This is a genomic window from Mycetocola spongiae, assembly GCF_020424085.1.
In the GTDB taxonomy this organism is placed as follows: domain Bacteria; phylum Actinomycetota; class Actinomycetes; order Actinomycetales; family Microbacteriaceae; genus Mycetocola; species Mycetocola spongiae.
In genome coordinates this window covers 1,664,475-1,722,145 of sequence record NZ_CP080203.1, presented here as the reverse complement: position 1 = coordinate 1,722,145, position 57,671 = coordinate 1,664,475, and the positions used below count along the sequence as shown (strand labels likewise).

Here is a 57,671-nt window from a genome sequence, read left to right as displayed (position 1 = left end):
GCCGTCTGGCGCACGCTCGGAACCCTCGCCCATAGCGGCCCGATGCGCGTGGGCGAACTCGCCCGGCACGGCCGCGTGAGCCAGCCCACGATGAGCAAGATCATCACCCGGCTGGATTCCGAGGAGTGGATCCGCCGCATCGCCGATAGCGGTGATGCCCGCGCCCAGCTCCTGGACCTCACCCCCGCCGGGCTCGCCGCGCTGGAAAACTGGCGGCAACAGCTGCTGGACCAGCTCCTGCCGCGCTTTAGCGATCTTGACCCCGCCGAACTCGACGCCCTCGATCGCGCCGCCGCAGTCCTGACCGACCGGGTGGGCCCCGGGCGCGGGGACCTCGCATGAGCGGGTCCAGCGCCGGAATCTGGCGCCAGCCCAAATCGGTCTGGGCCGTGGCCTTCGCCTGTGTCATCGCGTTTATGGGGATCGGCCTCGTGGACCCCATCCTGCCGGTCATCGCCGCCGACCTCGACGCCACCCCCACCCAGACCGAGATGCTCTTCACCAGCTATCTGCTGATCACCGGCCTGGCCATGTTTTTCACCAGCTGGATCTCCAGCCGGATCGGCGCCAAGCGCACGCTGCTCGTGGGCCTGGTCATCATCGTGATTTTTGCCCTCGCGGCGGCCCTCGCGGGCGGCGTGAACGAGATCATCGGCTTCCGCGCCGGCTGGGGCCTGGGCAACGCCCTGTTTATCTCCACGGCCCTCGCCACAATCGTGGGCGCGGCCTCGGGCGGAACCGGCTCGGCCATCATCCTCTATGAGGCGGCCCTCGGCGTGGGCATCGCGATCGGCCCGCTGGTGGGTGGCCTGCTCGGCTCCCTCAGCTGGCGCGGACCGTTTTTTGGCACCGCCGCGCTGATGGCCGTGGGCTTCATCGCGATCGTAGTTTTGCTGGATCGCCCCACCGAAAAGCCACAACCCGTGAAGCTCTCCGCGCCGTTCCGGGCGCTTGGGCAGCCCGCCCTGGCCCTGCTGGCCGTGGCCGCACTGTTTTATAACATCGCGTTTTTTGTGATGCTCGCCTATAGCCCGTTCCCGCTCGGGCTGACCACGCTTGGGCTCGGCTTTACCTTCTTTGGCTGGGGTCTCGCCCTTGCTCTTACGAGCGTGCTTGGTGCGCCGCTGCTGACCGCACACCTGCGCCGCACCCGCGTGCTCTGGCTGGTGCTCGCGCTGCTCGCCGCGGATCTGATCGCGGCCGGCCTGCTCGTAGATAATACCGCCGGGCTGATCGTGACGATCATCATCGGCGGCCTGATCCTGGGCATCGCCAATACCGTGCTCACGGAGTGTGTCATGGAGGCCACCGATCTGCCGCGTGCCGTGGCCTCCTCCTCGTATTCCGCGATCCGATTCCTCGGCGGCGCGGCGGCCCCGCCCGCGGCCGCCGAGATCGCGCTGCTGCTCAGCCCCGGTGCGCCGTATTTTGTGGCCGCGGGCTCGGCCCTCGTGGCGCTGCTGATCGTGGTGCTGGGCCGGCGCGCCCTGGACCGCGTGGATATCGCCCATGAGGACACCCTCGAGGTGGCCGAGGCGATTGGGCTCGGCGAGTCCTAGGCCGCGGCCGGTCTGCGCCCGGGTGCGGCCCGGGCGCGGACCGATTTTGCGCGCCGGATTATGCATGGCGCCATACCCGCATCCCATCGTACTGGGTATGCTGACGGCATGAGTATGCGTGGCGGCGGAGGCCGCGGGGGAGGCCGGGTCAGCGGCGGAGACGAGTCCGCCCAGCGGGCGATTAACGCCGAGGCCCCGAAGATTCCGCACCTGTTTCGGCGAATCATGGGGCTGTTCCGGCCGCATAAAAAGAAGATCATCGTCACCGTGGCACTGGTGCTGATCGGCGCCGCCCTCTCGGTGATCCCGCCCCTGCTGGTCTCGCAGGCCTTTGATGTGGGCCTGTTCCCCAAGACCGGCGGCCCCAATCTGCCCGCACTGACGATCATCGTCTCCACCATGATCGCGATTTTTATCGTCTCGACCGCGCTGGGCGTCTGGCAGACCTGGCTCACCGCGACCGTGGGTAATACCGTGATGGGCGAGCTGCGGGTGCGGCTATTTAGCCGGTTGCAGGACATGGAGCTGAGCTTTTTTACCCGCACCAAGACCGGCGTGATCCAGTCGCGCCTGCAAAACGACGTGGGCGGGGTCTCCTCGGTCCTGACCAATACCATCTCGAGTGTTCTCGGTAATACCGTGACCGTGCTGGCCGCGCTTGTGGCGATGCTGCTGCTGAACGTGCAGCTCACGTTTGTGGCCCTCGTGCTGATGCCGTTCCTCGTGATCGCGCAGCGCCGGGTGGGGCAGGTGCGCGCCAAGATCGCCACCAAAACCCAGGAATCGCTCTCCGATATGACCGCCATCACGCAGGAGACCCTGAGCGTCTCGGGTGTGCTGCTGTCCAAGAGCTTCGGCCGCCAGGAGGCCGAGATCGACCGCTATCGGGCGGCCAACCGGGTGCAGGTGGGCCTCCAGGTGCGCCAGCAGATGAGCGGCCAGTGGTTCTTCGCGATGGTGAATATCTTCCTCTCCTCGATCCCCGCGATCGTCTATCTGGTCTCCGGCTGGCTGATGACCGGCGGTCATATGGATATTTCCGCGGGCGTGATCGTGGCCTTCACCACGGTGCAGTCCCGGCTACTCTTCCCGCTGATCGCGATCATGCGGGTGGGCCTGGACCTGCAAACCTCGGGTGCCCTCTTTGCCCGGATCTTTGAATACCTGGATCTTCGGCCCGCGATCTCCGACCGCCCCGAGGCGATCGACGTGGCGCAGAGCCCCGGGCCCGCGGGCCGGATCGAGTTCCGCGAGGTCACCTTCCGCTATCCCGATGCCACCGAGCGGGAGCGCCCCACGCTGGACGCCGTGAGCTTCACGATTGAGCCCGGCCAATTTGCCGCCTTTGTGGGCCCGAGTGGCGCGGGAAAAACCACGGTGTCCTATCTGATTCCGCGCTTTTATGACGCCACCGGCGGAAGCGTGATCTTCGGCGGCACCGATGTGAAGGACCTGCGGCACCGCTCGCTCGTGAGCGAGATCGGTGTGGTCAACCAGGAGACGTATCTCTTCCACGCGACCATCGCCGAAAACCTGCGCTATGCGCGGCCGGACGCGGGCATGGACGAGCTGATCCGCGCGGCCAAGGCCGCGAATATTCACGAGACGATCATCCGCTTCCCCGAGGGCTATGACACCGTGGTGGGCGAGCGCGGCTATCGGCTCTCGGGCGGCGAGAAGCAGCGCGTGGCGATCGCGCGGGTGCTGCTTAAGGATCCGCCCGTGCTGATCCTCGACGAGGCCACAAGCGCGCTGGATACGCTCTCCGAGCGCATCGTGCAGCAGGCGCTGGAATCGGCCTCGGCCGGGCGCACCACCGTGGCCATCGCGCACCGCCTGTCCACGATCGTCGCGGCGGACGTGATCTTTGTGGTCGAGGCCGGGCGGATCGCTGAGCACGGCACCCACGAGGAACTGCTCGCGCGCGGCGGGCTTTATGCCCGGCTCTTTGCCGAGCAGGTGCAGGGCCCGCTCGGCTAGGAGCGGGCCGCGAGCATCTCCGTCATCAGCGTGATCTCGGATTCCTGCGAGGAGACGATTCCGCGCGAGAGGGTCGTGGCCACGCCGTTGGTGCTGCGATCCAGCAGCGCATCGGCCATCTCCACGGCCCCGCGGTGATGCGCGATCATCAGCTCCAGGAACTCGCGCTCGGCCTCGATCCCGGTCAGGGTCTCCAGGTGGGCGATCTGCGCGGGGGTGGCCAGGCCGGGCATCGGGTCCCCCGGCCGGTGGGTCACGGCGGCATTACCCGCGCCGCGGCCCGAGTGGTCATGGGCCATTCCCTTATTATCGGGGCGCATCATCCAGGTCATGGCCGGTTCCGGGGCGGCCTGGGGCAGGCCCCAGACCGCAAGCCAGCCGCTCATCATGCCGGACTGGGCGCCCTGGGTGCGGGCGATGTCATAGGCGAGCGTGCGCACGGCGGGATCGGTGGTCAGGTCGCGCACGATCATCGCAAGCTCAACCCCCTGATCGTGATGCTCCTGCATATCCCGGGCAAAACCCGCTTCGGCGCTGGCGTTGCCGGGGGTGGGCTCGCCCAGGGTCGAGAGGCGACCGAGGGAGAACACCACGATCAGCGCGATGACCAGGGCGCCGCCGCCCACGGCCCAGGCCAGCACCGCGCGGCGGCCGCGGCCCTGGCGGGCGGCGGCCTGCTCGGCCTCACTCAGTTCGGGATCCAGGACCTCGGGCTGCTCGGAAATTATGCCGCTCCCGGTCCGGTGATACCTCCCGTGCACGGCGAACCGGGCTCGGGGACGGCATTGGACTTCCAATAGGCCTCGAAGAACTCCTCGAAGCGCGGGTCGTCGATCTTATCCAGGCTCAGCTGGGCGTTCCAGGCGCTCAGTGTCACGGGGTTTTCGAGGCCCGGGAACGGCGACATGATCACATAGGTGCTGGGCAGCTTGGCGCGGATCGCGGCGATATCGGCCTCGGGCAGGGCGGGGTCATAGGTGACCCAGACGGCCCCGTGCTCCTGGGCGTGGACGGCGTTTTCGCTGCGCTGGGTCTCGGTATACACGCCGCAGTTCAGCCAGACCGGGTCATGCGGTCCGCCGGCGGGCGGCGTCTGCTCATAGTTCACGGTGGCGGTGGTATGCGCGGCATCATTGGTGAAGGTGGCCACACCCTGCACGGTTTTACCCGAGTTGGTGGCATAGGTCACGGGCTTCGGGGTGAGGATCACGGTGGTAGCGATCAGCGCCACGACGGCAACACCACCCAGCACACCGCCCCCGATTGCGAGCTTGCGGTTGCGCGCGGCGCGGGCCTGTTGGCGGCGATACTCCACCAGCTTGGCCTCGCGCGAGGCCGCGCGCTGCTGCTTAATGGAGGGCTTATTCGGGGACGTAGACACGGGTGAGTGACCTCTCGGGTGTGGGAAACGAACGGATGTCCTGTCGGAAGCATAACCAAACCGAATTAGGTTGTCGCTTCAACTCACGACCGTGCAGGGGTTTCCCAGCCACCCGACCCCCTCCGTAACACGGCGCGGTCGCCGAGTACAGTTGAACCGGGCGGTCACCACCGCCCATACGTGTGGCTGCGCCGGTGCGGGCCCGAGCGGAGGAACGCAACATGAAGTACGCAGAGTCGGTCATTGATCTGATCGGTAATACCCCGCTGGTGAAGCTCAACCGCGTGACCGAGGGCATCTCGGCCACCGTGCTGGTGAAGGTGGAATACCTCAACCCGGGCGGCTCGGTGAAGGACCGCATCGCGGTGCGCATGATCGATGAGGCCGAAAAATCCGGGGAGCTCGCCCCGGGCGGCACCATCGTGGAGCCCACAAGCGGCAATACCGGTGTGGGCCTGGCCCTCGTGGCCCAGCAGCGCGGCTATCGCTGCATTTTTGTCACCCCGGATAAGGTGGGCGAGGAAAAGCGCGATGTGCTGCGCGCCTATGGCGCCGAGGTCGTGGTGACCCCCACCTCCGTCTCCCCGGATTCCCCCGAGTCCTATTATTCGGTCTCCGATCGCCTCGTCGCCGAGATCCCCGGCGCATTTAAGCCCAATCAGTTCTTTAACGAAAACGGCCCCCTGAGCCACTACGGCTCCACGGGCCCGGAAATCTGGCGCGATACCGAGGGCCGGGTCACCCATTTTGTGGCCGGCGCGGGCACCGGCGGCACGATCTCCGGCACCGCGCGCTATCTGCGCGAGGTCTCCGGGGACGCCGTACGCATCATCGCCGCCGATCCGCTCGGCTCGATCTACTCGGGTGGCAGCGGCCGCCCCTATCTGGTGGAGGGCGTGGGTGAGGACATGTGGCCCGGCACGTATCACGCCGATATGGTGCACGATGTGGTGGCCGTGGACGATCCCGAATCCTTCGAGATGACCCGCCGCCTCGCCCGCGAGGAGGGGCTGCTCGTGGGCGGTTCCAGCGGAATGGCCGTCGCGGCCGGCCTGCGCGTGGCCCGCGATCTGGGCCCCGAGGATGTCATGGTGATCCTGCTTCCCGATTCCGGCCGCGGCTATCTGAATAAGGTCTTTAACGAGGGCTGGATGCACAACCACGGCTATTCCGCGCCCGCCGCGGGCCCCACCCTCGCCGCTATTCTGCCCGGAGACGGCGCGAGCCTGCCCCGCGTGCACCCCGAGGAGAGCGTGGCCCAGGCCATCGCCCGGCTGCGCGAGCTGCGCGTGCCCGCGCTTCCCGTGATCACCTCCACGGGCGCCCCCGTGCTGGGCGAGGTCTGGGGGGCCGTGAGCGAGAGCGCCCTGCTGGCCGCGCTGCTGAGCGGCGAGGTCACCGCCGAGACCGCGGTGGGCCGCGGGATCGGGGAGCGCCTGGGCACGATCGGCTCGGGGGCCACCCCGGAGGAGGCCCGGGACGCACTCGCCGCCGGATCGCCCCTGCTGATTCTCACCGACGGCAAGCCCGTCTCCCTGCTGACCCCCGCCGCGCTGCTCGGCGCCCTGAACAACGACCGTTAGGACATCATCATGACCCACTCCGAGGGCTTCGCCACCCGCGCCATCCACGCCGGCCAGGATTTTGATCCCACCACCGGCGCCGTGATCCCGCCCCTGTACCTCACCAGCACCTTTGTGCAGGAGAGCATGGGGAAACTCCGCGGCGGTTATGAATACGGCCGTTCCGGTAACCCCACGCGCACAGCCCTGGAGACCCAGATGGCCGCGCTGGACGGCGCAAGGCACGCCATCACGTTCTCCTCGGGCCTCGCGGCGGAGGACGGCTTCCTGCGCGCCGTGCTGCGCCCGGGCGATCACGTGGTGATCGGAAACGACGTCTACGGCGGCAGCTACCGCCTGATCTCCAAGATCTTCGCCCCCTGGGGCATCACCCACTCGGTGGTCGACCTGGGCGATGCCGCGGCCGTGGCCGCCGCGATCACCCCGAATACCAGGATCCTCTGGATCGAGACCCCGTCCAACCCGCTCATGGCGATCACCGATATTGCGGCACTGGCCGCGGTGGCCCACGAGCGCAACGTGCTGGTGCTGGTGGATAATACGTTTGCCACCCCGGCTCTGCAGCAGCCGCTCGCGCTGGGCGCCGATGTGGTGGCCTATTCCACGACCAAATATATCGGCGGCCACTCCGATGTGATCGGCGGGGCGATTGTCCTCAACGATGACGCGCTCGCCGAGGCCGTGAAGTTCCAGCAGTTTGCCGTGGGCGCGATCTCCGCGCCGCTTGAGGCCTGGCTCACCTCGCGCGGCATTAAGACGCTGCCGCTGCGCATGCGTCAGCACTCGATTAACGCGCAGGCCATCGCTGAGTTCCTGGAGACCCGCCCCGAGGTGGAGCGCGTGTACTATCCGGGGCTGGAATCGCACCCGGGACATGAGCTGGCCAAGGCGCAGATGAGCGGCTTTGGCGGCATGCTCTCGGTGGCGCTGCACGGCGGGGCCGAGGCGGCGATTGCCTTTGCCGAGAGCACCGAGCTTTTCCAGCTTGCCGAGTCGCTTGGCGGCGTGGAATCGCTCATGAACTATCCCGCGCTGATGACCCACGCCTCGGTGGCCGGCACCGAGCTGGCCGTGCCCGATAACGTGGTGCGCCTCTCGGTGGGAGTGGAGGACGTGGCCGATCTGCTCGCCGATGTGGAGCGCGGCCTCGAACGGATGAACGCGCGCCTGGCCCGCTAACCCGCACCCGGTCGCCCTCCCGCGGGAGGGCGACCGGGAGGGGCGCCGCCCCGAAATAATCAAAAATTTTGCTATCTGATCCGCGCTTAAAGCTGTTACAGTCCCCGTATGGTTTATCCAACGAGGGAAGTCTCCCGGCGCGGGAGCGGCCGCCGCGGCCCGCTGCTCTCCCTGGGGAGTATTATTCTGGCGGCCATCTTCGGCGTGTTTTCCGGGCCGCTGCCCGCGCTGGCCGCGGTGGCTCCCGATAGCGGGCCCACGGCCGGGGGCACCGCGATCAGCGATCTTTTGCCCACCTCGCACCGGGTGGTGCAGACCGGCGGTAACCTGGGCACCTCCGTGGCCCTCACCGCCGATGGTGAGCTCTATACCTGGGGCTCAAATATCTATGGGCAGCTCGGAAACGGTTCCACGGAGGACTCCGTGGAACCCGTGCGGGTGAATTTCCCCGAGGGCGTCATAATCACCTCCGTGGCCACCGGTTCCATGCACTCGATAGCCACCGGCTCCGATGGCAATCTCTATGCCTGGGGGGATAATAGCGCCGGGCAGCTGGGCGTGGGGAACACTGAAACCGTGCGCACCCCGCAGCGGGTGAGGGCCCCGGAGGGAATCACCCTGACGTCCGTGCATGCCACCGTGGTGAACTCGGTGGCCCTGGGCTCCGATGGCAACGTCTATTCCTGGGGATCCAATCTCTACGGCCAGCTCGGGACGGGCAATACCGAGGGATCCTCGCTTCCCGTCGCGGCCCAGACCCCCGGCGATATTCGGTATAGCGCGGTGACGGCGGGCCGAAACTTCACCATCGCGCTGGGCTCGGATCGGCTCGCCTATTCCTGGGGCCAGAATCAAAACGGGCAGCTGGGCAGCGGAAACCTGCTGGACTCCGCGCTTCCGGTCGCGGTGGTCCTGCCTGAGGACACCACGTTTACGCGGATCGATGCGGGCAACGCGTTTGCCATCGCCCAGGGGGCCAATGGCATCACCTATTCCTGGGGTCAAAATAACTCGGGCCAGCTGGGCAATGGCACCAATAACCGCGCGGAGGTCCCCACCCGGGTGAGCGCGCCGGCCGACTCCGGAATGACCGTAATTCAAGCCGGTTCCGAATACGTGATTGCCCTTGATGCCGCCGGAACCGTCTTCGGCTGGGGCACCAATGTATATGGCCAGCTGGGGAACGGATCCGTGCGGGGCTCCTCGACCCCGGTGCCCGTATCCGTGCCCGAGGGCGTGGTATTGACCTCGCTGAGCGCCAATTATTATCACGTGCTTGCGCTTGCGCTTGCGGAGGATGGTTCGCTCTATGCCTGGGGACGTAATGGATCCGGGGAGCTGGGAAACGGGGAAACCACCACGTCGCGGCTTCCGGTGCGCGTCCTCTGGGACGAGACGCGGATTATCGCGGTGGATCTCGGGGGAGAGGCGGCCACCGGGCCGAGCCAGGAGGGCCCCCGCTGGACGGCCACCACGCCCGCGCATGCGTGTGGCCCCGTGGATGTGACCGTGTCCTATAGCTATTTTGGGCTCATCCGGGAGAGCATTCAGCCCGCCGGGTTCACCTATGGGAGCGCCCCGCAAATCCTGACCCACCCCGCCTCGGCCACCGCGACGGAACCCGGGCAGGAGATCACGCTGAGCGCGGAGGCCACGGGTGATGACGCCCCGACCATCGCGTGGGAACAGCGCGCGCCCGGCGCCTCCTGGGCCACCGTGCCCGATGCCCACGGCCCCACGCTGCTTATCTCGCCCGAGGAAACCCGCGAGTATCGGGCGGTATTTAGCAATTGCCTGGGCACCATCAACTCCGAGCCGGCCCTGATCACCGTGCCGGGGGAACCCTCGACTCCGCCCGGCGAAACCGCCTCCCCGAATCCGGGCGGTACCCCGGGGCTGACCCCGGGCCCCACCGATCCGCTCGCCCAGACGGGGGCGGAGGGATTCTCCCCCTGGGGGCTGGCCGCGCTCGCGCTCATCGGGGTGGGGGCCGCCGCCCTGGGCCTGGTTCGCCGCCGCCGCGCCTAACGCAGAACCTCCCGCCGGGGGCCCCGGGCCCCCGGCGGGAGGTTCTGCATAGCCGGTGCCCCGGCAGGCGCGCCTCGATCGCGGCGCGGGGCATGACCGCAAATAGTTGGGCGTATCGCCACTTCCCAAATATCGACGAAACGTGGCCGGTAGCCTCTAACTACGATCTGGTACGAGCGTTCATGTTTAGCGGGGTGCCGACGTGTTTTCAGGGGACTCAACGCGGAGTATTTTTCCGTTCTCGACGAGCAGGGCTGCGTTATCTGGCAGGAGCGTTAGGCCGTGCGTATTCTCGAATTTACGAGCCACCGCGGCGATTTTTTCGGGAGGGTAGGGTGGCAGCTGCCCGTCGGCGTGGGGCAAAATCACCGCGTCGATGAGACCAAGCCCGGTGAGGTCCTCTAGGGAGACTCCGGCTGTATGCCCGTCGAGTGCAATTGCCGGCTTAATGCTTTTTCCGGCGATCATTGCCCCGGCACTGGCTCCCATATAGGGCAGCCCCGCCCTGACCCGTTCGATCAGGACGGTATCGGCACCGACCCGTCGCAAGGTTGCCATGAGGTAGTCCGCCATGCCGCCGGCAACGTAGATCGCGTCAACCCGATCAAGAGCGGAGGCGAGTTCGGTTGCGGTGCCATCGCCAACGGTGAGCGGAACGAGGGAGTAGCCCAGCTCGTGCAATTGGAGGCGTTCGCGTTTAATAAACGGAGCGTTGCCCAGGGGCTTGGACGCATCATCGATATAGGCGATGCGCGTGGCCGCCCGGGAATCGAGGCCGCGTGTATCTAAAAACCCGGGAATAGCGCCGATGAACCGCGAGAGTAGAAGCATTTTCATGCCCTTAGCGTACGTCGGACTACCGACAGCAAAGAGCGATGTGTGCGTGTATTTTTAGACCACAATACTCGGCCTGTGAGACGGGAAGACTCCTCTCCCCGGGGCTGATGAATACCGGCCGTTCGGGGAGGGAGTTCCGCCTCCCCCCCCTCGCGACCTAGACCGCGGCGCGCGCCGCGTAATTGGCGCGGATCTCGGGCCGGAAGTCCGGGGTCGGGGTCGCGTCGATCTGCGGCTGCCAATCGGGCCGGGTGCCGCCCAGGGCCCAGGCCGCCTGAATCGCCGCGCCATCGGCCACGTATTCGCCCGGGGTGGGGATCTGCACGGGAACGTTAAATACCTGGGCCGCGATGGCCTGCACGGCCGGATTCTGCGCGGCGCCTCCCACGATCAGGATGCGCTCCGCCTGGACCCCCTGCGCCCGCACGGCGTCCAGGCCATCGGCGAGGCCACAGAGCAGCCCCTCGATGGCGGCGCGGGCCAGCCCGGCGCGGGTCGTGGATTCCAGCGTCATGCCAAAGAGCGTCGCGGTGGCCTCCGGGAGATTGGGGGTGCGCTCGCCCTCAAAATAGGGCTGCAATACGAGGCCGCGCGCCGCGGGCTCCGCAGTCAGGGCCAGTTCGCCCAGCTCGTGATGATCCACGCCCAGCAGCCCGGCAATCGAGTCCAGGATGCGCGCGGCATTCAGCGTGGCGATCAGCGGCAGAAACTCGCCCGAGGCCGAGGCGAAGCCCGCGACGGTGCCGCTGGGATCGCTCGGCTGGGATTCGGTCACGGCAAAAACGGTTCCGCTGGTGCCGATCGAGACCACCACATCGCCGCCGGTGGCGCCCAGGCCCAGCGCGGCACCGGCGTTATCACCCGCGCCGCCGGCCACGATCACACCCGGGGCGATGCCGCTCGGCTCCTGGCCGATCTCGCCGCCGATCAGGCGCTCGTCGATGCCCTCGCCCGCGCGGCCCCCGGCGGGGACCACGGCGGGAAGCACAATTCCCTCGCCCGCGCCGCCGGCCTCGCGCGCACCCCGGCCGAGGGCGGTATAAAAGAGGTCCAGGTCGTATTCCCCGCTGCCGGGGGACCAATAGGCGGTGCCCGAGGCATCGGAGGGATCGGTGCGCAGCTGCTCCAGATCGGGTCCGAGCGGGGAGGAACCGGCGGGGCCATAGCCGCGCAGTCGCCAGGTCAGCCAGTCATGCGGCAGCGCCACGGCGGCGATCTTCGGAACATGCCGAGGCTCGTTATCGCGAACCCAGCGCAGCTTGGTCGCGGTGAACGAGGCCACGGGGACCACCCCGGCGCGGCGGGCATAGTCCTCGGCGCCGATCTCGGCCACCAGATCCGCGGCGGCGGGGGCGCTGCGGGTATCGTTCCAGAGCAGGGCATCACGGATCACGCGGCCCGCGGAGTCCAGCAGCACCATTCCGTGTTGCTGGCCGGCCACGGAGATCGCGGCCACATCGCGCAGGCCGCCGGCATCGCGCACGGCCTCGCCGAGGGCCTCCCACCAGGCCTCGGGATCCACCTCGGTGCCCGCGGGATGGCCCGCGCGGCCCTGGCGAATCGGGGCGCCGGTGGCGGCGTCACGAATAATAATTTTGCAGCTCTGCGTGGACGAATCGATTCCGGCGACGAGGGGCATGGCGTTCCTTTGGCAAGCGGGGTTCGGCGGGGGAGGGGGAGAGAAAGACTGCGGCGGTGACTGGTTCGAAAGTCTATCGAACCGGTCACCGCCGCCGAAACACGTGACGAGGGTATTAGCCGCGCGCGCCGAGCAGGTGCTCAATCGCGAGCTGCTGCAGGCGCACAAAGCCGTAGCCCTTGCCGCCAAAATAGCTCTCCGGCGCGAAGTCCTCATAGGCACTGCGGTCGGCGATCAGGTCGTCATAGGTCTCGCCCGGGTTCAGGGTCGGGGTCGAGAGCTCGTTAACACGGGCCGCCTCGAGTGCCTCCTGGACCTCGGGGTCGGCGCGGAAGGCCGCGGCGCGCTCCTTAAACATGAGGTAGTTGGCCATATTGGCGGCCGCGGAGTCCCAGACACCGGTGATGTCCTCGGTGCGGCTCGGCTTATAGTCGAAGTGGCGCGGGCCGTCATAGGAGGGGCCGCCGTTGAGGCCGCCGTTTTCCAGCAGGTCCACAAGCGAGAAGGCGTTCTGCACGTCGCCGTGACCAAATACGAGGTCCTGATCGTATTTGATGCCGCGCTGTCCGTTGAGGTCGATGTGGTACAGCTTGCCGTGCTCGATGGCCTGGGCGATGCCGGCGGTGAAGTTCAGCCCGGCCATCTGCTCGTGGCCCACCTCGGGGTTCACTCCGACCAGCTCGGGGCGGTCCAGGGTGTTGATGAAGGCCAGTGCGTGTCCAAGCGTGGGCAGCAGGATATCGCCGCGGGGCTCATTGGGCTTGGGCTCGATCGCGAAGCGAATGTCATAACCCTTATCGGTGACATAATCGCCGAGCATGTTCACGGCCTCGCGGTAGCGCTCGAGGGCGGCACCGACGTTCTTGGCGGAATCGTATTCGCTTCCCTCGCGGCCACCCCACATTACAAAGGTCTTGGCGCCGAGCTCGGCGGCGAGGTCCAGGTTGCGGATGACCTTGCGCATCGCGAAGCGGCGCACCTCGCGGTCGTTGGAGGTGAAGCCGCCGTCCTTAAAGACCGGGGCGGAGAACAGGTTGGTGGTGACCATCGGAACCACAACGCCGGTATCGGCGAGGGCCTGCTTCAGGCGGTCGATCTGGTTCTGGCGCTCGGCCTCGGTGGCCCCAAAGGCAAAGAGGTCGTCATCGTGGAACGTGAGGCCATAGGCGCCCAGGTCGTTCAGGCGCTCCACGGCCTCAACCACGTCGAGGTCGGGGCGGGTCGGGCCGCCAAACGGGTCGGCTCCGTTATAGCCGATGGTCCAGAGACCAAATGAGAACTTATCGGCCTTGGTGGGCTTCATTGCCATGGGGAACATCCTTAGAGTCGAAAGGTATTTGTTGTGCTGATAGACATATTAGAACGAGAATGTTGTTTATGCCACCAAAATAAAAAATTGGATTAGGATTCGAAGAACGTAGAGGGAGTTTTGATGAAGCCGAATGGCAGTAATCTCGACGCGGTCCGGCGACATAACCTCGGCCGGATCGTGGACCTGGTGCACCGCGGGCGCTCGCTCTCGCGCTCGGCGCTGACCCGCAGCACGGGGCTGAACCGCTCCACCATCGCCGCGCTGGTCACCGAGCTGGCCGAGCGCGGGCTGGTCACCGAGTCCTTTGCCTCCACCGAGGGGGTGGTGGGGCGGCCCTCTCCCGTGGTCTCGCCCAGCGAGCGCACCATGATCCTCGCCGTGAACCCCGAATTTGATGCTGTCACCGTCGGCGCCGTGCTCCTCGGGGGCAGCGTGCACTCGCGGATGCGCCACCGCTTCCCCTCCCCGCCGAGCGCGGCCGAGAGCGTGGCTGCCGCGGCCGGGCTGATCGTGGACCTCGTGGCCGGGCTGCCCCGGGGTACTCAGATCGCCGGGGTCGGGGTGGCCGTCCCCGCGCTGGTCCGCGCCGAGGATGGCGTGGTGCGCCTGGCCCCCCGCCTGGGCTGGGTGGATGAGCCCCTCGCCGAGATGCTCGCGCAGGCCACCGGCTATCCGGTCTATGTGGATAACGATGCCAGCCTGGGCGCGCGTGCCGAGCGGCATTTTGGCGCGGGCCGCGGGATCGACGACCTGATCTACCTCAACGGTGGGGCGAGTGGAATCGGTGGCGGCCTGGTATTGGGTGGCCGACCCATCCGCGGGGCCGGGGGATATGCGGGCGAATTTGGGCATACGTTTGGCACCGAGGGTGGCGTGCCGCTCGAGGATGCCGTGAGCCGCGACGCCCTGGTTGCGGTGGCCTTTGGCCCGGGGGATCCCGTGCCCGATGATGCCGCGCTGGAGCGTGCGCTCGCCGAATCGGATCGGGTCGTCACGGCGGAGCAGGCCCGCGTGCTGGGCCGGGCACTCGGCGGCATGATTAATATCGCCAATCCCTCGCGCGTGGTGCTGGGGGGATTCCTCGGGGTCCTCGCCGCCATCGAGCCCGAGCTGCTGGCCGAGACGGTGGCGCGCTATGCGCTGGGTCCGGCCGAGGAGGGGGTGCAGATCACGCGCTCCGAGCTGGGGGAGGATCTGCTCCTGATTGGCGCGGCCGAGCTCGTGGTGGATCGGGTGATCGCCGACCCCGCGCGAATCGGGGAGCCCTCCGAGATTGCGCGGGTTGCAACCGCGGGGGCTAAATAGCGTCCGTTTTCAGTTTTTTCTGGTGGATCCGGGATTTTGACCCCCGGGGGCTTGGGGCTGCGCCGCGCGCACGATAGGGTTTAACGATCAATCGAATCGATTCGATCTTCGTTCATCCCAGACAGCAAAGGCTTCCGTGACCACCGCTCTGCACCCTGGCGACGCACTAACGCGCCGCCAGCGACTCGTTTATGTCCTGATCCTGGGCGCGCTCACCGCGCTGGGCCCGTTCACCATCGACCTGTACCTCCCGGCGTTCCCGCGCCTCCAGGAGGACTTCGCGGTCAGTTCCACCGCGATCCAGCTCACGCTGACGGGGACCACGGTGGGCTTTGCCCTCGGACAGCTGGTGATGGGGCCGTGGAGCGATAAGGTGGGCCGCCGCCTGCCGCTGCTGATCGCCACGGGCGTGCACGTGCTGGCATCCTGCGGGGCCGTATTTGCCCCCGATGTCATGATCCTCGGTGTCTTCCGCGTGCTCCAGGGCGCCGGCGCCGCGGCCGGTGCCGTGGTGGCCATGGCGATGGTGCGCGACCTCTTTGGCGGTCGCCCCCTCGTGCTGATGCTCTCGCGCCTCGCGCTGGTGAACGGCATGGCGCCGATCATCGCGCCGATGCTCGGCGGTGCGCTGCTGTCCTTCATGGACTGGCGCGGGCTATTTGTGGTGCTGGCGATTTACGGCGTGGCCGTGGGCCTGGCGGTGACGTTCTGGATTGTGGAAACCCTGCCGCCGCACCTGCGCCGCTCGGCCGGCTTCGCCGGGACCGTGGCCGGCTATCGCTCGGTGCTCAGCGACCGCATCTTTGTGGGTGTTGCCCTGATCGGTGCGATGAGCTTCTCGGGTCTTTTTGCCTATCTCTCGGCCTCGCCGTTCCTCTTTCAAACCGTATTTGGGCTTAGCCCGCGCGAATACGGGTTGCTCTTTGCCGCGAACTCGGTGGGCGTGGTGATCGGCGTGCAGACCTCCTCGCGCCTGATGCGGAAATTTGGCCCGCAGTGGATCCTCGCGTTCTCCACGATCCTGCAGTTCTGCGCGGCCGTGAGCATCGTGATCCTGGGCAGCAATGGCTCGGGGCTCTTTGGCATCCTGGTGCCGCTGTTCCTGTTTATCATGGGCTGCGGATTTGGCTTCCCCGCGGTGCAGGTGATCGCGCTCGCCGGACACGGCGCCGCGGCCGGTACCGCCGCCTCGCTCCTGGGCGCGGTGAATTTTGGTATGGCCGGTCTGCTGTCTCCCGCGGTGGGTGTGCTGGGCGGCGATGCCCGCGCGATGGGGCTCGTGATGGCGGGAACCGCCGCGATCTCGATCGCATCGCTGTGGCTGATCGTGCGGCCCCGCACGGTGCCCGCGCTCGTTGATTAGCGGGGCAACCCGATAGTCTTCGAGGAAAGCCCGGGGACCCCTCCGCGGGCGGAACGGCTCTCCCGATGACTCAGGCACTACCCGCAGGGCGGCATAGCGCGGACGCGTGGATCCCCATTCTTGCGGGGGTCGCGGCCACGGCGATTCTGGCCGGCGCGATCCTCGCCGGGGCCACCGCGGGCCCGGACCGGGCCTGGATGGCCGCGATGCTGCCGCTGAGCGAGGGCGGGATCGCGGTGCAGGCAGCGCTGTTTTTGAACTGGCTGGGCGGCGGCCTGGTGGGGACCTATCTGCTGCCGGTGCTTATGACCGCGCTGCTCTGGTGGCGGCGCGGCGCGCGGGCCGGGGTCTATTTTTTGGTTGCCTCGATCCTCAGCGCGCTGGGCGTGCAGGCGCTGAAACACCTGGTGGGTCGCGCGCGGCCCGAGGAGATCCTGGTGCACGCCGATTATGGCTCGTTTCCCTCGGGGCATACGGCCAATGCCGCGACCATCGTGGTGGCGCTGGCGCTGATTTTTGGGCGTGCCTGGATTGCCTGGGTGGGCGCGATCTATGTGGTCGCGATGGCGCTCTCGCGCACGATTCTGGGGGCGCACTGGCTCAGCGATACGATCGCCGGGGCGCTGCTGGGGGCCACGATCGCGCTGCTGGTCTGGGTGCTCTGGGTCCGCCTGTGGCCCCGCTCGCGCGGATAACTATTCGCAGCCCACGCCGTCGCCGTCGCGGTCCAGGTGCGAACCATAGCCCGGATCTCCGCGATAAACGGGGGCGGCCCCGGCCGCCCGGGCGGCCGTGCAGTTCTTAAATACCGTGGTGTTGGAGCGGGGTGCTGCCGGCGCTGCCGGTGCCGCCGGGGCCGCGGGAACCGCGGCGGCGATGCGCGTGGATTCCAATTCGGCGACGCGGCTCGCGCGCTGGGCGGACTCGGCCTCGAGCTCGGCGATGCGGGCCGTCTGGGAGGAGACCTGGGCGGCGGTCTCGGCCGCCACGGCCTCGGCGGCACCCTCGAATTCTTGCCGGAGCGCGATGCTGCGGGCGCGCTCCTCCTCCAGCTTCTGCTCGGCGGCCTGAAGCCGCGTTTCGAGATCTTCAACCGTTTCGGTGAGCGAGGTTTTTTCGCGGTCCAGGGTCCCGATTGTGCCCTGCGCCGAACTCCCGCCCATCCCCGAACCCATGAGCAGCGCGGCGATACCCACGGCGGCATACGGCGCGGCCCTGCGGGCGCGCCTTCGGGTGATCTCGGCGGGAGTGGGGTTCTCGACGGCGGCCTCGGGGGCGGCCGCGCGTGAGCGCGAGAAGGGGAGGCGCATGAGACGTCCTTGTGCTCGGGTGGGCGTGCTGGTTTTCCGCCCCTGGCAAGGAGATTATCTAATTACCTACGTTTTAAAAAATCCGCGCCCGGGGCGCGGCGACCCCCGTCCGGGGTGCCCATAGCGGTCGATCAAAAAACACCCGTGACAGCGGCGGCGGGACTGGCTAGGCTCGTGCCATGAGCACCAAAAACGCGAAGACTCCCGCCGAGACCGATGCCGCCGCCCTCGCCGCCGAGGCCGTGCGCGCCCAGGAGGAGGCCACCGCCGCGGTGGCCCGCGCGCAGGAGGCACTCGCGGCACTGGCCGCGGCCAATGCCGCGACCCAGGCCGCCGCTGCCGCCGAGCCCGCTGCCGCCGAGGTTGCCCCCGTGGAGGCTGCTGCCGCGGAGCCGGTGACGGCCGAGCCCGCAACCGCGGAGTCCGAGCCGGCCGAGCCCGTCGCTGCCGAGCCCGTCGCTCCTGTCGAGCCCGTAACCGCGGAGTCCGAGCCCGTCGCTCCTGTCGAGCCCGCCGCTCCGGCCGCACCCGCCGCGGCAACCCCGGCCTCGCACCCCGGGGCCCCGCTCACCGCCGAGCAGGCCGCCGTGATCGCGGCCGGCTATGCGATCGAGGGTGCCGCCCTGGAAATGGGGGCCCTGATGAACGGCGAGGCCGATCCCGCCGTGCAGATCCGCATCCCGCTCGCGATGATGAACCGCCACGGCCTCGTCGCGGGTGCCACCGGAACCGGAAAAACCCGCACCCTGCAGGGGCTCACCGAGCAGCTCAGCGCGCACGGCGTCCCGGTCTTCGCCGCCGATATTAAGGGTGACCTCTCGGGGGTGGCCACCCCCGGCGTGGGCAACGATAAGCTCATCGCCCGCACCGCGGGAATCGGTCAAACCTGGACCCCCGCGTCCTTCCCCACCGAGTATTTTTCGCTCGGCGGTGTGGGCAAGGGTGTGCCGATCCGCGCCACGATCGCGGGCTTCGGCCCGGTCCTGCTGGCCAAGGTCCTGGGGCTGAACCCCACGCAGGAATCCAGCCTGGGCCTGGTCTTCCACTATGCCGATCGCGCGGGACTGCCCCTCCTGGACCTCTCCGATCTGCGCGCCGTCCTCACCTTCCTCGCGAGCGATGAGGGCAAGGCCGAGCTGAAGGACCTGGGTGGCCTCTCCGGGGCCACCGTGGGGGTGATCCTGCGCGAGTTGATTACCTTTGCCGATCAGGGGGCCGATAAATTCTTTGGTGAACCCGAGATCGATACCGCCGAGTTTTTGCGGATCGCCCCCGATGGCCGCGGCATCATCAGCCTCCTCGAGGTGCCCGGGGTGCAGGATCAGCCCGCGCTATATTCCACGTTTCTGATGTGGCTACTCGCCGATCTGTTTAATGATCTGCCCGAGGTGGGGGACCTGGATAAGCCCAAGCTGGTGTTCTTCTTTGACGAGGCCCACCTGCTCTTTAAGGACGCCTCGAAGGATTTCCTCGCCCAGATCATCCAGACCGTGCGCCTGATTCGGTCCAAGGGCGTGGGCATCTTTTTTGTCACCCAAACCCCCAAGGACGTTCCCTCGGATGTATTGGGACAGCTGGGATCGCGCGTGCAACACGCGCTGCGCGCATTCACCCCCGATGATGCCAAGGCGCTTAAGGCCACGGTGTCCACCTATCCCAAATCCGGTTATGATCTGGGCGAGGTATTGCAGTCGCTCGGAACCGGCGAGGCCGTGGTGACCGTGATGAACGAGAAGGGTGCGCCCTCGCCCGTGGCCTGGACGCGGCTGCGCGCCCCGCAGGGGCTGATGGATCCGACCCCCGCGGAGCAGATCGATGCGGCCGTGGCCGCCTCGCCGCTCCTGGCCAAATACGGCACGGCCGTGGATCGCGAATCGGCCCGCGAAATTCTCGGTGCCAAGCTGGATGCCGCGCATGCCCAGGCCGAGCAGGCCCAGGCAGCGGTGGAGCAGGCCAAGATCGACGCCGAATATGCCAAGCAGCAGGCCGCGATCGATAAGGCCCAGGAGGCGGCCCGCAAGAAGGCCGATGCCGAATACGAGCGGCTCCTGAAAAAAACCAGTGGCACCGCGCGCACCACGCGCAAGGCCCCCGAGACAAACGTCCTGGAACAGGTGCTTGGTTCCAAGGCCACCAAGAGCCTGCTCACGGGTGTGGTGGAGGGGATCTTCGGGACGCGTCGCCGCCGCTAGCGCCCGCGGGAATTAGCGGGCGCGGAGGGTCGCGGCGGGGCGTTGCCTGCCCGCGGCCCAGGCCGGGACCGCGGCGGAGAAAAGGCCGCTGAGAAGACCCAGCCCGAGGCCCGCGAGCGGAAGCCAGGGCGCGAGCACCGGTGTCCACTCCCGGGCGGCGCAGATCGCGAGTGTTGCGGCGGTCCCCGCGGCGATTCCCACCGCCCCACCGCTCAGGCCGATCAGCACCCCCTCGCCCAAAAATAGCGTCGCGACCGCGCGCCTGCCCGCGCCGACGGCCCGGCGCAGGGCGATTTCGTGGCTGCGCGCCTGCACCGAAACATACATCGTGCAGGCCGCGCTGATCGCGGCGAGAAGGAGCAGGACGGCCGAGATCAGCGCGATCAGGCTGCCCAGATCGGTGGCGACCCCGTAGCGCAGGTCACGCAGATCGGCCACGGTCTCGAGGGCAAATTGCCCGGGGTTGGCCGGATCCATCCGCGCGGGCAGGGCCTCCGCCACGGCGGCGGGATAGCCGGGCTCGGTACGCACCAGCAGCGTGATCGCGAGATCCGGGAGGCCGCGGAGAACATCGGGGGAGACGATCACGGCATCGGCCAGATCGCCCTGCCGCGGGCCCGCATCAAGCACACCCACCACGTCCACCAGGCGGCCGTTGATCCAGAGCGTGGACCCGGGCCCGGGCGGCGGCAATTCGAGGGCCTCCGCCGCGGCGCTCCCGAGGATCGCGATGCCCCCGAGCGAGGGATCATCCAGCAGGGAGAGGGTATCGGGCCCAATCGACGTGGCCCCGGCCGCCCGAAGATAGCTTGCGGAGGCCGAGACGAGGGAGAGGGAGGCATCCGGGCGCGGATCGGTGGGGGCCAGCCGGGTGATCGTGGCGGCGGATCCCGCGGCCCGGGAGATCACACCGGTGGCGCGCACATGGGGGAGCGAGCCGGCGGAATCCAGCCAGTTCGGGAGGCGCGGGTCGCCGGGTTCCAGGAGCGCGGCCCCGCCCGGAACGGCGACCCGCACCTCGTCGAGGGCCGCCGCGCTGAGCCGCCGCGCTGAGCCGCTGGGAGACCTGCGCCGAGGCGCTCTCGCCGATGCCCAGGGAGGTGATCAACCCGCCGATCCCCAGGGTAAACGCGAGCAGCAAAAACAGCGTGCGTCCCGCGCGGGTGGTGAGCACGTTGAGGGCATCGCCGAGATCATCCGCGAGTGCCGTGAGCCGGCGGCGAAGCCGGCCCCCCTCCCGCGCGGCGGCGGGGGCCTCCGGCGGGCGGGACGGGCGCGGTGCGCCCGGCGGTGCCCCGGCGAGGACCGTGCCGTCTTCGACGCGGATCTGCCGGGTGGCGGTGGCCGCAATATTTTCGTCGTGGGTGATGAGGATCACGGTCATTCCCGCGGCGTTAAGCTCGTGCAGATACGCGAGAACCGCGGCCCCATTGGCACGATCAAGATTGCCCGTGGGCTCATCCGCGAGAAGGACCTCGGGGCGCGTGGCAATCGCGCGGGCGAGGGCCACCCGCTGCTGTTCGCCGCCGGAGAGCACTCTTCCGGCGGCCCGGGCGCGCCCATCCACCCCCAGGCGGGCGAGCGCCTCGTGCGCCCGGACCCGCCGCCGCGCGAGGGGGATATGCTGCGTGCGCAGCCCAAGACCCGCGTTATCCAGGGCGCTGGAATCGCCGAGGATAAAGGACTGCTGAAACATAAATCCAAATATCCGGGAGCGAAGCCGATCGCGGGCGCGCTCCGGGAGCGAACCCACGGGGATGCCGTCCACCCGATAGATCCCCGCATCGGGGATATCCAGGAGCCCCAGAATATTCAGCAGGGTGCTTTTGCCGGCCCCGGAGGGACCGAGGATCGCGATAAACTCGCCCCGATAAATCCGGAGGTTCACGTCATGGATGCCGGTGTCCGGATCGCCGTCAAAATACCGGGTGACACCCGTGAGCTCCAGCAACGCCGCGGGCTCGGGGACGGCGCTCATTGGAGTGCCACCTCGGTGCCCGCCCGCAGGTTCTCGGCGGAGATGGCGGTCCAGCCGTTTCCCGAGTATCGCACCGTGACCGGGATGCGCCGCGACCCCGGGGTATCCGCGCTGCCGGTAGCGCCCCCGGGCGTGAGCAGATAGCTTCCCTCGGCATCCCGGCGCAGGGCAATGGTGGGGACGGCCAGGGATTCCTCGTGTCGGTCCTGCGGGAGCACGGTGACGCTGAGGCCGGGTGTCAGCCCGGCAAAGAGCGGGTCGGGGGAGGTGACCGCGATATCCCGGCCCGGTGTTTTGCCCTCCGCGGCCTCGGCAAATTCCCCGATCGTGGTGATTTCCCCCGCGAGCCGACTGTCACCCGCCTGAATCTCCACCTCCTGGCCCACCGTGAGCTCCGCGGAACGCACGGCATCGGCCCGGAACGAGACGATATTGGGGCTGGTTTGTACCGTGGCGAGGGGGCTATCGGCACCGAGAGGAGTGCCCACGGGAAGGGCCTGGACCACGGCGGCCTCGGGCACGGTGAGTGCAATAAACGAGGCGCGGGGGATCAGTGCGGTATCCGGGTTTATGGCCCGGATACCGCCCGGGGTAGCGGGGCTGGCCTCCCCCGCGCCGGTGGGCGCCGGAAAATCATGCTCGCCGAAGAGCCGCGCGACGCTGGCCAGGGTGCGCTCATCCACCGTTCCGCTGATCCGGACCTCGGCACCGATGCCGCGCAGGGCACGCTGCAGCGAGGTTACATCATCGCCGCGGTCCCCGATTCGGAGGTCCCGGTAGAGGGCAAGGGGGCCGGGCAGGGCAAAGAGGGGCTGCCCCGAAACGGCCCCGATCAGGGCGCCCGGCCGGAGGGTATCCCCGACCGCCACCGCCTGGCGGGTCACGATGGCCGGATCGGGAAGGACCGGTAGCCCAAGCTGCTGGGTGGTGCCGGCGATCACGCTTCCGGCCAGTGCGGTGCGTGCATCCACGATCCGTTCCTCCGCCCGGACCGTTACGGGGATCGGCCGCTGGGCCTGTTCCACTGCCGTGCGCTCGGGTGCGTGCAGCAGCCGCCCCGTGAGAAACGCGGCGCAGAGTGCCGCGAGGAGCACCGCGGCCCAGGCGGCGACCCGACCGGGATGGGTGATGCGGCCCGAGCGCCGCGGGTAGGACGGGCCGCTAGCCATGGGTGGCAAGATATTCGCGCGCTGCGTTAAGCAGCTTCTGCTTCTGCGTTTTTTCGGTGGTGAGGGCCGCCTCGTTTTCCGCGATCAGGGGCCGCTGTTGGGCGGCCTCCAGGTCGGCCAGGGTCTGGGTGAGGCCGGTCTCGGAATTGCAACGGGCCTCGATCGAGGCCAGCCGGATTCCCTCCTCACTGCGGGAGGCCGCGGGATTATCCAGAAGCGCGGTGGACTGCCGTGAGGTATAGGTTTCGCCCTCCTCCGGGGTGAGGCCCGCCGCGGTTAGGCAGTCGGCCCAGGGCACCCGCGCCTCGCGCCAGCGCGGATCCCGCCGTGCGTGCGCGAGCGCCTCACCCTCCAGGCGCGAGGCCACGCTGCCGAGATATTCCGCCTGGGGTGGGGTGATTTTATTAATCGCCTCGACGACGTCGGCATCGGATTCATTGCAGGAGTCATAGGCGGCGGCCCACTCGGGTCCGCCGGAGGCGCGTGCCCGCGTGATCGCGGCATCAAGCGGGGAGGGGGGATACCCCCAGCCGTAGCGTGCGGCGCGAGTCTCCTCCCAGATCCCAAACCTGCGATCGTCGAGGTCGGTGCCGGGATCGCCTGTTATCTGGACGGGGGCGGCGGTGAGTCCCCGCCCCCGCATACACTCGGCAATCACGGCCTGGGCCGCGGCCTCAAACATGTGCTTATCCGCGTGGCGGCCATAAAACGCATATTCGTCCAGCGGCATCACGATCTCCCCGGCGACCGGGTCGAGGTGGGCGCGGGCCGCTTCCGGAGGGGGCTCCGTGCCCGGGGCGCAACCCCCGAGGGACAATATTAGGAGGAGCGCGGCCGGGGCGCACCCACGCAGGAAGGTATGGCGGTGTTGTGATGGGCTCCTCATCGGGCCCCATTCGCCGTGGGTGGGGTGAGGGACGGAAGCGTGAGCGGCCTGCCGAAAATCCGCGGCGGCGGCGGCGTTCCACGCTTAATTGGCGCCCAAAATCGCCCGTTCATTGCGTGTCCCTTCGGCTGAAATGCCGTAAACCTAACACCGCCAACCGCCCCCAAACAAGGGTCGTGTGCGGAATTCAGTAGTTAAGGGGCAACGATTCCGTAGGGCCTCCCCCTCCGCGGGGGCGGCCGGGTATCCCGTCGCTAGGCCTGGCGGAACGGCGAGCGCTCAAACCAGTAGAGCATCCCGGCATGATTGCGCTGCAGCTCGTCGAGGCTGATCGGCCGCTCCAGGCGACGAATCGGCGCGCCCAGGGCCGTGGCCAGTTTCTCGATATCCTCGGCCGCCCAGTACTCGCCGCGCAGCCGGCCCACCACGCGGTCCTGATCCGCCACGATAAAAAGCTGCGGCGTGGGATCCACGGCCGAGCGCCGCAATTGCAGGATGATGCAGCGGTTAATCTCTGAGAGCGGCGTGAAATGGATCCGGCCAAAAAACGCCCGCTCGGTGAGCCCCTCGGAGGTGGCCCACATCCGGGTGCGGCTGAAACGCCAGCCTGAAAACACGGCGATCGCCAGGAGAATGAGGTGCGCAAGCAGCACCCAACCCCAGGTGCCCCGCGGGACGGTGATCCAATACAGCACCACAAAAATGGGGGCGGCGATCATGACATAGGCCAGGACTCCGCGCCAAAAAAGCACGCGGCGGGGACGGATCATCACCTTCACGGGGACATTTTTCCCGCTACCCACCATGTGTCACCTCCGGGTGTTAACGTGCCCCCACCCTATCGCGGGCAGGGGGTGGAACCGGGGAACCCGAATCGGAGGCCCCCGCATTTTCCTGCGTGAGTACCCGGTGAGGCATCTCCCCGGTCAGGGGGAGGCGGCCGCGATCTTAGGGTCGGGGCCGGGAGACTCGATAAACGGTTGTGCTCTCGGGTCGCGGCACGCAAAACCAGGAGGGTCCCGAAAACCGCGCTGTTTATTACCCGTAACCGCGGAGTTTCCCCTGCACCCCAAGGCCGCGGAATCCGCGGCCGCCGGCCCCGAGTCCGCGGCCCCGGGGAGGGCCTGACCGGTTATGCCCGCGGCGAGGTTATCGGCGATGAGCTGGCCGACTCTAAAGCCACCCCGAGGGCCGGATCGACTAGGCCGCGCCGCCTCCCGTCCGGGCGCCGCACGGCGCGATAGCGCCGGGAAAGCATAAGGCCCCGGATCTTTATGATCCGGGGCCTTGATGGTGGCGGAGAATGGGGGATTCGAACCCCCGAGGGCTTTCACCCAACACGCTTTCCAAGCGTGCGCCATAGGCCACTAGGCGAATTCTCCAGCATTGCCGAGGCAACATCGAATATCTTACCCGGTGAAACGGCCGAGTTCCTAACCGAGGGAATCCGGGGCGCGCCGCGGGGGATAAATCTCCTCATGCGGGGGCGCCGCGTCTTCCGGATCGTAGCCCGCCCGGGCCAGCGCCCGGGCAAAATCGCGCCGCGAGTCCGCACCCAGTTTCATCCGCACGTTATATACATGAGACTCCACGGTGCGGGTGGAGAGAAAGAGCCGTTCGGCGATTTCGGCATTGCGTAGGCCCGCCGCTACGAGCGTGGCCGCCTCCAGCTCTCGTTTGGTGAGGAGCCCCCCGCTGCGGGTACCCGGTGAATTTCGGCGTTCCGGGGGCAGGCGTTTACGCAGCCGACGCAGGCGAACCAGGGCCGCCTGGTTGGGATGTGCCCGCAGGACGGTTTCGGCCAGGGCGAGCGCAGCGCGTGCGGGGCCCAGGCGCTCGGCATCGATCAGGGTCTCGGCCCGGTCGAGGAGCGCCCCCACTCCACCGTGCCCCAGCTCGGCCAGGGTGGGGCGCAGCCAGAGCCCGCCGACCGGGGGTTCGCGCGGCGGGGGATCGATGCGATCGCCCTCCGCGATCAGCTCCGCCACGGAATCCGGGGCCGCCCCGCCCAGCAGGGCGATTTCGGCCACGGTTGTGCGCACCGTAAAGCCGGCCCGCGGAAACTCGCGCAGGAAATCTAGTGCGGCCTCGGCTCGGCGACGATCGTGTTCCCCGGCCACCAGGAGCCGGAAATAGCGGGCGAGTGCGCCGGAGGCGATATCCGTTCCGCCCATCGCCGAGAGGAGGCAGCGCGCGGTTGCCGGCAGCCGCGGCAGCACCGGAACCGGGGGCAGGGAATCCCCCCTGCCGTGCAGGGCGGCGAGGAGATGGGCGAGCAAAATTGCGCCCCCGCCCTGGACGGGATTCAGATGCGCGATCGACTCCCGCAGCTCGGCACCGATCCGGTTGCGCAGGGTACGAATACCGTCAATACCCACCAGGACATCATCGGCGAGGCCGATCATTCCGATCCGCATTTCGGCAATCGCCAGGTGGAGGGAGGCGAGTGGGTCCTCGCCGCTGCGCCGCGCACGGCCGCGCAGCGTTTCCACAAACTCCGCCGCCAGGTCCCGTTCCCCGCGCAGGAGCGCCGCCTCGTATCCGAGGACGGCGAGGGGTGCCAGCTCGTGCATCTCCAGCGTGGGGTGCGCGATCAGCTCACGAATGCGCCCCACGGCCCCGACCGTATCCAGGCCGGTCAGATCGGATTCCACGGAACGGGTGCTCTCCAGGTCCTCCCCGCAACCCGAGCGCAGAATCCCCGCGACCCGGGCAAGAAGCGCCCGGGTGCGCGGTCCGGGGGTGGGCGCGGGGCCGTGAGTAGCCGGCCAGTCCTCGAGCAATCGCGCGGCGAGACAATATTCCGAGGAGTGCAGCCGCACTCCGTTTTCAATATCCGCGAGCAGCTGTGTGGCGGCCAGCCCCGCCCCGGTCGAATCGGTGGACGTGGACAGGGAGGCCATACAGGTTGCGGCATAGACCAGGACCGGTGGCACCCAGAACCCGCCATCGCGGGAGCGAAATATCAGCCTGCGGTGTTCCAGCCGCTGCACGAGGCTCCGGCCCACCGCGCGTGCGGCGCGTTCCGGGGAGATTCCGCGCAGCGGCGCAAGCGTGCCGAGTGCCAGCAGCGAGGGGCGATCCAGCGCCTTGAGATAGGGCTCGATGATGTGTTCTGTGGAGCTGGATAGCGGGGGAGTGGCGCGAAATAAATCGGCGGGTTCGAGCCGGGTGACCTCCCGGGAGAGCACATCCACGAGCCCGGGATAACCGCCGCTGCCCGTGAGAATCCACTCCCGGACGAGCGGGCCGAGCCGGGCCACGGCGGGGTTATTGGCGATGCGTAAGCGTACCTGGGCGGGCGAGAGGAGATCCAGGTCGATCCGATCGGCCCGTCCCTCGAGCCACAGGGCGGTCAGCTGTTGGGCGGCCTCGCCCAGATCCCTGCGGGATTCCACCAGGAGGGTCCCGATCAGGACGATTTGGCGGTGCCTGGCCATCCGCGCCAGCAGGGCGGCGGCTTCGGCGGCGAGCAGATGCGCGCGCTCCACGAGGATCACGCGCGGATTTTCCGCGGTGGGTGGCTCATCGTGCAGGGGACCGGTTGGGGGCTGGAAATGATTCTGGAAGAGCGCCTCGAGCGTGGGTTCATCGCGGGCTCCGCGATAGTCCTGGCCGTGCAGGACCAGGATGTCGGTATTGCGGCCGCGCATGCTGTGCACGACGCCGCGCAGGACCTCCGCCTCGCCCACCCCAAATCGGGAAAAGAGGAGGACGCTGCGGCCCGATTCCGCGGCGCGGAGGATGGCGCGGATCTCGGCCGTGCGTTCGGGATAGAGGGGGTGCCGGGGTTCGTGGCCGGGGCGGCGCCGTGGTGCGGGGGAAGTCGCGTCTTTGGGGTTCATGACAGTGGTCTCTTTCTCCCGGTCCAAGGTCGATCTGCAACCGGGATGGTGCTACGTATCGTAGGCGGGAGAGGGCGGACGCCCCCGATTCGTTTCCTCGGCTCTCAGAAAATACTCGCCGTGATGGATTGCAATTACGGGGATTTTGCTCCGCCCGCGGTTTATCCGGGGCTCCCGGGCCGACCTGCGCGGGCCTGACCAAAATGGCATCCCCCGTCGCTACTGAGCCGACACCGGCGGGCACCCGCACCGGTACTGAACGGCCTATTCATAATTACTGAAGCCGGGTAGCTAAAGGCTGAGTTCGGTTTTTGGCATCACTGAAACGGCCCTCGAACGGGTGACTCGCGCCGGTGGCGCTCCTAACGTCGAAATCTCACCCCTGAGAACAGGCCACCATTGTGAAAGGTCAACCAACAAATGGCAATCGCTAATAAGACAAGAGTCACGAAAAAGCGAGGGCTTCATGCCTCGCTCGGAGTGCTGACGGCCACCGCCGTACTGGCGCTCACCGCGGCGCCCGGAGCCGCGCTTGCGGCCACCGAGGACGGCCCCGCACCCGCCACATCCCATGTCACCGCCGAGGGTCGGTTTATTACCGGCAAGACCCCGCTCGGCAGCCTCGATAAAATCGCACAGCTGCAGGGGGCATATTCGCCGGGCGGACAGGCCCCCGAGACCGTGAATAATCCGCTCAAGGTCTCGATCCTCAATAGCCTCAATATCGATCTGGGCGATAAGCTCCAGCTCTTTGGCAAGCAGGGAGTGATCCAGCTCGGCGCGCTCGCCCAGTACGCTCATACCGATCCTCTGGGCACCCAGGTGGCCGCCTCCGGCGCCATCTCCGATCAGGGCGCCATCTCGGTGGGCGGATCCGCGGAGGCCCCGGCCAATGCCCACCTCAACCTCACCGGCCTGCTGGGCAACGGCGCGATCTCCGCGATCGCCAAGCCCCTCGTGGACGAGCTCACCGTGGATATCGGTGCGCTCTCTGCGCGCGCCGAAACCACCACCGGCGGCGATGCCGCGCTGTCCTATCAGCTCGGCGATATTAAATCGCGCCTGCACAGCCCCGCCGTGGAAAACCTCTCGGCCGGAGTGCGCTCGGTATTTAATTCCGCCAGCTCGGGTATTAACGGCCTCTTCGGCGCCGACGGTGCCATCAGCACGGGCATCAACGGGCTCGTGCAGACCCTGCAGGCGGGTCTCGCGGCCGTGCCGCTGCAGCCCCTCACGATTAAGAACGCCAAGTTCCGTGCGGGCGTGGACGTGCAGCTCGGCGAGGCTCTCGACTCGATTTTGCTGGCCCCGATCCAGGACGCCAACGGCGCCGTCACCATCTCGCTGCGCGATGGCACCATCGAGGTTGATCTGGCGAAGCTGATCAGCACCGGAATCCCCGGCTCCTCGCTGAATACCCTCGCCCCGAATACCGAGCTGCTCTCCGCCGCGCTGGTGGGCGATGTGCTGCGCGGTGCAATCACCCAGGCGCTGAAGTCCTTTGAGCAGATCGTTGTGGACCGCCTGGTAAACGCGCTCAACGCCGTGAGCACCACGTTCCAGGTATCCGGTGAGCTCTATGGGCTCCTCGGAACCACCAAGCTCGGCTCGCTGAACATCGACATGAGTGCCCGCCTGGGCGATGTCCTCTCCGGCCAGGTCAAGCCCGAGGACCTGAAATTCGACGTCAGCGCCATCGGTATCACGCTGCCCACCGAGTCCATTAAGAACGCCGTGGCCGGCCCGATCCTCGCGGCCCTCGCCAAGCCCTATAGCGCCGTGACCAAGATCATCGGCGGCGTGGGTGCGCTCCTGAACGCGCCGATTCAGGCCGCCGTGACGCTGCTCACCCCGCTCACCAACGTGCTCAATAAGGTGGTGAGCCTCAAGGCCAACGTGCAGGAGGCCCCGGGACACTTCACCGATGGAAAGGCCCCGACCGATGGCTCGTCCACGGTGACCGCCCTCCGCGTCGCGCTGCTTCCGAACCTCACCGCCAAGAGCGCACTCGCGCAGGTGGACCTGGCCTCGGCCTCGGTCCGCGTGGGCAAGCTCGCGGCGCCGGTCATTACCACCCCGCAGGACGGCTCCACCGTGGAGCTCCCCGAGGGGAGCACCACGGGAGACGTGGTCATCTCCGGTACCGGCCTCGCCGGTGCGCAGGTCTCGGGTAGCGTCACCGGCCGCAGCGATGAGGCACGTCCGTTCACCACCACGGTTCAGGCCGATGGTACCTGGAAGGCCCCGCTGGAGGCAGTGGCCGTGGCCCCCTATACGGTCACCGCGCAGCAGAAGACCCCGTATGTCGCCTCCGAGAACACCACGTCGGAGTTCGCCGTGGTCGTGGCCGTGGCCAAGCCCGGCGGCAACGGCAAGCCCGGCGGCAACGGTACCGGCACGAACCCCGGTGGGGCCGGCAACGGGCACAACGGAAAGCCCGTGGAAAATAACGGCGCCAAGCCCGGACAGAACGGCGCCGGCCTCGCCGGTACCGGTTTTGACTCTCTCCCCTATCTCGGAGCGGGGGTGCTGCTCCTCCTCCTCGGTAGCGGTGCCTACCTGCTGAACCGGCGCATGCGCGATATTGCCGGCGCGGAGGGTGAGAACGCCTAGACCCACGGGTGTGGGGCCCGGCATTCCCTAACGGCCTGGCCCCTTCTCCCGATCCGCACCCCGATACGCGGATCGGCGCGGCCCCGGTCCATCCCCACGGATGGACCGGGGCCGCGGTGCGTATCGCGACGACACGCCATAAATGGTGCAGTTTCGGCCGCGCGGGAGAACCCGCGCGAAAAATTTCCGCTAAGCTAGGTGATGACTCCTCGCGTGGCGTCATCCAGGCCAATTCCCCCAGGACGGAAACGTAGCAAGGGTAACCGGGCTCTGGCGGGTGCGCGGGGGGTCATTTTATTTACCGTGCACTGCGTTGTTTATGTGTACGGTTGGTATCAGAGCAACTACTCCACCTTTCTTCGGAGCGTTATGGCGCAGAGCATCTATATCACGGCGGCCGAGGGCCACACCGGAAAATCCACGATCGCCCTGGGTGTGCTCGACACGCTCAGCCGACGCGGCCCCCGGGTGGGTATCTTCCGCCCCATCGTCCGCATCGACGAGGGGAGCGAGCGCGATTATGTGCTGGAACTCCTGGTACAGCACGAGAGCGTCACGCTCGATTATGACGACTGCGTGGGCGTGACCTACGATCAGGTCCACCGCGATCCCGATGCCGCGCTCTCCGAGATCGTGGAGCGCTTTAAGGCCGTTGAGGCCCGCTGCGATGCCGTGATTGTGCTCGGCTCCGACTATACGGACGTGGCCGGCCCCGCCGAATTTGGATATAACGCGCGTATCGCCGCGAACCTCGGTGTTCCCGTGCTCCTGGTGCTCGGCGGCCGCGAGGGCCCCGGAACCGGCGAGGAGCTGGGTCTCTCGGCCGGGCGCGACGCCGATGAGATGCGCCAGATTACCGAACAGGCCATCCAGGAGCTGCACAGCGAACACGCGCACCTGCTCGCGGTCATCGCCAACCGGGCCGATCCGGCCATCTCCGCGGAGATCGTCGCGGCCATCGAATCGGTCCTGCCCGCGGGCACCGACGGGAGCGCCGTGCCGGTATGGGCCATCCCCGAGGATCCGTTCCTCGTGGCCCCGAGCATGCAGTCGATCCTGCAGGCCGTGGACGGCACCATGATCAGCGGCGAACCCGCGCTCCTCGGGCGCGAGGCACTCGGCGTGGTACTGGCCGCAATGTCGATGGAAAACGTGCTGCCGCGCCTGACCGAGGGGGCCGTGGTGATGGTCCCGGGAGACCGCAGCGACGTCCTGCTGGCCGTGCTCCTCGCTCACGCCTCCGATAACTTCCCTTCCATCTCGGGAATCGTGCTGAACGGCGGCTTTGACCTGCCCGAGCCCGTGCGCCGCCTGATCGACGGCCTCAAATCCTCCACCCCGATCATCGCGACCAACTACGGCAGCTATCAGACCGCCGTGCGGATTACCCGCACCCGCGGCCGCCTCGCCGCCGAATCCCCGCGCAAATTTGATTCCGCGCTGGCGCTCTTTGAACAAAATATCGATTCCGGACGCCTGCTGGATCTGCTTCAGGTCTCCACGACCGGCGTGGTCACCCCGCTGATGTTTGAATACGGGCTGATCGAGCGCGCGCGCTCCGACCGCCGCCATATCGTGCTGCCCGAGGGCTATGACGACCGCATCCTGCGCGCCGCCCATACGCTGCTGGCCCGCGAGGTCGCCGATCTGACCATCCTCGGCGAGCCCTTTGAGGTGCGCTCGCGCGCGATCGAACTGGGCCTGGACATCACGCGCGCCGAGGTGCTCTCGCCCTTCGACCCGGTGCTCTCGCTGCGCTTCGCCGAGGAATACGCGCGGCTGCGTGCCCACCGCGGGATGACCGTGGAAAAGGCCCGCGAACTCGTGAACGACGTCTCCTATTTTGGCACGCTAATGGTGCACCTGGGCCTGGCCGATGGCATGGTTTCGGGCGCCGCCCATACCACCGCACATACGATTAAGCCGGGCTTTGAGATCATCAAGACCCGCCCCGATGTGAACGTGGTGTCGAGTGTATTCCTGATGGCGCTCTCGGACCGGGTGCTGGTATACGGCGATTGCGCCGTGATCCCGGATCCCGATTCCTCGCAGCTGGCCGATATCGCGATCTCCTCCGCCGAGACCGCGACCCAGTTTGGGGTGGCCCCGCGGATCGCGATGCTCTCCTATTCCACGGGCACCTCGGGCTCGGGAGCCGATGTGGAGAAGGTGCGCGAGGCCACGGCCATCGTGCGCGAGCGTCGCCCCGATCTGGAGGTCGAGGGCCCGATCCAATACGATGCCGCGGCCGATGCCGCCGTGGCCGCCGCCAAGCTGCCCAATTCCAAGGTGGCCGGTCGCGCCACCGTGTTTATCTTCCCGGATCTCAACACCGGAAATAACACCTATAAGGCCGTGCAGCGCTCGGCCGGTGCCGTGGCCATCGGCCCGGTATTGCAGGGGCTGAATAAGCCGATTAACGATCTGTCCCGGGGTGCCCTGGTACAGGACATCGTCAACACCGTGGCCATCACCGCCATCCAGGCCTCGGCCGTGGCCGGCAATCTGCCCACACCGGAACAGTAAGGAAACACCCGTATGTCCGCGGTACTCGTTGTGAATTCTGGATCGTCCTCGCTGAAATATCAGCTGATCGAGATGGCCGGGGAGCGCGTGCTCGCGACCGGCCTGATCGAACGCATCGGTGAGGCCACGGGCCTCGCCGCCCATAAAAACCTGGAATATGAGCCCGCGGAGTTCCGCCGCGATGACGAGCGCATCGCCGATCACGCCGCCGCGTTTAACCTGATGCTCGCGAATTTCGCCGAGCACGGCCCCAACCTCGCCGAGCACCCCGTGATCGCGGTGGGGCACCGCGTGGTGCACGGCGGAAAACGGTTTTTTGAGGCCACCGTGGTGACCGACCTGGTGAAGATCAATATTCAGGATCTCGCGGAGCTCGCCCCGCTGCATAACCCGGCGAACCTTGAGGGAATCGAGGCCGCCCAGGTGGCCTTCCCCGGGGTGCCCCATGTGGTGGTCTTTGATACCGCATTCCATGCCACGCTGCCGCCCGAGGCCTATAGCTATGCGATTGATGCCACGCTGGCCGCGCGCTATCGCATCCGCCGCTATGGCTTCCACGGCACCTCGCATAAATATGTGTCCGAGCGCGCCGCGGAATTCCTCGGCAGCGCCCCCGAGCAGCTGAACCAGATCATCCTGCACCTGGGAAACGGGGCCTCGGCCACGGCGATCCGCGCCGGAAAATCGGTGGATACCTCGATGGGCTTCACCCCGCTGGAGGGTCTGGTCATGGGCACCCGCAGCGGCGATATCGATCCCGCGATCATCGTGCACCTGGAGCGCGTGGGCGGGTTCTCCTATGCCGATATCGATACGATGCTCAACCGCAAGAGTGGCCTGCTGGGGCTCTCCGGGGTGGCCGATATGCGCGACCTACAGGAACGGGCCGAGGCCGGAGACGCGGTATCCACCGCGGCACTCGGCGTATATCTGCACCGCCTGCGCGGCTATATCGGCAATTATTATGTGAACCTGGGCCATGTGGACAGCATCGTTTTCACCGGCGGTGTGGGCGAAAATAGCGCACTGGTGCGCTCGCGTGCGCTGGCCGGTCTGGGCCGGCTGGGCATCGAGATTGACGAGGAGCTGAACGAGCTGCGCGGATCCGAGCCGCGGCTCATCTCCACGCCGCAGTCCGAGGTTGCGGTGCTCGTGGTGCCCACCAACGAGGAACTGGAGATCGCCCGGCAGACGCTGGGCGCGATCGAGGGCTAGGCCCGTGCCGGGGCGGCCGGGCGGCACTATCGCGCCCGGCCCTCCCGCGTTATCCCGCGGATACCGCCGGAACCGCGGCGGCGGGCAACGTGATCAGCGCCGTGAACTCGCCCGCAGCATTGGGGGCCAGCTCCAGCGTGCCCCCGTAGCGCGCGATGATGCTCGCGACCAGGCTTAATCCCAGGCCCTCCCCGGGGGCCGCATCCGAGGCGGCCAGTCGGGTATTCTCGCCGCGGTTAAACGGCTCCACCAGGGCGTCCCAGTCCATTCCCTCAAGCGAACCGGCCGCGGTATTGGCTACCTGCAGTGTCACGGTTCCGGCCGCGGGATCCTCCGCGGTGATGATCCGGAGCGTGCCCCCGGCCCGGCCGTGACCGATCGCATTGCCGATCAGATTATCCACGACCTGGCGCAGCAGGGCCGGCTCGGCCCGCACGGCAGCCCCGCCGTTCAGGGTGCTCTCGGGCATAAGCCCCGCGGAGTCCAGTCGTTCGGCCGCATCCGCGAGGGACTCGGCGACGGTGGTGGAGAGATCCAGCACCTCCACGTTCTCGGGGCAGGCCGCATCGCTGCGGGCCATATCCAGCAGGCCCGCGATGATATTTTCGCTGCGTTCGGTGGCGCGCACCGCGCGCGCAAATGCCGCCTCCAGCTCCTCGGGCACGCGGCCCTGGGCCAGGGGAATCTCCAGCGCACTGCGCACCGTGGCAATCGGGGTGCGCAGCTCATGCGAGGTATTGGCGATAAAGCGGCGCTGGCGCTCAAAGGAGGCCTCGAGCCTCCCCAGCATTTCGTCGATGGTATCCCCGAGCTCCTTAATCTCATCGGTGGGCCCGGGCAGGTCCAGGCGGCGGTCCAGGCCGCTCTGGGTGATCTCCCGGGTGGCCTCCGTGATCCGCCCGATGCGGCGCAGCGCCGTGCGCGAGAGCAGCCACGCCGCGAGCGCCGCGACGGCAGCAAAAATCACCAGGATCACGGCCGACCAAATCCCGAGGGCGGAGAGTACCTCGCCGCGCAGGGCCACCTCGGTGCTGGCCACCGCGAGCGTGAGCCCGTGCAGGGTATCCGTTTCCGTGAGGTTCACCAGCTCCGAGGGGATGCGCGCGGCAACCCCGGGCACGCCGGTAGCCGGCCCCCAGGTGAGCGCATCCTGTTGCTCGGCGGAGAGCAGAAAAAACTCCTCCGCGGGGGTGGTGACCCCCGAGAGATTGGCGGGTGTGGTGCCGTCAAAGAGCGCACCATCGCTCACCATGTTCTGGTTAAAGAGCTGATTCACAACCAGATAGGTGCTGATCAGCAGGCCCACCCCGGCCGCAAGAAATACCGCGGCAAACGTCAGCGTTAAACGGGTGCGAAAACTCATCGGGGCTCTCCTAGCGGGACTCTACGGGCGGGGGCCGGGCGGCGGCAAAAACTCATCGGGGCCGAGCCTCGGAGGGGGCCACGAGCCGATAGCCGCGGCCGGTTTCGGTGAGGATCACATCGGGGGTGCCCAGCTTTTGACGCAGCGCATAGACCACCGCCTTGACCGCCCCGCGGGAGATCTCCCGGTCCTCCCCGGCCCAGACCTCGTCCACCAGATCCTCAAAACTCACGGTGCCCGGGGCCAGCGCGAGCGCATGCATCACGCCGTATTCCTTGGGGCTGAGCCGAATATGTTGGCCCGCTCGGGTGACGCCACGGCCGCTGAGATTCACCCGGACATCGCCAAAATCGCGCACCTCGGGGCCGTCGTCGATGCGGCGATTCAGGGCCCGCACCCGCGCGATCAGCTCGGCATAGGCAAAGGGCTTGGCCAGATAGTCATCGGCGCCGAGGTTCAGCCCGGTCACCCGATCCTCGAGGCTGCCCGAGGCGGTGAGCATGAGCACGCGCGCGGGATGGCCCATCGCGGTGAGGGTGCGACACACGGTATCGCCGTCGAGCACCGGCAGATTACGATCCAGGATTACGATCCTTACCGGAAACTCCGCGAGCCGGCTCAGCGCGCTCGCGCCATCGTGAACAAGCCCGACCCGATAGCCCTCGGCGCGCAGCCCCTCGGCGAGGCTGGCGCCCAGATCCACCTCGTCCTCGACGATCAGAATATCCATGGTTGCCCTCCCGGTTCCCCCCTAGTATGCGCGAGGCAGGGTGAGTAAAAGGTGAGGATCTCACTGACCGGGCGCTATCGGGGTGCCGCGTAGAACTGGATCTGGGGCCCCCGGCCGGTGTGGCCCCGATCCTGTCTCCCACGGAAAGAGAGCGCATCATGCCCAGACCCACCACCCGCGGAAATTGGGGCCTTGCCCGAACCCTCGCCATTTTGAGCATCGGAATGCTTACCCTCGCCGGGTGCTCCGCGACCCCCGAGGTGGCCTCGGGCGGCGGGAAATCCGGAGCCGGGGAGGGGGCCGACCCCAAAAAGGCCGCGGCCGCCTATGTGGAATGCCTCAAGGCCGAGGGCGTCGAGGGGGTGGAGCTTTTTGACGGGCAGGTGGCGATCACAGCGGGCCGGGTGAGCGAGGCCGGCGGAACCACCGATGACCTCACGGTGGGGGATGATGCGAGCATGGAACTTTTCCAGCGCGCCAGCGAAACCTGCAATACGAAGGTCCCCGAATATAGCGCCAATATCCCGGAGTTTAAACTCTCCTCGGAACAGCTCGCACCGCTGCGTAAATTTGCCGAGTGTGCGCGTGAAAATGGCCTGAGCGAACTGGGTGATCCCGATGATGAGGCCCAGATCGAGGTGCCCGTGGGCACCACCAAGGGACAGTTCATTGCTGCCTATAAGGCCTGTGAGGACACGCTGATGCCGCCCGAGCCGAGTGCCGGAGCCGGCGGCGGGGACGGCGAGATGATGATGGGCATCGTGATGCCCAGTTTCACCGGGGCCTTTAAACAGGACTGGCTATCGGAAGTCTTTGGCATGACCGCCCCGCAGCCGGAGAACTAATCATGGCGCGCGGAAAAAAGATCACGCTGATTGCCGCGGGCACCGTGCTGGTGCTCGGGGCCGGTGCCGGAGTTCTCGCCTGGCAGCCCTGGGCCGCGGGCCCGGCAACCGCTATCGGGGAGGGCACGGCCAAGACCGTCTCGGTGAGCCGGGAATCCCTCGCCTCCAATATCGTGCTGAATACCCAGCTGGGTTATGGCGAGCCCGGGGTGCTGGGCGGCACCGGGGGCATCCTCACGGAGCTACCCGCGGTGGGCAGCACCGTGCGGGTGGGAGAGAACATCTATGAACGCGATGGGGTGGCGATCCCGCTGCTGCGCGGCAGCCGCCCCTATTGGCGGGAACTCTCAATCGACTCCACCCCGGGCAAGGACATCGCCCAGCTGGAGCAATCCCTGGTGGACCTGGGCTTCGGAGGAAAAATTACGGTGGACGAAAAATTCACGGCGGCCACCGAGCAGGCGCTGAAGGCCTGGCAAAAATCCCGCGGCATCGCGACCCCCACGGGGGTGTTTTCGCCCCAGGACGCGGTGGTGGTGAACGCCGATTCGATCCGCATCGCCGAGGTCAAGGCCACGCTCGGGGACGAGGCCAGCGGCCCGGTCCTGACCTATACCAGCCCCCTGATCCGCGGCACGGCCTCCCTGACCGCCGCCCAGTCCACCTCGCTCGCCGTGGGAACAACCGTGACCGCCACGCTGCCCGGGGGCGGCAGCCTCGCCGGGGTGATCTCCCGAATTGATACCGATCCCGGCAGCACCGCCGAGGGGGAAAAGCTGCCCCCGCGAGCCGTGATCGACTTCGCCGATCAGGAGGCACTGGCCGGAATCGGCCTCCCCGCCGTGCGCGTGAGCGTGGCCGGCGAGGGGGCGGAGAACGCCCTCGTGGTGCCCGTGGTGGCGCTGCTTGCGCTCGCCGAGGGGGGCTACGGGGTTGAGGTGGTGCGCGGGGATACCACCCGGATCGTGCCGGTGCGAATCGGGCTGGTGGCCGATGCCCGCGTGCAGCTCCTGGGCGATGATATTGCCGAGGGTGATGAGGTTGTGGTCCCGTCATGAGCGCGGACCCGATCCTCTCGCTCACCCGCGTCACCAAGGAATACCCAACCAGCCCACCCACCCGGGTGCTGGAGGACACCTCGCTGGAGTTTCTTCCCGGCGAACTGGTGGCCATTGTGGGGCCCTCGGGCTCGGGAAAAACCACGCTGCTCTCGATCATGGGCACCCTGGAAAACCCCAGCACGGGCGAGGTTTATCTCGCGGGGGAGCGGGTAGCGGGCCTGGGTGACCCGCGCCGGGCCGCGCTGCGCGCCGAATATCTGGCATTCATTTTTCAGCAGTTTTTTCTGGTGCCGAGCCTCAGCGCGCTACAGAATGTGGCTACCGGGCTGCTCTATACCGGGGCTCCGCGGCGCGAACGCCTGCGCCGGGCCGAGGACGCGCTGCGCCGGGTGGGGCTGGCCGAGCGCCTCGGGCATCGGCCCGGGCAACTCTCCGGCGGCCAGCAGCAGCGCGTGGCGATCGCCCGGGCCCTGGTGAAAAGCCCGCGGATCATCTTCGCCGATGAACCCACGGGCGCGCTGGATACCGCCACCGGGGCCGAGATCATGACGCTCCTGCGGGATCTCGCGGCCGAGGGCACCACGGTGATCGTGATTACCCACGATCAGCAGATCGCCGCGGGCATGCCGCGCCGGATCACGATTCGCGATGGATCCATCATCACGGACGAGAGGGATGAGTCTTGAAAATTTCACGCCGCCGCACCCGGGTGCGCCCGCGCGACCTCTGGGGTGCCGCACTGATCGGGGCCACCGCGCGCCCGCTGCGCACGGTGCTCTCGGCAATCGGAATCGCGGTGGGCATCGCGGCACTCGTGGCGATCTCCGGGATCGCCGCCTCCAATCGGGCCCAGTTCCTCGCGGAGCTGGACGGCGCGGGGGCCAACCTGCTCACCGTCGCCCCCAATGAGGAGGCTCTGCCCGCGCAGTCCCCGGAGATGATCGGCCGGATCGGCCCCGTGGAGGCGGTGGGTACCGTCTATGGCGCCCCCAAGGGGGTGAAGGTCTATCGCAATGACCTGGTGCCCGCCCGAAACTCCGGCGGCATCAAGGTTTTTGGGGCCGATCGTGACCTGCTCACCGCGCTGGACGCCCGGATGACCTCGGGTGTGTGGTTCAGCGAGGCCACCGAGGCGCTGCCCACCGCGGTCCTCGGCGCGCGTGCCGCGATCACCCTCGGCATCAGCGAGCCCGGGCAGCGGGTGTGGCTCGGCGGCTCCTGGCATCAGGTGCTGGGGATACTCTCCTCGGTTGAGCTGGCGCCGGGCGTGGACGATAGCGTTTTTGTGGGCCATAAATGGTTGCAGGAAACGCTCTGGCCCGAGCGCGCGGCGGTCGGGGAAACCGGGGCCGGGGAGATCACGATGATCTATCTGCGCACAACCCCCGCGGCCGTGGGAGCGGTGCGCAACGTGCTCGCGGCCACCGCCAATCCGGCCCGCCCCGAGAAGGTGGCGGTCTCGAAGCTCTCCGATTTTGCCGATGCCCGCGCCCAGGCCGATGACTCGCTCGGAACCCTCGCCCTGGGGCTCGGCGGAATCGCCCTGCTGGTGGGAGGCATCGGGGTGGCCAATACGATGGTGGTCGCGGTGATCGAACGCCGCGGCGAGATCGGGCTGCGCCGGGCCCTCGGGGCCAGAAGGCGCGATGTGGCCGGACAGTTTATTGCCGAGGCGATGCTGCTCTCGCTGATCGGGGGGCTGATCGGTGCGGCCCTGGGCATCCTCGGGACCGGCGTTTATTCGGCGCTCACCGGGCAGCTCTTCCGCCTCGATCCGCTCACGCTGCTGGCCGCGCCGGTGCTGGCGCTGGGCGTGGGGGCGCTCGCCGGGATGCTGCCCGCCTGGCGCGCCTCGGGCCTGACCCCCGCGGAGGCATTGCGCGGGGTGTAGCCCGGGCAGGGGCGGGAGCCGGGGACTCCCGCCCCGAGGGGCGCGCCCCTAGACTGGTGACCATGGTCACAGCGGCGGTAATCGGTAGCGGTCCCAACGGCCTGGTCGGCGCGGTCACCCTCGCCCGGGCCGGGCTGGATGTCACCGTTTATGAATCCGATTCCGTGCCCGGGGGCGGCTGCCGCACCGAGGAGCTGACGCTGCCGGGCTTCCATCACGATGTGGGCTCAGCGGTGCATCCGATGGCGATGACCTCGGAGTTTTTTCGCGCGTTTGGCCTGACCGAGCGGGTACCCTATGTGACCCCCGATATCTCCTTTGCGCACGGTATCGCCCCGGATCGGATCGCGGTGGCCTATCGCGATATTCGGCGCACGGCCGCAGGGCTGGGCCGCGATGGCCGGGCCTGGACGCGGGCCTTTGAGGGGCTCTCGCGGCGGCTCCCCGAACTCGCGGGCCTGCTCGGAGCCCCGCTCGCGGAGGGGCCGCGCCACCCCGTGCTGGCGGCCCGTCTCGCCGGCTCGGTGCTGGCCAATTTCCCCGCCGGGTTGCCGCGCCTCGGCGGTGAAAACGCCCGCGCGCTTTTTGCGGGGGCGGCGGCCCACGGGATCGGCAATACCCGCTCGCTTGCGCTCACCGCGGTGGGGGTTGTGCTCGCCGCGCATGCGCACGGCCCGCGCGGCTGGCCCCTGCCGATCGGGGGTGCGGGCGCGGTCACCGCGGCCCTCGTGGAGGATCTGCGCGCGCACGGCGGCCGGATCACAACGGGTGTGCGGATCGCGTCGATCCACGACGTGGGTGATGCCGCGGTGGTGCTCTGCGATACCTCCGCGCGGGATCTGGCCGCGATCGGGGCGGATGTGCTGCCGACAAAATATCTCCGCTCGCTGCGCCGCTTCCGCTATGGCAACGGAAGCGCGAAGGTGGATTTTGCGCTCTCGGGCCCCGTGCCCTGGAGCGCGCAGGAGCTGCGGGAGTCCCCCACGGTGCACCTGGGGGGAACCGCGGCGCAGGTGGCCGCCTCCGAGCGAGCGGTGGCCCGCGGCAACCTCGTGGAGCAGCCCTATATTCTTGTGGTTCAGCCGAGCCTCGTGGATTCCACACGCGCCCCCGCGGGCAGCGCCGCGCTCTGGGCCTATGTGCATGTTCCCGCGGGCAGCGACCTGGATGCCACCGAGTATATTAGCGCCGAGATCGAGCGCTATGCGCCCGGATTCCGGGACCTGATCCTCGGTTCGGCGGCCACCAGCGCGTGCCAATTGGAGGCCCGAAACCCCAATTTTATCGGCGGAGATATTGGCTCCGGCGCCACCAATTTTGCTCAGCTTTTGGCCCGGCCGCGGCTTGCCCGCGAGCCCTGGCGCACGCCCACCCCGGGTCTATATCTGGGGTCGGCGGCGGTGCCCCCGGGGCCCGGCGTGCACGGCAGCGGCGGTTTTTATGCCGCGCGCGCGGCGCTCTCCGACCTGGGAATTGCCATACCCAGCCTCGCACCCTCCCCGGAGGTCGGCCGTCCCGATTAGACTGGGGATGTGGTTACCGCTCTGTATCGCCGTTATCGGCCCGAATCCTTTGCCGAACTGATCGGTCAGTCTCAGGTGACCGATCCGTTGATGACGGCCCTGCGCACCAATCGCGTGAATCACGCCTATCTTTTCTCCGGCCCGCGCGGCTGCGGAAAAACCACCTCCGCGCGCATCCTTGCGCGCTGCCTGAACTGTGCCGAGGGCCCCACCGATACCCCGTGTGGCGTATGCCCGAGCTGTGTGGAGCTCAGCCGGGACGGCGGGGGTTCCCTCGACGTGGTCGAGATTGACGCCGCGAGCCACGGTGGTGTGGACGATGCGCGCGATCTGCGCGAGCGCGCGGTCTTCGCCCCGGCCCGCGACCGCTATAAAATTTTTATCCTCGACGAGGCCCATATGGTCACGGCGAATGGTTTTAACGCGCTCCTGAAGATCGTGGAGGAGCCGCCGGAACACGTGAAGTTCATCTTCGCCACCACCGAGCCGGATAAGGTGATCGGCACGATTCGTTCGCGCACCCACCACTATCCCTTCCGGCTGATCCCGCCCGCACAGATGCTGGCCTATGTGGAACAGATGTGCGCCTCCGAGAACATCACGGTCGAGGCCGGGGTGCTCTCCCTCGTGGTGCGCGCGGGCGGCGGTTCGGCGCGCGATACCCTTTCCCTCCTGGACCAGCTGATCGCGGGTTCCGAGGAGGGCACGGTGGAATATGAGCGGGCCGTGGCCCTGCTGGGTTATACCCACTCCTCGCTCCTGGACGAGGCCATCGATGCATTGGCGGCGCGCGATGCCGGGGCCGCGTTTGCGGCCGTGGACAGCGTGATTCAAACGGGTCAGGATCCGCGCCGTTTTGTGGACGACCTCCTGGAGCGCCTGCGCGATCTGATCGTGGTGGGTGCCACGGGTGATGCCGCCGCGGCCGTGCTGCGCGGGGTTCCCCAGGATGAGCTTGACCGCTATGCCGTGCAGGCCCATGCCTTTGGCCAGGCGGCGCTTAGCCGCACGGCCGATATTGTAAACGCCGCGCTCTCCGAGATGAGCGGCGCCTCGGCCCCGCGCCTGCACCTGGAACTGATGGTGGCGCGGGTGCTGGTTCCGGCCGTGGACGAGAGCGATCGTGGTGCGCTGGTGCGGGTGGAACGCCTGGAGCGGCGCGTGGAGGGTGGGGCCGTGGGTCCCGCCGAGCCCGCCGCGCTCTCCGGGGCCGCGCTCGCGCGGGCCGCGGGTAATCCCGGGGGTCTCTCGGGTGCCGATCTGGCGCGGGCCGCCGGGGGCGCGGGGCGTCCCGCCGCTCGCCCGGCCGCCGCTCCCGCCGCGCAGGCTCCTACGCAGGCTCCGGCTCCTGCCGCGCAGGCTTCTGCCGCGCAGGCTCCCGCCGCGCAGGCTTCCGCTCCCGCTCCCGCCGCTCCGGCGGTCGCTGCCGCGACCCCGAGCACCCCGGTCACGCTGGCCCAGCTGAAGCACGCCTGGCCCGAGATCCTGGAGCGCCTGGCCGCGGGCAAGCGCGCCGCGTGGATGGTTGCCGCCACCGCCACGGTGCGTGCGCTGAACGACGATATTCTCACGCTGAGTTTCCCGAGCCAGAAGGATGCCGATGGCTTCCGCCAGGTTGCACCCAATGGCGAGGGCGTGAGCACGCATGTGCGCGCGGCGATCGTGGACGTGCTGGGCCTGAGCGTGAAATTTATTGCCCGCCTCGACTCCGATGGGGCCGCACCCGCGCGCCCGCCCGCCCCGGCACAGTCTGCCCCGGCGCAGCCCACTCCGGCGCAGTCCTCTCCGGCACGGGCCGCGACGAAGCCCGCCGAGCCCGCGCCCGCTGCGCAAAAGCCCCCCGCGAGCTCCTCGTATTCCGCGGCCCCCGCTCGCGCTGTCTCCGAACCCGCTGCCCCCGCGAGCTCCTCCGGCTGGGACGTGGTGGCCATTCCCGGCTCCTCCGCCCCCGCACCCGCGGCAGCCCCGACGGTGGCGGAACCTCCGGCTCCGGCCCCGGAAGCCGCCGCGCGCGCGGCCGCCCCGGCGGCCCCGCCCGCGGTGAGCGAGGTGGACGGCATCCCCTTCCCCGACGATAACGACGCTCCGCCCTCCGAGGATGAGCCGCCGTTCCCCGATCCCGGCGGCCCCCGCGGGGGCGGCCCCACCCGGGGCGGTGGCCCCCGCGGCGCCGCTCCCGGAACCCCCGTGATTCCCCCGGGAGCGGCCATTCCCCCGGGAGCCGCTATCCCCCCGCGCGCGATGATCGCCTCGGATGCCCCGGTCCCCGGTGGCCTGGTCTCGGGCGGCGCCGTGCGCATCGGCGATGTGGCCTCCCCGGTGCGCCCCGCCGCGCCCTCCGATGAACCCTTCGCCCCCGTCTACGACGCACCTCCCGCGAGCCCCGAGCCCGCCGCCCCCAAAACCGCCTCGGCACCCGCCGCGTCGGCACCCGCCCGGCGCGATGCCCCGAGCGCTCGTTTTGCGCCGAGCCAGGGCAACCGCTACGGTGAGGCCGTTGTGCGTGAAATGCTCGGCGCCGTGTTCCTGGAGGAACAGGTCTATATCCCCGCAACCCGCTTCGACCGCGGCAACTAAGAGGACCACATGTACGAGGGAATTGTTCAGGAACTGATCGAGGAGTTCGGTCGCCTGCCCGGCATCGGTCCCAAATCCGCGCAGCGCATCGCATTCCACATCCTGCAGACCGAGAGCTTTGACGTCACCCGGCTCTCCGAGATCCTCGGCGAGATCCGCACGCGCGTGCACTTCTGCTCGATATGCGGCAACGTGGCCGAGGAGGAAACCTGCGGCATCTGCCGCGATCCGCGCCGCAACCAAACCTTTATCTGTGTGGTGGAGGAGGCCAAGGACGTGGTCGCCATCGAGCGCACCCGCGAGTTCCGCGGCCTGTATCACGTGCTGGGTGGGGCAATCAGCCCCATCGACGGCGTGGGCCCCGATGATCTGCGCATCCGCCAGCTCATGCAGCGCCTCGCCGATGGCACCGTCACCGAGGTTATCCTCGCCACAGACCCCAACCTTGAGGGGGAGGCCACCGCCACCTACCTCAGCCGTTTGCTCACCACCCTGGACATCAAGGTCACCCGCCTTGCCTCCGGACTGCCGGTGGGCGGCGACCTCGAATACGCCGATGAGATTACCCTCGGCCGCGCCTTCGAGGGCCGCACCGTCGTTGGCTAGCTCGTAACATGCCAAATCTGTTATTCGCGGCGTTCTAGACTAAAAACCCCGCGGGCGTAGCGCCCGCATTCTTATCAGGAGTTTCACGTGAGCCTTATCGTGCAAAAATACGGCGGATCGTCGGTAGCCGACGCCGAGAGCATTAAGCGCGTCGCCAAGCGAATTATTGACACCCGCAAGGCCGGGCATGACGTGGTGGTGGCCGTCTCGGCCATGGGTGATTCCACGGATGAGCTGCTGGATCTCGCCCATGAGGTCTCCCCGCTCCCGGACCAGCGCGAGCTGGACATGCTGCTCTCCAGCGGGGAGCGCATCGCCGTGGCCCTGCTCGCGATGGCGATTAAATCGATGGGCTATGACGCGCGTTCCTTCTCCGGCCCGCAGGCCGGAATGCGCACCGATACCCACCACGGTGCCGCGCGCATCGTGGAGGTGGACCCGGTGCGGGTGCGCCAGGCGCTGGACGAGGGCGCAATCGTGATCGTTGCCGGTTTCCAGGGCCTGTCCCAGGACACCGCCGATATCACCACCCTCGGCCGCGGCGGCTCCGATACCACCGCGGTGGCCCTGGCCGCGGCGCTGCACGCGGATGTCTGCGAGATCTATACCGATGTGGACGGCGTCTTCACGTCCGATCCGCGCGTCGTGCCGCTGGCCCGCAAGCTCGATAAGATCACCACAGAGGAAATGCTCGAGCTCGCCGCCAATGGCGCCAAGGTGCTTTATATCCGCGCCGTGGAGTTTGCGCGGCGCCACGGCGTCACGCTCCACGTTCGTTCATCATTTACCAATAACGAGGGTACCCTCGTCTATAACCCGAAGGAGGGTGACGCCATGGAACAGCCCATCGTCACCGGTGTCGCCACCGACCTGAGCGAGGCCAAGATCACCGTCGTCGGCGTGCCCGATGTTCCCGGTAAGGCCGCGCAGATCTTTGGCATCATCGCCAAGACCGAGGCCAATGTGGACATGATCGTGCAGAATGTTTCGGCCGCCGCCACGGGCCTGACCGATATCTCCTTCACCCTGCCCAAATCCGAGGCCCAGCTGGTGCTCACCGCGCTGCGCAACGAGAAGGACGCCATCGGCTTTGCCTCGGTGCAGCACGACGACCAGATCGGCAAGCTTGCGCTGGTTGGCGCCGGCATGAAGGCCAATACCGGTGTCTCGGCGAAGCTCTTTGATGCGCTGCATAAGGCGTCGATTAATATCGAGATGATCTCCACGAGTGAGATCCGCATCTCGGTTGTCACCCGCGCCGACTCGGTTAACGAGGCCGCCCGCGTGGTGCACTCGGTCTTTGGCCTGGACAACGAGATCGAGGCCATCGTTTACGCCGGAACCGGCCGCTAACCACCCCCTACACCCGTTTTTGAGGCCTCGCGCCGACCGGAATACTTCCGGCCGGCGCGCGGCCGTATCCGCCGCCCGCCACGCCGGGCGCCATCTGAGGAGATAATCGCATCATGACTCACGGAGTACGTCTGGGTATCGTCGGGGCCACCGGCCAGGTCGGTACCGTCATGCGCCAGCTTTTGCAGGACCGCAACTTCCCCATCGCCGAGCTGCGCCTCTTTGCCACCGCGCGTTCGGCCGGTTCCACGGTGCGCTTTGGCGAGACCGATATCATCGTCGAGGACATCAACACCGCCGATCCCGCGGGGCTACAGATCGCCCTGTTCTCGGCCGGTGCCACCGGTTCCCGCGCCCATGCCCCGCGCTTTGCCGAGGCCGGCGTGCTGGTCATTGATAACTCCTCCGCGTTCCGTTCCGATCCGGAGATCCCGCTGGTGGTCAGCGAGGTGAACCCGCACGCGATCGCGCAGGCGGTGAAGGGCATCATCGCCAACCCGAACTGCACCACGATGGCAGCGATGCCCGTGCTGAAGGCGCTGGACACCGAGGCGGGGCTGCAGCGCCTGACCGTGACCACCTTCCAGGCAGTGTCCGGTTCCGGCCTCGCCGGTGTGGCCGAGCTGGCCGGTCAGGCCCGCGCCGCGGTGGCCTCCGAAAACCTTGAGCAGCTGGTGCATGACGGTTCCGCCGTGACGATGCCCGAGCCCGCTGTATATGCCCGCCCGATCGCGTTTAACGTGGTGCCCCTCGCGGGTGCCATCGTGGACGACGGCGAGGGCGAGACCGACGAGGAAAAGAAGCTCCGCAACGAGAGCCGCAAGATCCTGGAACTGCCGGATCTGCTCGTGGCGGGCACATGTGTGCGCGTGCCCGTATTCAGCGGCCACTCGCTGTCGATCCACGCCGAGTTTGCGCAGCCGCTCAGCCCCGAGCGCGCCACGGAGATCCTGGCCGAGGCCCCCGGTGTGGAGCTCAGCGAGATCCCCACGCCCCTGCAGGCCGCCGGATCCGACCCGTCGTTTGTGGGCCGCATCCGCGCCGATCAGTCGGCCCCCGAGGGCCGCGGCCTGGTGCTGTTCATCTCGAATGACAACCTGCGTAAGGGTGCCGCGCTGAACACCGTGCAGATCGCGGAGATCGTCGCCGAGAAGCTCCTCGGCGCCTAACCCGCAACCCGCAGTTTCCCGGCCGGGACCCCCGAACACCTCGGGGGTCCCGGCCGGCTGTTATTGTCGTGCCATGACTACTTCTCCCGCGGCCCCGGCTTCCCCCGCCCTGGCCCCCGGAAACCGCCTCGAGCGCGACGTATTTATGACGCAGCTGCTGCTGGCGGTGGTGGTGCTGATCACGATCACGGTGAGCCTGCTGCTGGATCCGGTCACGCTGCGCAATGAGCTGTTTATCAGCGGCGTGGTGGTGATCTTTATGGTCACGATGGCCGCGGCCGTGCTGCCCTGGTCGCTCTGGCCGCGCTGGCTCGTGATGCTGCTGCCCGTGGTCGATATCCTCGCGATAGTCATGATCCGGATGGGGGAGCCCGCGCTCGGCGCGGGTCTGCTCCTGGTCTTCCCCGTGACCTGGCTCGCGGGCTATTTTGGGCGCAACGGGGCCTTCCTCGGCCCCACCGTATCCTCCCTCGCGCTGTGGTTTTCCGTGGGTACGGAGACCGATGGGCTAAGCCTCGCGGATATTCCGCGGCTGCTCCTGCTGCCGATCTCCCTGATTTTTGTCTCCACCGCGACATACCAAACCGCGCGGCGCACCGCGGCCCAGCGCGTGCTGCTGAAGCGGCAGTCCACGCTGATGACCCAGTCCTTTGATCACGCCCGCGCGCAGGAGCTTATGCTCGATGCCGTGCTGAATGCGGTGAGCTTCGCGGTGGTGGCCTATGACCGGAACGGGCGGCGCACCCACCGCAATGAGGCGTTTCGGCTACTCAAGCTGCGCTATGGCTCGCATGCCAGCGCCCAGGCCGAGGGCAGAATCTTCGGGCGGGACCGGCAGACGCCGCTGTGCCGCGAGCAGCTCCCGCTCGAGCGCCTGCTCGCGGGGGAGAGCTTCGAGGATGAGCTGATTTGGATGACCTCGGAATCCGCGCCGCCCATCGCGCTCGCGGTGACCGGGCGACAGCTGACCGATGTCCGCGGTGCCCGCACGGGCTCGGTCATGGTGCAGCGCGATGTGACCGCGGAACTGCAGGCCCTGCGCGCGCGGGACGATCTGATCGCCTCGGTCTCGCATGAGCTGCGCACCCCGCTGACCTCGATCCTCGGCTATCTGGATCTGGCCCTGGACGATGAGGAGCTGAGTGCGGAAACCCGCCAGCACCTGGACGTGGTTTTTGGCAATTCCGAGCGCATGCTCGCGATCGTCTCCGATCTGCTACACGCCGCGCGCGATTCCAACCATACGTTCCTGATGACCTATGCGCCCTGTGATCTGAACCAGATCGTCGCGGAATCCCTGGCCGCGGCCGAGCCCGCGGCGCGCGAGCGCCACCTGCGCATCGGCACGGTCAGTCCCGGCGCGGTGCCGCTTATGGCCGATGGCTTCCGGCTGCGTCAGGTCGTGGATAACCTCGTGACCAATGCCCTGAAATATAACCGCGATGGCGGCTCCATCACGGCCCGCCTGGTGCCCGGACCCGGCAGCGTTGTCCTGAGCATCGCCGATACCGGCCTCGGGATGAGCGATCAGGATCGCGCCCGCATGTTCCAGCGCTTCTACCGCTCCGATGCGATGCGGCACTCCACCACACCCGGCACGGGTCTGGGCATGAGCATCTGCCGGGATATCGTGGACCAGCACGGCGGGGAGATCAGCGTGGCCAGCGAACTCGGGGTGGGCACGATTGTCACCGTGACCCTTCCCCTCGAACCCCAAAGGAATCCCGAATGATCCTCGATGTCCTCACCGTTCAGGTGCTCTGCGGCCTGATCATCACCGTGAGCGGGGCGAGCTTTATCCTGAATACGGCGTTCCGCGCCTATGACCGCGCGGGACTGTACTGGTCGCTGTGTTTTGTCGCGGGTATCCTCAGCTCGCTGATCTACGTGCTGGATGATAATTTCGGCGGCTGGGTCTTCCTCGCCCTGGCCAACTCCACGTTTGTGCTCGCCATGGGGTCGATGTGGTCGGGCATGCGCCTGTTTAACGGCCGCAATTCCGGCGTGCTCTGGGTGGTGGCCGCGGCGGCCGCCTGTGCCTGCGTAGTCCCGATCTTCTGGGAGTCCGCGGGAACCTGGTCCGGGGGCGTGATCTATCTGGCCGCGGTGGCCGTATTTGCGGTGCTTGCCGGCGCGGAGGCGCTCGGCGAGGTGTCCCGGTCCAGCGTGCATGCGCGGATCCTCGCGGGCGCGCTGATCACCGCGGGCGTATATCTTTTGGCCCGGGCCCTGTTTTTGCTCACCCAGGGGGGCGACCGGATGAGCGGGCATCCGATCTTTGGCAGCGGCACCTCCACCGCTGTGATCATGGGCCTCCTGGTGGTGGTGGCCGTATCGATGTCCTCGATGCGCGCCGAACGCGATGTGCTGCGCGGCCTCGCCTATAGCCCGCGGGATTCCGCGGTGTCCTTTTCGATCGGCGTGCTCGCGGCCGAGGCCTTTGATGTGGGGGCCTCCGACCGGGTGGCCCGGGTGAATATGCACGGTGTTCCGGTGGCGCTGATCCATACCGAGCTGGACGGAATGGATGCCTTCCGGGTGGCCTATGGCTCGGATGCTGTGCGCGAGGCCACCGCAAGATTTGCGCGGGTATTGCGCGCGAGTGTCCCGCCCACGGCGATCATCGGGCACCTGGGCGGCGGCCGGTTTGCGCTGCTCGCGGTGCTGGACGAGGCGATCGAGGGGCGCGATATTGGGCGTTCTATCCTGAACGCGCTGTCCGAGGAGCCGATCGATGAGGCGCGGGGGCTGCGGATGAGCGCGAGCATCGGGGTGGCCCAGCAGTCGGCCGCGCCGATTATCTGGGAACGGCTGGTTGTGACCGCCGCCGAAACCCTCGAAAAGGCACGGGAAAGCGGGGGAAACGTCATCCAGGAGACCTTTGTCGCGTCGCCCGGTTCGCGGCCCACCGACAACGGGCATAAACTACTGTCATGACGACTTCTAAGCCGGTCGATGTAGTCCTCATCGGCGGCGGCATCATGAGCGCAACCCTGGCCACCATAATCTCGCAGCTGCAGCCGGATTGGTCTATCGAAATCTATGAGCGCCTGGGCGAGGTCGCCCAGGAGAGTTCCAATCCGTGGAATAACGCGGGCACCGGGCATGCCGCCATGTGTGAGCTGAACTATATGCCCGAGGCCGCGGATGGCACGGTGAACCCCACCAAGGCGCTGCAGATTAACGAGCAGTTCCAGGTATCCCGCCAGCTCTGGGCGCACCTCGTGCGCGCGGGCCTGCTGAAGGACCCGGGTTCGTTTATTAACACCGCTCCGCATATGACGTTTGTGCGCGGCGAGCACGATGTGGAATACCTCCGCAAGCGCTATGAGGCCCTGAAAAACGAGCCGCTTTTTGACACCATCGAATACTCCACCGATTCCCGCGTGATCAACGAGTGGGCCCCGCTGCTGATGAAAAAGCGCGTGGCTGGCGAGGCCTTCGCCGCCACCCGGATGACCGCCGGAACCGATGTGGACTTTGGTGAGCTCAGCCGTCAGCTTTTTGACGCCGCCGTGAGTGCGGGCGCGACGCTGCGCGTGAACCACGAGGTCCGCGGGTTGAAGAAGCTCAAGGACGGCACCTGGAAGGTCAGCACGCGCGACCTGGTGGGCCGTACCCCGAAGACCACCAACGCCCGCTTTGTTTTTGTGGGTGCCGGTGGATGGGCGCTGAAGCTCCTGCAAAAATCTGGTATCCCCGAGATCAAGGGCTTTGGAGTATTCCCGCTTTCGGGCGCGTTTATGCGCACCGATAACCCCGAGATTGTGGCCCAGCACAGCGCCAAGGTTTATAGCCAGGCCTCGGTGGGTGCGCCGCCGATGTCGGTGCCGCACCTCGATGCGCGCGTGGTTGGCGGGGAGGGTTCGCTGCTCTTTGGACCCTATGCCGGCTTCAGCCCGAAGTTCCTGAAAAAGGGACATATCGTGGATATCGTCACGCAGCTGCGCCCGGGAAACCTCATCCCGATGCTCGCCGTGGCCAAGGACAACCCCTCGCTGATTAAATATCTGCTGAGCGAGCTCACCGCGAGCCGCGCCAAGAAATTTGCGGCGCTGCGCGAGTTTATGCCCACCGCGCAGGAAAAGGACTGGTACCTGATCACGGCCGGTCAGCGTGCGCAGGTCATCAAGAAGGACCCCAAAAAGGGCGGTGTGCTGCAGTTTGGTACCGAGCTGATCGCGGCCGAGGACGGCACGATCGCCGGGCTGCTGGGCGCCTCCCCGGGGGCCTCCACGGCCGTGCCGATCATGATCGATCTGCTGGAGCGCTGCTTCCCCGATCGCTTTGAGGGCTGGCGTCCCGCGATCGCGGAGATGATCCCGACCCTGGGCACCCAGCTCAACGACGATCCCGAGCGTGCGCAGGAAATCATGCGCGATACCGCCGAGACGCTGAAAATCTCGCTCTAGGGCGTCGTCCACGGTTGCCACCGCGCCGGTCGCTAGACTGGCGTGGTGGCAAAACTGTATTTCCGTTACGGAGCGATGAACTCCGGCAAGAGCACCGCGCTGCTCCAGGCCGCGTTTAACTATGAGGAGCGCGGCCATCGTGTTGCGGTGATTAAACCCGCGATCGATACCAAGGCCCACGATCGGGTGGCCAGCCGCCTCGGGCTCACCCGCGAGGTGGACTATCTGCTGGCCGAGGGTGACGATGCGCTGGGCGTCTTCCGCGATTTTCAGGACGCCACGGCCACCCGCGGCCGGATCAGCGCGCTGCTTGTGGACGAGGCGCAGTTTCTCACCCCGGGCCAGGTGGATGGCCTGCTGGAGATCGCGCTGATCGAGGGGGTTCCGGTGCTGGCCTATGGCATCCGCACCGATTTTCTCACCGTGGCGTTTCCCGGTTCCCGGCGGCTATTGGAGATCGCGCACAGCCTCGAGGAGCTCAAAACCATCTGCCGTTGCGGCAGAAAGGCCATCTTTAACGGCCGTCGCATCGGCGATCGCTTTGTATTTGACGGGGCACAGGTGGCCATCGACGGCAGCGATGTGCACTATGAATCGCTATGCGGAAACTGCTATTTGGACGAGGCGGGCGGACGCCTGCCCGTGCGCAATGCCACCGCGTAGGCACACGTCCAGAAAACTCACCTAGGCTGGGATAATTATGAAGCTTTCAGTAATCGGTTGTGGCTACCTCGGTGCCGTCCATGCCGCATCCATGACCTCCCTCGGCCACGAGGTGATCGGAATCGACGTCGATCCCCTCAAAATCGAGGCCCTCGCCGCGGGCCGGGCCCCGTTTTTTGAGCCCGGTCTTCCCGAACTCCTCACCGCCGCCACCGCCACCGGCCGGCTGCGTTTTTCCACCGATCCCGCGGCCGCCGCGGAGGCCCGCGTGCACTTCATCGCCGTGGGCACCCCGCAGCTTTCCGATGCCCCGGGTGCCGACCTCGCCTATGTCAACGCCGCGGTGGATGGCCTGCTGCCGCTGCTGGGCCCGGGACATCTGGTGGTGGGCAAGTCCACGGTCCCGGTGGGTACTGCCGAGGCCCTCGCCGAGCGCATCCGCGCCACGGGTGCCGAGCTGGCCTGGAACCCCGAGTTTTTGCGTGAGGGCTTTGCCGTGCAGGACACCCTGCACCCCGATCGTATTGTGTATGGCTTCGCCTCCGAGCTGATCACCCGCGACGCGGGGGAGGTCTCCGCCCCCGGGCGGGAGATCCTCGATAAAATCTACGCCGAGGCCATCGCCGAGGGCGCGCCCGTGGTGGTCACCGATTTTGCCACCGCCGAGCTGGTGAAGGTCGCCGCCAATGCGTTCCTGGCCACCAAGATTTCCTTCATCAACGCCATGGCCGAGATCGCCGATGCCACCGGTGCCGATGTGAGCGACCTGGCCGATGCGATCGGCCACGATAACCGCATCGGGCGGCGCTTCCTCAACGCCGGGCTGGGCTTTGGCGGGGGCTGCCTGCCCAAGGATATCCGGGCCTTTGGCGCGCGGGCCGAGGAACTGGGTCTGGGTGACTCCCTGGGCTTCCTGCGCGAGGTGGACCAGATCAACCTGCGCCGCCGCGAACACGTTGTGGACCTCGCCGCCGAGCTGCTCGGGGGTGATGTGCGGGGTCGCCGCATCGCGGTGCTGGGCCTGTCGTTTAAGCCGCAGAGCGATGATGTGCGCGATTCCCCCTCGCTGGATGTGGCGATGCGGCTGCACGAGCGCGGGGCGAACGTTATTGCCACCGACCCTCAAGCCATAAAAAACGCGCAGTTGCGGGCCCCCGGCCTGCCCTGTGACGCCCTGGAGAACGCCGTGGAGGGCGCCGAGCTGGTGATCCTGGGCACCGAGTGGACCGAGTACCGGGAGCTCGATCCGCGGGCCCTGGGGGCGCGTGTGGCCACGCCGCGCATCATCGACGCCCGCAATGTGCTCGACCCGGCGGCCTGGAGCGGCGCCGGATGGGAATACCGCGGTATGGGCCGGCGCTAGCCCGGCCGGGGGAGCGGCGTGTGCGCGCCGCATGATAGTCTTCCTCAAAACCACGTGACACGGGGTGCCCTCCACGGAGAGCTGAGATAACACCCGTAGAACCTGCTCTAGTTCGTACTAGCGAAGGGATGTCGCGCATGACGCGCACGCCAGAAAACCTTATTTCCGCCACCATTTTTGCCCTGGACGAGGTGCGCCGCCGCGCGCCACTGATCCAAAACATCACCAATACGGTGGTGCAGGGCTTCACCGCCAATGCGCTGCTGGCGCTCGGGGCCTCCCCGGCGATGGCCGATGTGCCGGGCGAGGCCGGGCCCTTTGCCGGGCTCGCCGATGGCCTGCTGATCAACCTGGGCACCCCGCATGCAGCGCAGCGGGAGGCCGCGGTGGAGGCGGTCGCCGCCGCGGGCACGGCCGGCACCCCCTGGGTCCTGGACCCCGTGGCGGTGGGTGTCCTCGCCCTGCGCACCGAGCTGGCGCACCGCCTGCTCGACGGTCGGCCCGCGATCATCCGCGGCAATGCCTCCGAGATCCTGGCGCTGGCAGGGATGGGCGCGGGCGGCCGCGGGGTGGACAGCTCCGATCCGGTGGAGGCGGCCACGGAGGCCGCGCGCACCCTCGCCCGGCGCAGCGGCGCCGTGGTGGCCGTGTCCGGACCCGTGGATATCGTGACCGATGGCGGCACCCCGGTGCGCCTGGCCAATGGCGATGAGCTCCTCACGCGCATCACCGGCGGCGGCTGCGCGCTGGGCGCGGTGATGGCCGCGTTCGCCGCGGTCACCGCGGACCCCCTGGTGGCCACGGTCGCGGCGATCACCACGTATTGCGTGGCGGCGGAACTCGCGGCCACGGCCGCGGGTCCCGGGAGCTTCGCGGTGCAATTCCTCGATGCCCTGGCCGCGGTGGACGCCGCGGACCTGCGCACCCGGGCGCGCATCTCATGAGCGCCGTGCCCGATCTGAGCGTCTACCTGGTGACCGATGCGGGCCAGTCCCGCGCGGCCGGCCGCGACGTCCTGGACACCGTCGCCGCGGCCGTGCGCGGCGGCGTCCGCGCGGTACAGATCCGCGAGAAGGAGCTCAGCGCACGCGAGTTTCTTGCACTCGTGATCGCCCTCTCCGCGGTGCTCCCGGACCACGTGGCGCTGATCGTAAACGATCGCGTGGACGTGTTCCTCGCCGCCCAAAATGCCGGGGCCCGGGTGGATGGCATGCACGTGGGCCAGGGCGATCTTCCCGCCGGGCAGGTGCGTGCCCTGATCGGCCCGGACGCACTGCTGGGCATTAGCGCCGCGACCGAGGCACAGATCACCGCGGCCGCAACCGATCCCGCCCGCGTGGACCATATCGGGATCGGGGCGCTGCACACCACGCAGACCAAACAGGACGCGCCACCCGCACTGGGCCATGAGCGTGTGGCCGCGCTGCTCACCCATGCCCGCGCGGCGCGGCACGGTGGCCTCCCCGCGGTGGTGATCGGCGGCGTGCAGGCGCGGGATCTGCCCGCGCTGCGCGGGGCCGGGGCGGCGGGGGCCGCCGTGGTCTCGGCGATCTGCCGCGCCAGCGATCCCGAATCCGCCGCGCGCGAGCTGCGCGCCGCATGGGACCACCCGGGCCGCCGCGCCTGAGCGCCGACCCAAACTACCCGTCACGGCAGACAGGGGCGCTCGGCCGCGGATTCCCGCGCCCGCGCCCCGCGCGAAAAAACTTCAAGGAGCAATCACATGACTCATACCGGGATTCCCCGTATTCTCTCCATCGCCGGCACCGATCCCTCGGGTGGTGCCGGGATCCAGGCCGATCTGAAATCAATCGCCGCCCAGGGCGGTTATGGCATGGCCGTGGTCACCGCGCTGGTGGCCCAGAATACCCGCGGCGTGCGCGCGGTTCATATTCCGCCGGCCGCGTTTTTGCGCGAGCAGCTGGACGCCGTCTCGGATGACGTTATTATCGACGCGGTGAAGATCGGAATGCTCGCCGAGGAGTCGCTCATCGCGGAGGTGGCGGCCTGGCTTGACCGCGTGAAACCACCCGTGGTGGTCCTCGACCCGGTGATGATCGCGAGCAGCGGCGATCGGCTCCTCGCCCCCGAGGCCGAACGGGCGCTGCGGGATCTCGCGCGGCGCGCGGATCTGATCACCCCCAACCTCCCGGAACTCGCGGTGCTCGCGGGCGAGCCGGTGGCGGGGGACTGGGAGGCCGTCCTGGCGCAGGCCGAGCGGGTCTCGCGGGCGCTGGGCGTCCCCGTCCTGGCCAAGGGGGGACACCTGGCAGGCGATGATGCCCCGGATGCCCTGGTGGATGCGAGCGGTGCGCTGCGCGGCGGTGCGCTGCGCTCCGAGCGGGTCTCCCCGCGCATCGCCACCGAGAATACCCACGGCACCGGATGCTCGCTGTCCTCGGCCCTCGCCACGCTGAGGGCCCGCGGGGAGGACTGGGAGGGCGCGCTGGCGCACGCCAAGTCCTGGCTTGATGAGTCGCTGCGCGCGGCCGATACCCTCGCGGTGGGCGGCGGGAACGGCCCAATTCACCATTTTGCCGGGCTCTGGGAGCGCGGCGGCCTGATCACCGCGCCCACCCCGGAAGAGGTGCGCACGCAGTGGTGGGCGGACATCGCCCCGATTCGCGAAAAAATCTACGGCCTCGACTTTATCCGCGGCCTCGCCGAGGGCTCCCTGCCGGCCCCGATATTCCGGGATTATCTCGCGCAGGACACCCTGTATCTGCGGGATTATTCCCGGGCGCTGGCCGAGGCCAGCAGGCTCGCACCCACCCCGGAGGAACAGGCGTTCTGGGCCGCCGGGGCCCACGGGGCAATCGCCGAGGAGGTGAACCTCCACGCCACCTGGCTGGATACCGAGGGCACGCCCCTGCCCGCCGCCGAGCCGGAGACCGTGGCCTATCTGGACCACCTCCTGGCCTCCTCCGCCCGCGGCGAATACGATGTACTGATCGCGGCCCTGCTGCCCTGCTATTGGCTCTATCACGATGTGGGGACCCGCCTGCACGCGTCCTCGCATCCGGAGCATCCCTATCGATCCTGGCTGGATACCTATGCCGATGAGGCATTTGCGGTGGCCAATGCGCGGGCCATCGAGCTGGTCAGTGGGCGTGCGGCACGCGCAACGCCCGCCGTGCGTGAGCGCATGTATCGCGCGTTTGAGCTCTCCTCCCGGCACGAGGAGCGATTCTTCGCCGCCCCCGTGGAACGCGCCCGCTAGGGGCGGGCCCGGGTCCCCCGGCGTGCGGCCCGGGCCGCACGCCGGGGGACATACGCGGGGACTCGCCCGGCCCGGGCCGCGCCCCGCGCCGGAAGAGGCCGCCCAGTTCCGCATGATCGCGCGGAATTTGCGCCTAATTTGGGGTGGTGGCAAAAACCGCGGGGAAAATCGGGTATCCTAATAGAGGTCTTAGGACCGCAAATCGGGGTGTGGCGCAGCTTGGTAGCGCGCTTCGTTCGGGACGAAGAGGTCGTGGGTTCAAATCCCGCTACCCCGACAAATAAAAGCCCGGCCAGGGTTTTCCTGGCCGGGCTTTTTTGTACCCGGTTTTCCCCGCCTGCGCCGTGCCGTCTCGCCCCGGGCACAAAAAACTGCCCGCACCCCGAGGGGTACGGGCAGCTCCGGGAACGGACCCCGTGCGGTGCCCGGCGCGGTTGCCTAGGCGCGCGGGGTGAGCGTGAGCAGCGTGGCCTCGGGGCGGCAGGCAAAGCGCACCGGGGCATAGATCGACGTACCGAGGCCCGCCGAAACATTCAGAAACGCGCTCCGGAATGCGTGGCGCCACAGGCTCAGACCCCTGACCTTCTCGCGCGGGATATCGCAGTTGGTGACCAGCGCGCCATAGCCGGGAATACACACCTGGCCGCCGTGGGTATGGCCCGCGAGGATCAGATCGGCCCCGTGGGTCACAAAGGAGTTCAGCACCCGGACATAGGGCGCATGGGCCACCCCGAGCTGGATCTCCGGGCCGGAATAGGCCTCGTCGAGGGTCTCGGCATCGCGCTGGCCATCAAGCAGGCCGGTGAGAAGATCCAGGCGGTCCAGGCCGATATGGGGGTCGTCCACGCCAAAAACATTCAGTCGAGTGCCACGAATGGTGAGGGAATCCACCCGGTTATTCAGCGAGACCCAGCCGAGCGACTGGGTGAAAAAACGCTCCAGGCGGGGGGTATCCAGATTGCGGGAGCGGGTGACCCCGCGGCCGGGCCGGGAGG

Annotated in this window: 45 protein-coding genes, 2 tRNA genes, 1 other RNA gene and 1 riboswitch (2 of these 49 cut by a window edge); of the genes, 32 read left to right on the top strand and 16 right to left on the bottom strand. The window is 67.8% G+C overall.

Going from position 1 to position 57,671, the window contains the following annotated elements:
• The 3 genes from KXZ72_RS07710 to KXZ72_RS07700 form a co-directional block, all read left to right on the top strand.
• Nucleotides 1-342: the 3' portion of a MarR family winged helix-turn-helix transcriptional regulator gene (locus tag KXZ72_RS07710; RefSeq protein WP_226079908.1), read on the top strand. Its footprint begins 123 nt before the window's first position; only the last 342 of its 465 coding nucleotides appear in the window; its start codon lies beyond the left edge, outside the window; the stop codon is at nt 340-342.
• Nucleotides 339-1,559, top strand: a complete 1,221-nt coding sequence (locus KXZ72_RS07705; RefSeq protein ID WP_226079906.1) for an MFS transporter — start codon at nt 339-341, stop codon at nt 1,557-1,559. The genes KXZ72_RS07710 and KXZ72_RS07705 overlap by 4 nt, the downstream gene beginning before the upstream one ends.
• 108 nt (nt 1,560-1,667) lie before the next feature.
• On the top strand, nt 1,668-3,539 hold the full coding sequence (locus KXZ72_RS07700; protein WP_226079904.1) for an ABC transporter ATP-binding protein: 1,872 nt from the start codon (nt 1,668-1,670) through the stop codon (nt 3,537-3,539).
• On the opposite strand, the gene KXZ72_RS07695 is transcribed toward KXZ72_RS07700, so the two are convergent.
• Together KXZ72_RS07695 and KXZ72_RS07690 are read right to left on the bottom strand one after the other, a co-directional pair.
• Nucleotides 3,536-4,300 (bottom strand): DUF305 domain-containing protein, encoded by a 765-nt coding sequence (locus KXZ72_RS07695; RefSeq protein ID WP_226079902.1) that lies wholly within the window; start codon nt 4,298-4,300, stop codon nt 3,536-3,538. The two genes, KXZ72_RS07700 and KXZ72_RS07695, sit on opposite strands and share 4 nt — an antisense overlap.
• Nucleotides 4,264-4,920: a DUF3105 domain-containing protein gene (locus KXZ72_RS07690; RefSeq protein WP_226079901.1), complete on the bottom strand. Its 657-nt coding sequence runs from the start codon at nt 4,918-4,920 to the stop codon at nt 4,264-4,266. The genes KXZ72_RS07695 and KXZ72_RS07690 overlap by 37 nt, the downstream gene beginning before the upstream one ends.
• A gap of 221 nt (nt 4,921-5,141) precedes the next feature.
• Here KXZ72_RS07690 and KXZ72_RS07685 point away from each other — a divergent pair, with 221 nt between their 5' ends.
• The 3 genes from KXZ72_RS07685 (at nt 5,142) to KXZ72_RS07675 (ending at nt 9,710) form a co-directional block, all read left to right on the top strand.
• Nucleotides 5,142-6,503: a cystathionine beta-synthase gene (locus tag KXZ72_RS07685; RefSeq protein WP_226079899.1), complete on the top strand. Its 1,362-nt coding sequence runs from the start codon at nt 5,142-5,144 to the stop codon at nt 6,501-6,503.
• A 9-nt stretch (nt 6,504-6,512) separates the two neighbouring features.
• On the top strand, nt 6,513-7,682 hold the full coding sequence (locus tag KXZ72_RS07680; RefSeq protein ID WP_226079891.1) for a cystathionine gamma-synthase: 1,170 nt from the start codon (nt 6,513-6,515) through the stop codon (nt 7,680-7,682).
• 108 nt (nt 7,683-7,790) lie between these two features.
• Nucleotides 7,791-9,710 carry an RCC1 domain-containing protein gene (locus tag KXZ72_RS07675; RefSeq protein ID WP_226079889.1) on the top strand — a complete coding sequence of 640 codons (1,920 nt, stop codon included), beginning with the start codon at nt 7,791-7,793 and terminating at the stop codon, nt 9,708-9,710.
• A 186-nt stretch (nt 9,711-9,896) separates the two neighbouring features.
• On the opposite strand, the gene KXZ72_RS07670 is transcribed toward KXZ72_RS07675, so the two are convergent.
• The 3 genes from KXZ72_RS07670 to xylA form a co-directional block, all read right to left on the bottom strand.
• On the bottom strand, nt 9,897-10,547 hold the full coding sequence (locus KXZ72_RS07670; RefSeq protein ID WP_226079887.1) for a Type 1 glutamine amidotransferase-like domain-containing protein: 651 nt from the start codon (nt 10,545-10,547) through the stop codon (nt 9,897-9,899).
• A gap of 157 nt (nt 10,548-10,704) precedes the next feature.
• Nucleotides 10,705-12,186, bottom strand: a complete 1,482-nt coding sequence (gene xylB, locus KXZ72_RS07665) for a xylulokinase (RefSeq protein ID WP_226079878.1) — start codon at nt 12,184-12,186, stop codon at nt 10,705-10,707.
• 115 nt (nt 12,187-12,301) lie between these two features.
• Nucleotides 12,302-13,495 (bottom strand): xylose isomerase, encoded by a 1,194-nt coding sequence (xylA, locus tag KXZ72_RS07660; protein WP_226079877.1) that lies wholly within the window; start codon nt 13,493-13,495, stop codon nt 12,302-12,304.
• Nucleotides 13,496-13,618: 123 nt separating this feature from the next.
• Here xylA and KXZ72_RS07655 point away from each other — a divergent pair, with 123 nt between their 5' ends.
• The 3 genes from KXZ72_RS07655 to KXZ72_RS07645 all read left to right on the top strand — a co-directional run bounded on the left by KXZ72_RS07655 (nt 13,619) and on the right by KXZ72_RS07645 (nt 16,861).
• Nucleotides 13,619-14,803 carry an ROK family protein gene (locus KXZ72_RS07655; RefSeq protein WP_226079871.1) on the top strand — a complete coding sequence of 395 codons (1,185 nt, stop codon included), beginning with the start codon at nt 13,619-13,621 and terminating at the stop codon, nt 14,801-14,803.
• A gap of 136 nt (nt 14,804-14,939) precedes the next feature.
• On the top strand, nt 14,940-16,166 hold the full coding sequence (locus tag KXZ72_RS07650) for a multidrug effflux MFS transporter (RefSeq protein WP_264159329.1): 1,227 nt from the start codon (nt 14,940-14,942) through the stop codon (nt 16,164-16,166).
• 65 nt (nt 16,167-16,231) lie between these two features.
• Nucleotides 16,232-16,861, top strand: coding sequence for a phosphatase PAP2 family protein (locus tag KXZ72_RS07645; RefSeq protein ID WP_226079869.1), 630 nt, complete (start codon nt 16,232-16,234; stop codon nt 16,859-16,861).
• On the opposite strand, the gene KXZ72_RS07640 is transcribed toward KXZ72_RS07645, so the two are convergent.
• Nucleotides 16,862-17,476: an excalibur calcium-binding domain-containing protein gene (locus KXZ72_RS07640; RefSeq protein ID WP_226079867.1), complete on the bottom strand. Its 615-nt coding sequence runs from the start codon at nt 17,474-17,476 to the stop codon at nt 16,862-16,864.
• 179 nt (nt 17,477-17,655) lie between these two features.
• Here KXZ72_RS07640 and KXZ72_RS07635 point away from each other — a divergent pair, with 179 nt between their 5' ends.
• Nucleotides 17,656-19,668 carry a helicase HerA-like domain-containing protein gene (locus KXZ72_RS07635; protein WP_226079865.1) on the top strand — a complete coding sequence of 671 codons (2,013 nt, stop codon included), beginning with the start codon at nt 17,656-17,658 and terminating at the stop codon, nt 19,666-19,668.
• A 12-nt stretch (nt 19,669-19,680) separates the two neighbouring features.
• Here the strand turns inward: KXZ72_RS07635 and KXZ72_RS14745 are convergent, their stop codons facing one another.
• The 7 genes from KXZ72_RS14745 to KXZ72_RS07605 form a co-directional block, all read right to left on the bottom strand.
• Nucleotides 19,681-19,995 carry an ABC transporter permease gene (locus tag KXZ72_RS14745; protein ID WP_318999893.1) on the bottom strand — a complete coding sequence of 105 codons (315 nt, stop codon included), beginning with the start codon at nt 19,993-19,995 and terminating at the stop codon, nt 19,681-19,683.
• Nucleotides 19,996-20,416: 421 nt separating this feature from the next.
• Nucleotides 20,417-21,646, bottom strand: coding sequence for an ABC transporter ATP-binding protein (locus tag KXZ72_RS07630; RefSeq protein WP_226079863.1), 1,230 nt, complete (start codon nt 21,644-21,646; stop codon nt 20,417-20,419).
• The gene (locus KXZ72_RS07625) at nt 21,643-22,815 is read right to left on the bottom strand and encodes an efflux RND transporter periplasmic adaptor subunit (RefSeq protein WP_226079862.1); all 1,173 of its coding nucleotides are present in this window, start codon (nt 22,813-22,815) and stop codon (nt 21,643-21,645) included. The genes KXZ72_RS07630 and KXZ72_RS07625 overlap by 4 nt, the downstream gene beginning before the upstream one ends.
• Nucleotides 22,808-23,545, bottom strand: a complete 738-nt coding sequence (locus KXZ72_RS07620) for a hypothetical protein (protein WP_226079861.1) — start codon at nt 23,543-23,545, stop codon at nt 22,808-22,810. The genes KXZ72_RS07625 and KXZ72_RS07620 overlap by 8 nt, the downstream gene beginning before the upstream one ends.
• A 410-nt stretch (nt 23,546-23,955) precedes the next feature.
• Nucleotides 23,956-24,480, bottom strand: coding sequence for a hypothetical protein (locus tag KXZ72_RS07615; protein WP_226079860.1), 525 nt, complete (start codon nt 24,478-24,480; stop codon nt 23,956-23,958).
• 515 nt (nt 24,481-24,995) lie between these two features.
• A tRNA-Ser gene (locus KXZ72_RS07610) sits at nt 24,996-25,083 on the bottom strand.
• Nucleotides 25,084-25,134: 51 nt separating this feature from the next.
• Nucleotides 25,135-27,546, bottom strand: a complete 2,412-nt coding sequence (locus KXZ72_RS07605) for a helix-turn-helix transcriptional regulator (protein ID WP_226079859.1) — start codon at nt 27,544-27,546, stop codon at nt 25,135-25,137.
• 420 nt (nt 27,547-27,966) lie between these two features.
• On the opposite strand from KXZ72_RS07605, the gene KXZ72_RS07600 reads away from it, so the two are divergent.
• The 4 genes from KXZ72_RS07600 to KXZ72_RS07585 all read left to right on the top strand — a co-directional run bounded on the left by KXZ72_RS07600 (nt 27,967) and on the right by KXZ72_RS07585 (nt 33,900).
• Nucleotides 27,967-30,159 (top strand): choice-of-anchor G family protein, encoded by a 2,193-nt coding sequence (locus tag KXZ72_RS07600; RefSeq protein ID WP_226079857.1) that lies wholly within the window; start codon nt 27,967-27,969, stop codon nt 30,157-30,159.
• Nucleotides 30,160-30,359: 200 nt separating this feature from the next.
• Nucleotides 30,360-30,456, top strand: an RNA gene (gene ffs, locus KXZ72_RS07595) — signal recognition particle sRNA small type.
• A 72-nt stretch (nt 30,457-30,528) separates the two neighbouring features.
• Nucleotides 30,529-32,685, top strand: coding sequence for a phosphate acetyltransferase (gene pta, locus KXZ72_RS07590; protein ID WP_226079855.1), 2,157 nt, complete (start codon nt 30,529-30,531; stop codon nt 32,683-32,685).
• A gap of 12 nt (nt 32,686-32,697) precedes the next feature.
• A complete protein-coding gene (locus KXZ72_RS07585) occupies nt 32,698-33,900 on the top strand; it encodes an acetate/propionate family kinase (protein ID WP_226079854.1) in 1,203 nt (400 codons plus the stop codon).
• 49 nt (nt 33,901-33,949) lie between these two features.
• On the opposite strand, the gene KXZ72_RS07580 is transcribed toward KXZ72_RS07585, so the two are convergent.
• Together KXZ72_RS07580 and KXZ72_RS07575 are read right to left on the bottom strand one after the other, a co-directional pair.
• A complete protein-coding gene (locus tag KXZ72_RS07580; protein WP_226079853.1) occupies nt 33,950-35,263 on the bottom strand; it encodes a sensor histidine kinase in 1,314 nt (437 codons plus the stop codon).
• Nucleotides 35,264-35,315: 52 nt separating this feature from the next.
• Nucleotides 35,316-35,993 (bottom strand): response regulator transcription factor, encoded by a 678-nt coding sequence (locus KXZ72_RS07575; RefSeq protein WP_226079851.1) that lies wholly within the window; start codon nt 35,991-35,993, stop codon nt 35,316-35,318.
• Nucleotides 35,994-36,151: 158 nt separating this feature from the next.
• Here KXZ72_RS07575 and KXZ72_RS07570 point away from each other — a divergent pair, with 158 nt between their 5' ends.
• The 18 genes from KXZ72_RS07570 to KXZ72_RS07485 all read left to right on the top strand — a co-directional run bounded on the left by KXZ72_RS07570 (nt 36,152) and on the right by KXZ72_RS07485 (nt 56,953).
• The gene (locus tag KXZ72_RS07570; RefSeq protein ID WP_226079849.1) at nt 36,152-36,838 is read left to right on the top strand and encodes a hypothetical protein; all 687 of its coding nucleotides are present in this window, start codon (nt 36,152-36,154) and stop codon (nt 36,836-36,838) included.
• A 2-nt stretch (nt 36,839-36,840) separates the two neighbouring features.
• Nucleotides 36,841-37,896 (top strand): peptidoglycan-binding protein, encoded by a 1,056-nt coding sequence (locus tag KXZ72_RS07565; protein WP_226079847.1) that lies wholly within the window; start codon nt 36,841-36,843, stop codon nt 37,894-37,896.
• A complete protein-coding gene (locus KXZ72_RS07560) occupies nt 37,893-38,585 on the top strand; it encodes an ABC transporter ATP-binding protein (RefSeq protein WP_226079845.1) in 693 nt (230 codons plus the stop codon). Before KXZ72_RS07565 ends, KXZ72_RS07560 begins: the two co-directional genes overlap by 4 nt.
• On the top strand, nt 38,582-39,790 hold the full coding sequence (locus KXZ72_RS07555) for an ABC transporter permease (protein WP_226079843.1): 1,209 nt from the start codon (nt 38,582-38,584) through the stop codon (nt 39,788-39,790). Before KXZ72_RS07560 ends, KXZ72_RS07555 begins: the two co-directional genes overlap by 4 nt.
• Nucleotides 39,791-39,852: 62 nt before the next feature.
• Nucleotides 39,853-41,313: a phytoene desaturase family protein gene (locus KXZ72_RS07550; protein ID WP_226079841.1), complete on the top strand. Its 1,461-nt coding sequence runs from the start codon at nt 39,853-39,855 to the stop codon at nt 41,311-41,313.
• 9 nt (nt 41,314-41,322) lie between these two features.
• Nucleotides 41,323-43,890, top strand: a complete 2,568-nt coding sequence (locus tag KXZ72_RS07545) for a DNA polymerase III subunit gamma and tau (RefSeq protein ID WP_226079839.1) — start codon at nt 41,323-41,325, stop codon at nt 43,888-43,890.
• Between the two features lie 9 nt (nt 43,891-43,899).
• Nucleotides 43,900-44,496, top strand: coding sequence for a recombination mediator RecR (gene recR, locus KXZ72_RS07540; protein WP_226079837.1), 597 nt, complete (start codon nt 43,900-43,902; stop codon nt 44,494-44,496).
• A gap of 87 nt (nt 44,497-44,583) precedes the next feature.
• The gene (locus KXZ72_RS07535) at nt 44,584-45,849 is read left to right on the top strand and encodes an aspartate kinase (RefSeq protein ID WP_226079835.1); all 1,266 of its coding nucleotides are present in this window, start codon (nt 44,584-44,586) and stop codon (nt 45,847-45,849) included.
• 113 nt (nt 45,850-45,962) lie between these two features.
• On the top strand, nt 45,963-47,018 hold the full coding sequence (locus KXZ72_RS07530; protein ID WP_226079833.1) for an aspartate-semialdehyde dehydrogenase: 1,056 nt from the start codon (nt 45,963-45,965) through the stop codon (nt 47,016-47,018).
• Between the two features lie 73 nt (nt 47,019-47,091).
• The gene (locus KXZ72_RS07525) at nt 47,092-48,750 is read left to right on the top strand and encodes a sensor histidine kinase (RefSeq protein WP_226079824.1); all 1,659 of its coding nucleotides are present in this window, start codon (nt 47,092-47,094) and stop codon (nt 48,748-48,750) included.
• Entirely contained in the window at nt 48,747-49,955 is a 1,209-nt protein-coding gene (locus KXZ72_RS07520; RefSeq protein ID WP_226079822.1) for a diguanylate cyclase domain-containing protein, read from the top strand. The genes KXZ72_RS07525 and KXZ72_RS07520 overlap by 4 nt, the downstream gene beginning before the upstream one ends.
• Complete coding sequence (locus tag KXZ72_RS07515) at nt 49,952-51,430, top strand: malate:quinone oxidoreductase (RefSeq protein ID WP_226079821.1); 1,479 nt, start codon at nt 49,952-49,954, stop codon at nt 51,428-51,430. The genes KXZ72_RS07520 and KXZ72_RS07515 overlap by 4 nt, the downstream gene beginning before the upstream one ends.
• 45 nt (nt 51,431-51,475) lie before the next feature.
• On the top strand, nt 51,476-52,093 hold the full coding sequence (locus KXZ72_RS07510; protein WP_226079813.1) for a thymidine kinase: 618 nt from the start codon (nt 51,476-51,478) through the stop codon (nt 52,091-52,093).
• Nucleotides 52,094-52,130: 37 nt separating this feature from the next.
• The gene (locus KXZ72_RS07505; protein ID WP_226079811.1) at nt 52,131-53,456 is read left to right on the top strand and encodes a UDP-glucose dehydrogenase family protein; all 1,326 of its coding nucleotides are present in this window, start codon (nt 52,131-52,133) and stop codon (nt 53,454-53,456) included.
• A gap of 50 nt (nt 53,457-53,506) precedes the next feature.
• Nucleotides 53,507-53,602: riboswitch (TPP riboswitch) on the top strand.
• On the top strand, nt 53,594-54,400 hold the full coding sequence (thiM, locus tag KXZ72_RS07500; RefSeq protein WP_226079809.1) for a hydroxyethylthiazole kinase: 807 nt from the start codon (nt 53,594-53,596) through the stop codon (nt 54,398-54,400). Its footprint overlaps the riboswitch before it by 9 nt.
• Nucleotides 54,401-54,405: 5 nt before the next feature.
• The gene (thiE, locus tag KXZ72_RS07495; RefSeq protein WP_404823642.1) at nt 54,406-55,083 is read left to right on the top strand and encodes a thiamine phosphate synthase; all 678 of its coding nucleotides are present in this window, start codon (nt 54,406-54,408) and stop codon (nt 55,081-55,083) included.
• Nucleotides 55,084-55,179: 96 nt separating this feature from the next.
• Nucleotides 55,180-56,676 carry a bifunctional hydroxymethylpyrimidine kinase/phosphomethylpyrimidine kinase gene (locus KXZ72_RS07490; protein ID WP_226079805.1) on the top strand — a complete coding sequence of 499 codons (1,497 nt, stop codon included), beginning with the start codon at nt 55,180-55,182 and terminating at the stop codon, nt 56,674-56,676.
• Between the two features lie 203 nt (nt 56,677-56,879).
• Nucleotides 56,880-56,953: transfer RNA gene (locus KXZ72_RS07485), tRNA-Pro, on the top strand.
• A 161-nt stretch (nt 56,954-57,114) separates the two neighbouring features.
• Here the strand turns inward: KXZ72_RS07485 and KXZ72_RS07480 are convergent.
• Nucleotides 57,115-57,671, bottom strand: partial view of a metallophosphoesterase gene (locus tag KXZ72_RS07480; protein ID WP_226079803.1) — the 3' portion only. The gene runs 406 nt beyond the window's last position; only the last 557 of its 963 coding nucleotides appear in the window; its start codon lies beyond the right edge, outside the window — the gene reads right to left on this strand; its stop codon occupies nt 57,115-57,117.

Excerpts from the sequence above, each read along its gene's own strand:
- KXZ72_RS07705 (WP_226079906.1), top strand. The coding sequence starts at position 339 with ATGAGCGGGTCCAGCGCCGGAATCTGGCGCCAGCCCAAATCGGTCTGG.
- KXZ72_RS07700 (WP_226079904.1), top strand. The coding sequence starts at position 1,668 with ATGAGTATGCGTGGCGGCGGAGGCCGCGGGGGAGGCCGGGTCAGCGGC.
- KXZ72_RS07685 (WP_226079899.1), top strand. The coding sequence starts at position 5,142 with ATGAAGTACGCAGAGTCGGTCATTGATCTGATCGGTAATACCCCGCTG.
- KXZ72_RS07680 (WP_226079891.1), top strand. The coding sequence starts at position 6,513 with ATGACCCACTCCGAGGGCTTCGCCACCCGCGCCATCCACGCCGGCCAG.
- KXZ72_RS07675 (WP_226079889.1), top strand. The coding sequence starts at position 7,791 with ATGGTTTATCCAACGAGGGAAGTCTCCCGGCGCGGGAGCGGCCGCCGC.
- KXZ72_RS07670 (WP_226079887.1), bottom strand. The coding sequence starts at position 10,547 with ATGAAAATGCTTCTACTCTCGCGGTTCATCGGCGCTATTCCCGGGTTT.
- xylB (WP_226079878.1), bottom strand. The coding sequence starts at position 12,186 with ATGCCCCTCGTCGCCGGAATCGATTCGTCCACGCAGAGCTGCAAAATT.
- xylA (WP_226079877.1), bottom strand. The coding sequence starts at position 13,495 with ATGGCAATGAAGCCCACCAAGGCCGATAAGTTCTCATTTGGTCTCTGG.
- KXZ72_RS07655 (WP_226079871.1), top strand. The coding sequence starts at position 13,619 with ATGAAGCCGAATGGCAGTAATCTCGACGCGGTCCGGCGACATAACCTC.
- KXZ72_RS07645 (WP_226079869.1), top strand. The coding sequence starts at position 16,232 with ATGACTCAGGCACTACCCGCAGGGCGGCATAGCGCGGACGCGTGGATC.
- KXZ72_RS07640 (WP_226079867.1), bottom strand. The coding sequence starts at position 17,476 with ATGCGCCTCCCCTTCTCGCGCTCACGCGCGGCCGCCCCCGAGGCCGCC.
- KXZ72_RS07635 (WP_226079865.1), top strand. The coding sequence starts at position 17,656 with ATGAGCACCAAAAACGCGAAGACTCCCGCCGAGACCGATGCCGCCGCC.
- KXZ72_RS14745 (WP_318999893.1), bottom strand. The coding sequence starts at position 19,995 with ATGTATGTTTCGGTGCAGGCGCGCAGCCACGAAATCGCCCTGCGCCGG.
- KXZ72_RS07630 (WP_226079863.1), bottom strand. The coding sequence starts at position 21,646 with ATGAGCGCCGTCCCCGAGCCCGCGGCGTTGCTGGAGCTCACGGGTGTC.
- KXZ72_RS07625 (WP_226079862.1), bottom strand. The coding sequence starts at position 22,815 with ATGGCTAGCGGCCCGTCCTACCCGCGGCGCTCGGGCCGCATCACCCAT.
- KXZ72_RS07620 (WP_226079861.1), bottom strand. The coding sequence starts at position 23,545 with ATGCCGCTGGACGAATATGCGTTTTATGGCCGCCACGCGGATAAGCAC.
- KXZ72_RS07605 (WP_226079859.1), bottom strand. The coding sequence starts at position 27,546 with ATGAACCCCAAAGACGCGACTTCCCCCGCACCACGGCGCCGCCCCGGC.
- KXZ72_RS07600 (WP_226079857.1), top strand. The coding sequence starts at position 27,967 with ATGGCAATCGCTAATAAGACAAGAGTCACGAAAAAGCGAGGGCTTCAT.
- pta (WP_226079855.1), top strand. The coding sequence starts at position 30,529 with ATGGCGCAGAGCATCTATATCACGGCGGCCGAGGGCCACACCGGAAAA.
- KXZ72_RS07585 (WP_226079854.1), top strand. The coding sequence starts at position 32,698 with ATGTCCGCGGTACTCGTTGTGAATTCTGGATCGTCCTCGCTGAAATAT.
- KXZ72_RS07580 (WP_226079853.1), bottom strand. The coding sequence starts at position 35,263 with ATGAGTTTTCGCACCCGTTTAACGCTGACGTTTGCCGCGGTATTTCTT.
- KXZ72_RS07575 (WP_226079851.1), bottom strand. The coding sequence starts at position 35,993 with ATGGATATTCTGATCGTCGAGGACGAGGTGGATCTGGGCGCCAGCCTC.
- KXZ72_RS07570 (WP_226079849.1), top strand. The coding sequence starts at position 36,152 with ATGCCCAGACCCACCACCCGCGGAAATTGGGGCCTTGCCCGAACCCTC.
- KXZ72_RS07565 (WP_226079847.1), top strand. The coding sequence starts at position 36,841 with ATGGCGCGCGGAAAAAAGATCACGCTGATTGCCGCGGGCACCGTGCTG.
- KXZ72_RS07560 (WP_226079845.1), top strand. The coding sequence starts at position 37,893 with ATGAGCGCGGACCCGATCCTCTCGCTCACCCGCGTCACCAAGGAATAC.
- KXZ72_RS07550 (WP_226079841.1), top strand. The coding sequence starts at position 39,853 with ATGGTCACAGCGGCGGTAATCGGTAGCGGTCCCAACGGCCTGGTCGGC.
- recR (WP_226079837.1), top strand. The coding sequence starts at position 43,900 with ATGTACGAGGGAATTGTTCAGGAACTGATCGAGGAGTTCGGTCGCCTG.
- KXZ72_RS07530 (WP_226079833.1), top strand. The coding sequence starts at position 45,963 with ATGACTCACGGAGTACGTCTGGGTATCGTCGGGGCCACCGGCCAGGTC.
- KXZ72_RS07525 (WP_226079824.1), top strand. The coding sequence starts at position 47,092 with ATGACTACTTCTCCCGCGGCCCCGGCTTCCCCCGCCCTGGCCCCCGGA.
- KXZ72_RS07520 (WP_226079822.1), top strand. The coding sequence starts at position 48,747 with ATGATCCTCGATGTCCTCACCGTTCAGGTGCTCTGCGGCCTGATCATC.
- KXZ72_RS07515 (WP_226079821.1), top strand. The coding sequence starts at position 49,952 with ATGACGACTTCTAAGCCGGTCGATGTAGTCCTCATCGGCGGCGGCATC.
- KXZ72_RS07505 (WP_226079811.1), top strand. The coding sequence starts at position 52,131 with ATGAAGCTTTCAGTAATCGGTTGTGGCTACCTCGGTGCCGTCCATGCC.
- thiM (WP_226079809.1), top strand. The coding sequence starts at position 53,594 with ATGACGCGCACGCCAGAAAACCTTATTTCCGCCACCATTTTTGCCCTG.
- KXZ72_RS07490 (WP_226079805.1), top strand. The coding sequence starts at position 55,180 with ATGACTCATACCGGGATTCCCCGTATTCTCTCCATCGCCGGCACCGAT.